Consider the following 57,671-nt stretch of genomic DNA (forward strand, 5'->3'; position numbering starts at 1 on the left):
GATTTGTGTTAGGGAATTTGGGTATTGTAAAGCGATTAAACAACTGGAATGCTAACCAGATTGGAGGCGTTGAAATTAAGATTAAAGATTTTGACAAACTCAAACCAGTAGCCGATGATATTTTCGAAAATTTGCCTCAAAACTTAAGATCGTATTCTATTAAAGAAACTATACCAAATATTTTTACGTGGTTAAGTTTACTCGATGTGAATACTAGGGTTTTACTTATTTTAATGCTTATTGTTGGCGTAATAAATATGGTAACAGCATTGCTAATTATGATTTTAGAACGTACAAATATGATTGGCATGTTAAAATCATTTGGTGCAAGCAATTGGAGCATTATGAAAATATTCCTTTACAATGCAGCTTACCTAATCGGAATAGGACTTTTGCTAGGAAACATTCTGGGTTTGGGTTTAGGATTTTTTCAACAATCAACACATATTTTTAAATTAAACCAGGCATCATATTTTCTAGCTTATGCACCAATTGAATTTCATTTTATTGATGTTTTGGGTCTGAATTTGATTACAATTGTAGTTTGCCTAACCGTTTTAATAGTGCCTTCTTTTCTGATAAGCAAAGTTTCGCCATTAAAGGCAATTCGATTTAAATAAAGTCTAATCTCTACTAATTTCGAATTGAATAAATTCTGGGGCTATGGGTGTTGTTGCATTTGGCAATGGGATAACATTGATAAGTTTAATCTCGTATTTCACGTTTGATAAATTGATTATAATATCATCAATTGCGCCAATCTCCTTGCAATCTCCAACGCAGAATTTTAAAGTATGTACATCAAAATCTTCTTGAACTTTTAAATAAACACTTACACTACCTGGTGAAACACAATTCATATTTTCAGGGCAGCGATTATCAACAATACTAATTACCGTAAATGTTGCATTTGCAACTTTTTTTGGGGTATTAATTTTAAATTCTTTTACTTCTTTTATGGTTTCGTGCTTTTTCTTGCAAGCAACAGTCATAGCCAAAAGGCAAATGATAACCATGGGATAATACTTCATAACAAATTATAGGATTTGATTTGATAACGGGTTTGGAGTTAGAAACGCTACATTAAACAGAAAACCAATCTGCTCCTTGTTTCGCAGTTAAAAATTCTGTTCGGGGTTTAAGATCTAGATATGGATAAGTTACTTTCGATAAATACAAACCGGTTGGATGTGCAGGTAGCAATAATTTGGGTGTTTCTAAATTAATCAAATAGCTTTCAAACTCATCTTTGCTTAACTCACCTTTACCTACCAATAAAATTTTACCCATTAAAATTCGTATCATTTTACCTAAAAAGCGATTGCTTGCGATATAAAATCGAATCCTATCACCGTTTTTATCAACCAATAAATCAGCTTCCATAACGTTACAAATGGTGTGCTCATATTTATCAGGATGCGTACAAAACGCTTTATAATCTTTGTACCTTGGAAGTAGGTTTACCACTTCTTTCATTTTATGTACATCGAGATTTTGTTCGTGGTAATACGAACTTTGGCTGTTTAAAAATGGGTCTTTATAGGTATGTACAAAATAATCATATTTCCTTTGTACGGCATCAAAACGGGCGTGAGGTAAGCCTTCCATTTTAATAATATCGAAAACTGCAATTGTTGGTGGCAATGCTTTATTTAAAATATACAGTAGGTCAAAATCAATCTCGGTGTGAATATCAGCATGAAAAAAAAACTGACTTGCATGAACACGAGCATCGGTTCTACCGCATCCGAAAATTGTAATTGGGGTTTTTAAAATTTTCGAGAGGGTTTGCTCGATAACTTCTTGTACGCTTTTTACATTGGGTTGCCGCTGCCAACCGCTAAAATGCTGACCCTGATATGCAATATGAAAGAAGTACCTCAATTGTGTTTCATTAAGCTGCAATTTTACGCAAATTTTCGCATCAGGAATATTAATTTAATAATTTGCAGCTCAATTTAAAACATGAACATTTTAAATTGTCCTTGTGGAAGTGCTTTGCAATATGAAAATTGTTGCCAGCCGTATCATTTAAAAACTAAAACTGCACCAACAGCTGAGGCTTTAATGCGTTCTAGATATTCTGCTTTTGTAGTAGCAGATGGTGATTATTTGTTTGAAACAACTCATCCAAGCAAAAGAAAAGGAAATTCAAAAGATGCTTACTTACAAAGTGCTAAAAACACCAAATGGCTTAAATTGGAAATTGTAAATGCCAAATACGATACAGTAGAATTTAAAGCTTTTTACCTGAATAAGAAATTTCAAACAGAGGTGCTGCATGAGAAATCTAATTTTAAATTGGAAGATGGGAAATGGTATTATGTTGATGGAGAATTTTATTAATATTTCCTTTTATCATTTTGGGACCGCCAAAACCTGATTGGTTGGATTGTAGAGGTATAATTTTATGCGTCGATATCTAAAGTAATTTCAATTTTCCCAGCGTTGGTTTTATACACATCAAGAGCAACCAAATCTAAACTTGCAACATCAAAAACCTCATCATCATTTTTGGAGATGGTTATAAATTTTTCTCTGATTTCGATTAACAATAACTTTCTTGAAAAACCGATGGAAGAAAACAAATGGAAAGATGTTGGTTTTGATAATGGATAATCAACCGATACAATAATGTCGTGTTCGGTAATCACTATTTCATCAGCATCAATTAAGTTTAGTATTTCTTCATTTGCTTTACCAATATTAACCCAGGGCACAATTCCAGCATCAACAGTTTGCGTTGCCCTAATGTTAAAAGTGATGATATTAATTAGGTTTTTAGGTGCCTGGTTATCGTTTATTTCTGAAGTCATAATTAAAGTTTCTTTGCCTCGTTCCAATAAATATCCATTTCGGCAAGTGTCATGTCAGCTAAAGCTTTACCATTTTCTTTGGCTTTATTTTCTAAATATTGAAAACGTTTAATGAATTTTCTATTTGTTTTTTCTAATGCGTTTTCAGGATTGATGTTGATGAAACGAGCATAATTTATCAATGAAAAAAGTACATCTCCAAATTCAGATTCTGCCTTATCTGCATCAATAGCGGTATTATCCGCTACGTTAAATTCTGCTTTAAATTCTTGCAATTCTTCTTCTACTTTCTCCCATACCTGGTTTTTATCCTCCCAATCGAAACCTACACCACGGGCTTTTTCCTGAATTCTTGATGCCTTAACCAAAGCGGGCAAAGAAGTAGGAACACCTGCCAAAACTGATTTATTGCCTTCTTTTAATTTGATTTGTTCCCAATTTCGTTTCACATCTTCCTCATTCTCTACCTCAACATCGCCATAAATATGCGGGTGGCGATTTATCAATTTATCGCAAACACCATTTAAAACGTCGGTAATATCAAAGGCATTGGTTTCAGAAGCAATGCGAGAATAAAAAACTAAATGCATCATCACATCGCCTAATTCCTTTTTAATTTCATCCAAATCGCCTTCTAAAATGGCGTCGCTTAGCTCATAGGTTTCTTCAATGGTTAAATGGCGCAAGGTTTCCATGGTTTGCTTTTTATCCCACGGACATTGCGTTCTCAAAGTATCTAAAACAGTAAGCAAGCGATTGAAGGCATCAGCTGGGTGCTGAGCAGTTTTTGGAATGGGGTTATTCGGCATGGTAAATCATTTATCGAACGCTAAAGTACCAAACCCAAGCGATTAAGAAGAATTGAAACGGAATCCTGAACCATAAATATTCTAATCCTGGCCCAGGTTTATGCAGGTTTTCGTAATTAATTTGATTTTTTGCAGCATAAATATTGGCTGGAAGAATGGCAATCAAGAAAATGATTAATGCAATTCCGGTGTAATAACGTGTGCTTTCGAAACCTAATCCAATGGCGAAAAGGATTTCTAAAATGCCCGTAAAAATCACAATTTCAACTTTTTTGGGGATGAAAAGCGGAATCATTGCAGCCATACTGGTTTTGAACTTGAAATGGCCTATCGCCGTAAAGATTAGCATTACACTCATGGCAATGTTGCCAGCAAAAATGTTTCCTTTGTCAAATTGGGTGTGGCTACCAAAAGCTAATAGCGCTACGAAAACGATAAGTAATACGAAGAGGGGTTTCATAAAGGTTAGATATTGCTCAAATTTAAGCTAAAATTTACATCTCTCATGAACGCTCGATATGGAATTTTGTTTTCTGCAGGAACCGGACATATCTGAACCTCATTGATGTAATTTTTTCGCTGCACTCTGCACACTCTCTTCAAGGAAAGGGGATGAAGGGGTGACGTTTTTACTACGATATTAAATTAAAGGCGATTAAAACTGTAGCAACAAAAAGTACAATTAAACCCGATAAAAATATAACGTCGGCTGTTTGCTCTAACCGCTGACTAACAGTTTCGCCTTTCCGCATGGATATAAAAGATAAGATACAGCTCGTCATAAAGCACATAACTGCAGCAACGGCAAATTCATCAATTAGCGAACTATCAGATAGATTTAGCTTTTTTAAAGAGGTTAAAACGATAAAACAAATGCCCAGTAAATTGGCAGATGTGCTTAAAATATGCGGAGAGCGATTTTCTGCCATATTAATCTTTTTCCTCTAATTTTATCCTTTTTGTGATTCTGTAAACACGCTTTTTCTTTTCCGGTTTGTGCTCTTCGCCCATTAAAATTCCCCACGGTTTAAGCGTATCAACCCTATCGAAAATAATTTTTAAAATAGCTAAATAAGGGATGCATAAAAACATACCTGAAATTCCCCAAATCATTTCACCAACTACAATACCAATAAAAGCAAATAAGGCATTAATTTTAACCTTCGAACCTACCACCAAAGGCATTAAAATATTCCCGTCCAAAGCGTGTACACCTATAAAAACTACCAGAACCAATAAAACTTTGCCGGCTCCGGCGGTTGCAAAAGTAATTAAGCAGCTTACTACTAAGGCGAAAAATATTCCCAGATAGGGCACAACATTAAAAATACCAGCTACCAAACCCAACAATACCGCGTATTTAACACCCAATAAACTCAAAATTCCAATCATTAAAACAGTTACAATAAGCATTTGTAAAAACAAACCGATGATGTATTTTTTTATGATAAATTGAATTTGATTTACAATTTCAGTAACCTTCTCTTTGTGTTCTTGCTTAAAAACGGAAGTTAAGAAGGTGAATAAAACCCTGCGGTAATTTAAAATGAAAAACGTAAATAATAACGTAAAGGCTAAAAATAATAAGGTAGAAGATAGTGTTGCTAGTGTTGTAGCAACTATTGTGGCACTTGTTGCTAAAGCCTTTTCGGTGCTATCGTTTAGGTAGGCCAGCTGTTTTTCGGTATTTACATTAAAAGTAGTCGATATCCAATGTTGCAGTTCGTGAAACGAAACGTTTGCTTTTTGCTTCAGAAGAGGCCAATCTGCCCATAAATCGCTTAGCTGGTTGCCGAAGAAATATATGATGCCACTAATTACAGCTATCATTAATATTACCGAAACTATGGTTGATAAACTTCTTCTAAATTTAAATTTTTGCTCTAAAAAATTCCCAACAGGCAATAATAAAATTGCCATTAAGAAAGAAAAAAGCAATGGAGCCAATAGCGATTGACCCAATATCGCGATATAGGTTAAACTGATTAAACAGAAAAGTACAAGGGCAAGTTTCGGGAGAAAAGATAGTTTTTCTTTCATAATGGTTTTAAATCCTGTTAAATACAAAATGCCCGACTAAATGTTTCAATGGCGCATTTAAATATAGCAGATTATTTTAAAAGCTAATTATTACGTGTAAAAAAGACTTCTACAATTTTCGAAAAGCAATCTACCATTTCATTTTAACGTTCGTCCCGTGTTGCGCTAAACCTTTTATACCTATTTCGCTACGCTTAAGCGGTATAAAAGTGTATCGCTGCACCCGGGTTTAGGCACTTTTGTTTGTGCAACTATTTAAGTTTTCCTGCAAAATCCCCAAACATCATGGTTAATAATTACACTTTCATAGCCCTTAGCATTTCTCTTTTTCCTAGTGCTCCAGGTAATTTTTCAATGTTAAAGCCATTGGCTTTAACGGCTCTTTTAAGTTTCCCGGTGATGGCGTAGGTTACAAAAGTTCCGCCTGGTTTTAAGAAACTGCAAGCATGAGCAATTATTTCATCACTCCACATTTCTGGCTGGTGTTGAACCGAAAATGCATCGTAATAAATTACATCAAAAAGTTTGTCAATATCAAAATCAGCTAATGTTTTGTACGGAATCTCCAAGTTGCAAAAGGGTAACAAAGTTTGCTCATCTTTTAACGCATCTTCGTAATTTGCAATAAAGGTAGCCCAGGTTTGCTCAGATACATATTCTGAATAGCCAGTTTGGTTTATCACATCGAGTGTAAGTGGATATGCCTCAATGCTGGTATAATTGAGTTTAATGTTGTTTGAAATACAATATTCTAAACTCAAAATGAAATTTAATCCTGTACCAAAACCAACTTCCAAAACTGAAATCTCATTTTTTCCTGCTGATGCAAATTTTAGCCCTGCCTCTATAAAAACATGTTTGCTTTCTTGCAAGGCCCCATGTTTGCTATGGTAATGTTCGCCAATGGTTTCGTTGTAAAGTGTGTTTGAACCATCGGCAGTGAGGGTAATTATATTCATTAGCAGGATTAAAAAATTTTTGAACAGGATTATTGGATTATAAGATTTTCAGGATTTTTGTGCAGAATTGTTATTTTAGTATCGAGTTACAAACATAGCTAAATTAGTGTTTGTTTACCTAAACCCTAAACCCAAAGATGGATATCGAATCTTTTAGAGAATATTGTTTAAGTCTGCCAGGTACTACCGAAGGCATGAAATGGGAGCATTTGTGCTTTATGGTTGAGGAGAAGATTTACATCATTATCGCTATTGATAACGGCTGTAGGTTTTCCATAAAGTGCAATCCTGACGAATTTGATGCGCTTACGGCTAGAGATGGAATTGCACAAGCTTTTCATCTGGCCAAACGCCAATGGATACAAGTTGAAAATTTGGATGTGCTGAATGATAAAGAACTTAAAGCTAGAGTATCAGAATCAAGAGCTATGGTGTTAGCAAAACTGCCTAAGAAGATTCAGGCGAAATATTCGTAAATTTAATTTGAATAATTAGTTAATGATGTAAACATCGTTCTTTTATTTATGATGTGTCAATCTTGTGTTTACCTATTCGTATTAATAATCGTTTGATATGGTATCCTAAGCAATTTTATTAAATACATTGAATTATGCCAACAGAAATTATAAACACAACTCCTGATAGTGAAATTGTAAGTTCACGAATTTTTGATGTAGCAAGAGAAATTCTTTACAGTGCTTGGTCTAAGCCAAACCATCTTAAAAATTGGTGGGGTCCGAATGGCTTTACCAACACATTTAACACATTCGACTTCCGGGTTGGTGGCAAGTGGAGTTTTATTATGCACGGGCCCGATAAAGGGAATTATGCAAACGAATGTGAATTTATCAAGATAGATGAACCATCATTAATCGCTTGGAAACGTCATTCTAAGCCATACTTTCAAGTTGTTGCTGTTTTTGAGAAAATCTCAGTTAATAAAACCAAACTCATTTTTAAAATGCTATTTGAAACAACGGAGGAGTGCAAGAAAATAAAACCTTTTGTGGTAGATAAAAACGAAGAAAATTTTGATAGGCTTGAAGTTGAATTGACTAGGATGAAATATTAGTCAATTTTCATTAAATCAGCTTTAATAATAATAGCTCCCCAAACTTACTGCTTCGATTCATCCTTCTTTATTCCTTTATCACCGTTTAATTCTTTCGATTTCATAATATTGAAACGGTACATTTCCTCAATTCCTACAAGTTTACGGGTACATTTTTCTATATCTGTTCCTTCCTCCCATAAATAAGGTCGGAAGCTATAAGTTTTGGTGCCATCCAAGTTGGCAATAAATTGATTCCAGGTGCTCCAACGTAAGCCTTTGTAAAATTTAGAAAGGTCGCTATCAAAACAAAATACCAAGAACTCGCCATAACCCGCACCGAGTGGTTGCCAGGTTAAACTATTCGGCTCAAGGTAATACACGTTTTTGATGTCTTTCCCTAAACCACCATAATTAATGGCGAAAAATCCACCCACAGCATCGTCAGCAATCAATAAATAAGGAATGTTATCGCCGTATTCTTTAATGGTTTTGCCTTTATTCCATTCTGCAATATCTCTGGTTAAACGTTCACTTCCCGAACCTAAAATTCTAATCCAGCCATTGTCAATCATAATTCCACCAGTATTATAAATTACCGAACCCAACGTTGCATAAGTGGTCATTTGTGAATTGTACAAAACATCCTTGGCTTTTGCAGAATCAACAGGTAAAACCTCAACTTTATTTTTAGCAGAATCAATCCATTTTTTTACCAACGGCCATGCAGGGTCGGTTTTATTGATTAATTTATCTAAGCTTATTAATTTATTTTGCGCTGATGATGCTATGTAAACTAAAGATAAACTGAAGATAAGTATGGTTTTGATTATGATTTTCATGTTTGGGTTTTATGTACTCAAAGATATAATGATAATTAATAGTTTTGGATAGTATGAGATTTTTTTGAATTGATAAAGTAACTATTTAAAAACTTAATTATTTGATAAGAAATTATAGTAGAACTTGTATTAAAACAAAACGCTCCCGAATTATCGGGAGCGTTCGCAATATAGGTTTGATATTCCTCTCGGGGATGAAAATCTTTAGTATTTAAGCATTGAGAATTGTACCTCAACCTTAATTACCACATTCTAATTCTATCTTCGGGCTTTTTATATAATTTATCGCCAGGTTTAACATCAAAAGCTGTGTACCAAGCATCCATATTTACCGGGGCACCAATAGTACGGTATGGTCCAGGAGAGTGTGGGTCGGTTTTGATTAATTGTGCTGCACTTTCTGGTAAGATATTTCCTCTCCAAACTTGTGCCCATGCCAAAAAGAAACGTTGGTCTGGCGTGAAACCATCAATTTTTTCATTGCTTTGGCCTTGTTTTGTCATTTTGAAAGCCGTGTAAGCAGCATTCAAACCACCTAAATCGCCGATGTTTTCACCCATGGTCAATTTTCCAATTACATGTACGGTATCCAAAACGGTATAAGCATCAAATTGCTCACCTAGAGCTTTTGTTTTCTCTTCAAACTTTTTACGGTCTTCAGCTGTCCACCAATTTTTTAAATTACCATGTGCATCATACTGACTACCGCTATCATCAAAACCATGACTCATTTCATGCCCAATAACAGCACCAATACCGCCATAGTTTAAAGCATCATCAGCATTTGGGTGAAAGAAAGGGAATTGTAAAATCCCGGCAGGGAAAGTAATATCATTCATAGTTGGACTGTAGGATGCATTCACCGTAGGCGGCGTCATACCGAAACGGTTGCGATCTACAGGTTTGCCTAATCTATTTACATTTTCATTATATGCCCAAGTGCTAGCGTTGCGCAAGTTTTGGAAGTAAGCATTTCTGTTAATTTCTAAACCTGTATAAGTTTCCCACTTCGTGGTGTAACCCACTTTTGGTTTAAAAGCAGCAAGTTTTTCTAAAGCTTTTTTCTTGGTTTCAGCACTCATCCATTCTAAACCATTAATTCTGATTTCGAAAGCCTTACGCAGATTTACAATCATGGCATCCATACGGGCTTTGGCTTCAGGTTTAAAATATTTAGCAACATAAAGCTGACCTAATAATTCGCCAATTGTGCCATCCGTTAAAGACGACATGCGTTGCCAACGAGGTGTTTGTACCTTTTGTCCTGTTTGTGCTTGCGTAAAAGCGAAACTTGCTTTAACAAACGGAGAACTTAAACTTCCAGCCGAACCTTTTAAAACATTCCACTCTAAATAGGTTTTCCAATCGGCAACCGAAACAGATTTTAACATTCCATCTACACTTGCCAAAAACTTAGGCGAAGAAACCAATACAGTATCTTGTCCTTTAATTTTAAATTTTGGTAAAAAAGTTGCCCAGTTAATGTCAGGGGTTTTTTTATTTAATTCTGCAACTGTAAGTTTGTTGTAGGTTGCATAAGGATCACGCATTTCTAAACGGCTCATTTGCGCCTCAGCAAATTGCTTTTCAATTTTAAAAACGGTTTCTGATTTTTGTTTTGCAACTTCAGGGCTGCTACCAGTTAAGGTAAATAGCGTAGTCATGTAGGTATTGTAAGCCTCACGAATTTTCACACTACGCGTATCATCTTTTAAATAATAATCGCGGTCTGGCAAAGTTGTACCACCCTGACCAATGTTAACCATGTATTTATTAACATTTTTACGATCTTGTCCTACACCAACACCAAACATTGGTCCACCTAAACCATTTACACGCATGTACGCAACCTGGTCTAAAACGCCTTGAATATCTTTTATTTGTTTGATTTTTTCTAAATCAGCTTTGATTGGGGTGTAGCCTAATTTTTCGATGGTTACGGTATCCATCGCAGCAGCGAAGAAATCGCCAACCCTACGTTTAACAGAGCCAACAGGTGCAGTTTTATCTGCGGCAGCATCTTCTACTAATGTTTTAACAGCATTAATATTAAAATCACGAAGTTCGTTAAATGAACCCCAACGTGTTTCTTTTGCAGGTACTGGATTTTTTTTTATCCAATTTCCGCTCGCATAAGTATAAAAATCATCGCCTGGTTTTACAGATAAATCCATGTTAGCAGGGTCGATAAACTTTTTGGTGGTTTGTGCATTTGCAGAAAATCCTGCCGCAACTATTCCAAGTGCCGCAAAATATCTTTTCAAATTTTGGTATTTCATTCGCTTAATAAGTTAGTAATTAAGCGAAATTTAGCAAATACAAACTAAAACTGGTACTATATAATAGAAATATTACCTATTAAACCAGTAGTAAATTTTAGCTAAGCCTAAACGCCTAATAAAATCTGTAGGAGAAAAATGGAATTTTAGAGATTTCATGATTTTTTTAATCTTTATACACTATTAACATTATTTAACATAATTTATTGTGTAGATGTGATAAATTTCATTATTAAGAATGATTCAGGATAAAGTTCGGATTTTATAAATAGTGCCTATTTAGGTTTACAAGATTTAGAAAAGAATGTTCAGTATTGCATTGGGTTTTGTAGTCCCGCTTTTTGCTGCAACAAAAGCAGAAAAAGCTTTTGGTTTTCGCCGCAATCGGGTTTATTTAACGTTGTGTATTGCTACTATGTGCGCCATTTAAACCCAGCGAATCCAAAAACCTGGAAGCTTTATATCGCCTTTATTAAACTTTTACTGTGAGATAGAATTATTTCCGTTGCTGTTAGGTTTAACTAACTTTGTGTATCGCTACCATTTTAGCCATAAACACGACAAAGCGAAAAACCCACAAGCCAATTTTTCTTTGGCTGAGGATTTGTAGCGATGGCGGGAGCAAAGGCACCTAAATGCTACTGTTTTTGCTTTTCAAAAAAAATAGTTTTAAAAAATTACAATGAGTCATACCCACAATAACGAAGATAGCTGTTGCAGCAAGCCACAATCCGAACATAAACATGTACACGTGGAGGGCGAGGAGCACGACCATGGCGGCGACCCATCATCATTTAAAACCTATCTACCTGCAGTAGTTACGCTTACTATGTTACTGATTGGTATTGCTTTAGATAGTGTATTTAAGGTCGAAGCCTTTAAAATCATCAGACCATATTGGTATATTTTAGCATATCTACCGGTTGGCGTTCCGGTTTTACGCGAGGTTTGGGAAACCTTTAGAGCGAAAGATTTCTTCACCGAATTTTCATTAATGTCTATCGCTACCATTGGTGCTTTTGCCATTGGCGAATACCCTGAAGGCGTAACTGTGATGCTTTTTTACACCATTGGAGAACTTTTTCAAATGGCTGCGGTAAACCGGGCAAAGAGAAATATTTCTGCCTTGTTAGATGTAAGAGCAGATGCTGCAACGGTTTTGCGCCTCGGAAAATACGAAACCGTAAAACCCGAAACTGTAGTAATTGGCGAAACGATTCAAATTAAAGCAGGTGAGAAAATTCCTTTGGATGGAGAAATGCTGTCAGAGAAAAGCAGCTTTAACACGGCTGCCTTAACAGGCGAAAGCAAACCAAAAACTATTAATAAAGGCGAAAATGTTTTGGCAGGAATGCTAAATCTGGATAGGGTTATCGAAATAAAAGTGACAAAGGCTTACGCTGATAGCGCTTTGGCCCGCATTTTAGAAATGGTACAAAATGCTACAACACGCAAAGCTAAAACCGAGTTGTTTATCCGGAAATTTGCAAAGATTTATACACCAATAGTGTTCTTTCTTGCCTTGGCTTTGGTTAGCGTTCCATTTTTTGTGTTGGGTAACGATTATCATTTTCAAACCTGGTTGTACCGTTCATTGGTATTTTTGGTAATTTCTTGTCCTTGTGCTTTAGTAATTTCTATTCCATTGGGTTATTTTGGAGGCATCGGGGCTGCATCAGCACATGGAATTTTATTTAAAGGGTCTAACTTTTTAGATTTAATTACCAAACTAAACACCGTGGTAATGGATAAAACCGGAACACTTACGAAAGGTGTTTTTAAGGTGCAAAAAATAGAAAGCAATGTTGATGAGAAGGAGTTTTTAAATTTTTTAACTGCGGTTGAGGCTAAATCTACACACCCTATTGCAAAAGCGATCGTTGATTATGCAGGCGAAAAGGAAATTCATCCTGCCGAAAATATAGAAGAAATTGCCGGAATGGGTTTGGAAGGAACCGTAAATGGTAAAGAGATTTTGGCAGGAAATGTTAAGCTTTTACAAAAATTCAATATTGATTATGATGCAAAAATTGTAGATATTGAAGAAAGCATTGTGGTTGTTGCGGTAGATGGAAAATATGCTGGATATGTTTTAATTGCTGATGAAATTAAAGAGGATGCAGCTGAGGCCATAAAATTACTTCATACAAATGGAGTTAAACAAGTGGTGATGCTTAGTGGTGATAAATCATCAATCGTTAGAAAAGTTGCCGGGGTTTTGGGTATCGATACTTTTTATGGTGATTTATTGCCTGAAGAAAAGGTTGCCAAACTAGAAGAGATTAAGAAAGATAAAACCAGAGTTGTAGCTTTTGTTGGCGATGGGATAAACGATACACCTGTGTTGGCCATCAGCGATATTGGAATGGCTATGGGAGCGATGGGTAGTGATGCAGCCATCGAAACTGCAGATGTGGTTATTCAAACCGACCAACCATCGAAAATTGCTACGGCAATTCGAATAGGCAAAGCCACCAGAAATGTTGTTATTCAAAATATGGTATTGGCTTTTGCGGTTAAGGCTTTAGTTTTGATTTTGGGTGCGCGTGGCTTGGCTACCATGTGGGAGGCTGTTTTTGCCGATGTTGGCGTGGCATTGTTGGCCATTTTAAATGCAGTTAGAATTCAGAAAATGAAATTTTAGGTTGAATGAATTTTAGTATATTTGATTATGAGCGAGCCAATTCCATATCCACAATTACATGACGAGCCTGTTATGCAATTTAACGACGTTGATGCTTCGTTAACTTACAGCTATGCAAATTATTTAAACTGGCTTTTTGAAGAGCGAGTAGAGCTTATTAAAGGGAAAATCTTTAAGATGAGTCCTGCGGCTTCCCGAATACATCAGGAGATATCTCGAAATATTTTTAACCCATTGGTTAATTTTCTTAAAAAACAACCTTGTAAAGTTTATTCTGCACCGTTTGATGTCCGTTTTCCAAAAGAAAGTAAGGAAGATAAAGATGTATATACGGTTCTTCAGCCAGATATTTGTGTTGTTTGCGATAAGAGCAAACTAGATTATCACGGTTGTATTGGTGCTCCGGATATTGTGGTAGAAATCCTTTCTCCAGGAAATACCAAAATGGAATTACTGAATAAGTATAAGGTTTATGAAGAGTTTGGTGTTAAAGAATATTGGGTAGTTAGCCAAAGTGACCAAAGCATTCTAATCTACACCTTAAATGATTTTGGTAAATTCCAGCCATCGAAAATATTCACGCTGAGCGAGAAAATAACTTCAACGGTTTTACCAGGCTTTGAGTTAGCTTTGGACGATATTTTTGCAGATTTGGATTAGATAGCAAATGATTAATTGAAGTTTTCAAAACTAATCTGTGGCGATAAATTTAATTTTCCGTTGGTTGAAACCAACGGAAACGAGTGAATGATGCTCAAAACGATATATTTAAGCTTATTGCTATTCATCGCAGGCTGCTTAGCTGCCTGATTATTAGAATGAAACGATTGGCTTTAGCCAGAATTATTTAGCAATTAATTAAATTCATTGCTCTTTTATCCTTGCTCTAATTTTCTAGCGCAGACAGAACTTCCATAAACCGGATTGCAGTGAAAACCCTTTTTGTTGCAGGTATTCGACAAGCTCACGCTGCCAAACACAAAAAGATTGAAACGTAAAGCCGGACTAACATTAAAATGAAATGCTGCTCTTGCTTTTCAAAAGATTTCTACTTTAAATTTTGCCCTTAAAAACGTATTTTTGCCACTCAAATTGATATTGAATAATTTTTCATGAGCATTTCCACTAAGTACAATCCGGCAGAAACAGAAGGTAAATGGTATAGCTATTGGCTATCGAAAAAGTTTTTTCACTCAGAACCTGATGAGCGTGAGCCTTATACCATTGTTATTCCGCCGCCGAATGTTACTGGAGTTTTGCACATGGGCCACATGTTAAACAATACGATTCAGGATGTTTTGATTCGTAAGGCCCGTATGCAGGGTAAAAATGCTTGTTGGGTTCCTGGAACTGACCATGCATCTATCGCTACGGAGGCGAAAGTTGTAGCCATGCTAAAGGAACAAGGCATTGATAAAAAAGACCTTTCTCGCGAAGAATTTTTGAAGTATGCCTGGGAGTGGAAGGAGAAATATGGCGGAATTATTCTGGAGCAATTAAAGAAATTAGGTGCGAGTTGTGATTGGGACCGTACACGTTTCACGATGGAGGAAGACCTTTCTGAGGCGGTTATCGATTCGTTTATTCACTTATATAACAAAGGCTGGATTTATCGCGGCATCCGGATGGTAAACTGGGACCCAGCTGGTAAAACTGCGGTTTCTGATGAGGAAGTTATCCGAAAAGAGGTAAATCAAAAGTTGTACTACATTAAGTATTTAATTTCGGGGAGCGAGAATCAGTTTTTAACAATCTCAACAACTCGTCCGGAAACAATTATGGCTGATGCTGCAATTTGTATTAATCCGAATGACGAGCGTTTTACGCATTTAAGAGGCAAAAAAGTTTTCGTGCCTTTGGTAAATCATGAAATCCCGGTAATCGAGGATGAATATGTTGATATTGAGTTTGGTACTGGTTGTTTAAAAGTTACACCAGCGCATGATTTGAACGATTATGAGTTAGGTGTTAAACACAATTTGCCAGTTACCGATATTTTAAATGATGATGGAACTTTAAACGAATTAGCGGTTATTTTAGTGGGCGAAGATAGATTTGTAGCCCGTAAAAAGATTGCCAAAATGTTGGAAGAGGCCGGCCATTTAGATAAGGTAGAAGATTATAAATCGCAGGTTGGTTTTTCAGAACGTACCGATGCAGCTATTGAACCGAAACTTTCTATGCAGTGGTTTGTGAAGATGAAAGAAATGGCGCAACCTGCTTTAGATGATGTTTTAAATGGTGAAGTAAACCTGATTCCAAATAAATTTGAGAACACCTATCGCCACTGGATGGAGAATGTTCGCGATTGGAACATTTCTCGTCAGCTTTGGTGGGGACAACAAATTCCGGCTTGGTACGATGATAAAGGAAACTGGGTGGTTGCCAAAACTAAAGATGAGGCTTTAGAAGAATTTTGGAAGAAAAAGCATTTAGATATAAGTGCTAACGAAAGTGAAAAAGCTGGATTTAAACATCAATTAGAACCTTTTGTAAGACAAGATGAAGATGTAATGGACACATGGTTTTCTTCCTGGTTGTGGCCTATCTCAGTTTTTGATGGTTTTAAAGATCCGAATAATAAAGATATTAATTACTACTACCCAACCAACGACTTGGTTACCGCACCAGAGATTTTATTCTTTTGGGTGGCAAGGATGATTATGGCTGGACATGAGTTTATGGGCAAAAAACCATTTACAAATGTGTACTTAACAGGTATTGTTCGTGATAAATTAGGGCGTAAAATGTCTAAATCGTTAGGCAATTCTCCTGACCCAATTAGACTGATTGAAAAATACGGTGCTGATGCCGTTCGTGTTGGTATGTTAATGTCATCGCCGGCTGGAAACGATTTAATGTTCGATGAAAGTTACTGCGAACAAGGACGGAATTTCGCCTCAAAAATATGGAACGCTTTCCGTTTAGTAAAAGGTTGGGAAGTTGATGAAAGCTTAGCAAACCCGAATGCACAAGCAATTATGTGGTTTGAGAATCGTTTCAATGAGGCTTTGGTAGAAATTGAGGCAAACTTTAAACAATATCGTTTATCAGAGGCGTTAATGACCACCTACAAATTGGTTTGGGATGATTTCTGTGCATGGTATTTGGAAATGGTTAAACCTGCATACCAACAACCAATTGATGCAGAAAGTTATAAAGCTACAATCGGATTCTTCGAAAACATCATTAAATTATTGCACCCAAATATGCCTTTTTTAACTGAGGAATTATGGCATGATGATTTATTTGCTGAACGTGGTGAATTAGAATGTTGCATTGTGGCCGAATATCCAAAAGGTGGTTCGATTGATGAAAAACTACTGAAAGATGCAGAAGTTATCAAAACCGTTATCGCAGAAATTAGAAATGTGCGTAACCAGAAACAAATTTCACCAAAAGAGGCATTGCCTTTGAGTTTGAAAGTAAATTCGGATATCGATTACGAAAAATGGTTAAACATTGTTTTCAAATTGGCTAATGTTGCCGAGGCTGAAATTGTTAATGATAAAATTGTTGGCGCAACTGCTTTTATGGCTGGCAAGGATGAGTTTTTTATTCCTTTAACTGAAAATATTGATGTTGATGCAGAACGCATTCGCCTAAATGCCGACTTAGTTTACTTGCAAGGTTTCTTAAAATCAGTTGATGCAAAGTTGAGCAATGAGCGTTTTGTTCAAAATGCAAAACCCGAAATTATTACCAATGAGCGCAATAAAAAGGCTGATGCCGAGGCAAAAATTAAAATTATAGAAGAAAGTTTGGCAGTTTTAGGTTAAAATCCCCCTTTTCAATGTTATTGCTTTGGTAAATTAATGCTGTCTCGCTCCTTGAAGTGTGGGATTTGGAGGGCAATGCTTTTAACCCTGGTTTAACCCACCAAACTTTGTTTCCCGCTCTTCGAGGAGAGGAAACGCACAAAACTACAAATACTACTTCCTTTCATAGGGTGAGGTTTTTGTTTTCAGAAGTTTGCTCTGAGCTAAAACCTCACCCTATCAATGTTATTACTTTGGCAAATTAATGCTTTCCCTCTTCTTGAAGAGAGGGATTTATGGAACAATACTTTTTAACCCTGGTTCAACCACAAAATTTTGTTTCCCTCTCTTCAAGGAGAGGCTTAGCACAAAAGAACAAGCACAACTTCCTTTAATAAGGAGAGGTTTTCATATCGCTATCGTTTCTAAATTGTTACCAAAACCTCTCTAAAAAAATCCTATTTTAGAACTCATTAAGCGCTTATAAAACGTTTAATGTTATGAGCTCTTCTAACCTAAATCTAAACCTATTTATTCTATGGAAAATTCCAGAAGAAAATTTATTAAGCAATCTGCAATATTTACTGCCGCAACTTATGCTGGTACCATGGGCATGAGTGCAAAAAGCTACGGCCGCATAATTGGCGCAAACGATCGGGTTCGCGTAGGTGTTGTTGGCTTTTCCGACCGTTTTAAAGACACACTTTTGCCATGCTTCCTAAATCATAACAAAGAACTAAATTTCGATATTGTTGGGCTTTCAGATTTATGGAATTATCGTAGAGATTTAGGAATTGAGCATTTGAAAGAGAAATTCGGTCATGATATTAAAGCATGCAGAAACAATGATGAGCTTTATGCAATGAAAGATTTAGATGCAGTTATCATCAGCACTGCCGATTTTCAGCATGCTTTACATACCATCGAAGCTGTTAAGGCAAATTGTGACGCTTATGTAGAAAAACCTTTTGCCGAAACCATGGATGATGCAAAGGCTGCTTTAAAAGCTGTAAAAGCAACTGATAGAATTGTACAAATTGGTTCGCAACGTAGAAGTGGAGAGAATTATGCAAATGCCGCGAAATATATACAAGATGGCAAATTCGGACCAATCACTGCTGTAGATTTGGTTTGGAATGTAAATCAGCCAGGGCGTTGGCGCAGACCAGAGTTGGTTGCAAAACTTAAAGAAGAAGATATAGATTGGAAAAGATTTTTATTAAATCGCCCGACTGAAGCTTTCGATCCAAGAAAATATTTAGAATATCGGTTGTTTTGGCCTTATTCTTCGGGCATGCCTGGCCAGTGGATGTCGCATCAAATAGATACTGTTCATTGGTTTACCAACCTAAAACATCCACGAAGTGTAGTTGCTAATGGTGGTATTTATACTTGGAAAGATGGGCGTAGAAATTGGGATTCCATGGTTGCTGTTTTTGATTACGGTCAGCCGAATGCTGAAGATGGTTTTCAGGTTACATTTACTTCAAGAATGCAAAATAGCGTAGGCGATGTAGGTGAAGTTTACTATTCTAATGGTGGAGAATTAAACCTTATTACAAACAAGGTTTCACCAAAAGGTGGTTTGAAAGAAAAGGAAGCTGCGGCGATGGGTTTAAAAGCCAATCTTCTACCAGAGTTCGATTTAAGTAAATCGGAAATCAAAGCTGCAACAGGTGCGAATATGGGCGGTGACTTATTGACCTCGGGTCACATGCGAAACTGGATGGAATGTATCCGAAGCCGCAAAACACCAAATGGACCAGTTGAAGCTGGTTATTCTCATTCAATTGCAAACATCATGACAAATGCCGCGGTTCGTACAGGTGCTAAAGCCATTTTTGATGAAAACAGACAAGAAGTAATTGCCAACGGAAAAGTTTTTAAATATTAATTAGTTTATCATCATATAAGACACCTTAGAAAACTCAATTTAGTTAAACAGCTAATATGTTCTCAGTTGTATCAAACAAATCCTATCATGTTAAATATTAAAAAATACACCATACTAGCCCTTTCACTAATAAGTTTATCAGCTGCAGCTCAAAAGTCTAAACCACTTTTTGATGGTAAAACACTTACCGGCTGGAAAGCTGTTGCAGGTGCCGCTCCATATAAAGTAGAGGACGGAATGATTATTGGAACCATGACTAAAGGCACACCAAATTCATTCCTAATTACCGAGCAAGAATATGGAGATTTTATCTTAGAATTGGATGTAAAATTAGAAGGAGAAACAACAAATTCAGGCATCCAAACCCGAAGTCATATTAAGCCCGAAGGCAACAATGGTAAAGGCTTGGTTTACGGAAGGCAAGTAGAAATAGACCCAACGCCAAGAGCGTGGACTGGTGGTGTTTACGATGAAGCAAGAAGATTGTGGCTTTATCCACTTGAATTAAATCCATCTGCAAAATCATTATATAAAAAGAATGAATTTAACCATTACAGAATAGAATGTATTGGCAATGAACTGAAAACATGGGTAAATGGAACTTCTGTTTCTTATGTAATTGATACTCTTGATCAATCAGGTTTTATCGGATTGCAAGTTCACGGAATTGGAAATATTTTAGAAAATGATGGAAAGAAGGTTTATTTTAAAAACATCAACATTCAAACAGAGAACTTAAAATCCAAAGCGTTCCCAAAAGGAATTTATGCAGTTAATTTAACACCAAATGATTTATCTGCTTACGAAAAACTAAATGGCTACAAACTGCTTTTTGATGGAAAAAGTAATAACGGGTGGGTTGGTGCTTATAAAACAGAATTTCCGGCTAAAGGATGGAAAATTAACGAAGGAATTTTACAAGTACAATCTTCCTCTGGTGCAGAGTCTACTAACGGTGGCGATATCGTTACCAAAGAAGAGTTTGCCGCTTTCGACTTATCTTTCGAGTTTAAATTAACGCCTGGTGCAAATAGTGGTGTTAAATATTTTGTAATCCTTGCAGAAAAAAATTCAGGCTCGGCTATTGGGTTAGAATATCAAGTTTTAGACGACGAATTGCATCCCGATGCAAAATTAGGAAGAGATGGAAATAGAACTTTAGCTTCTCTATACGATTTAATTACGGCTAAAAAAGAACCCCGATACCTCCGCCCGATTGGTAGTTGGAATAATGCTCGTTTAGTGGTTTATCCAAATAACAAAGTTGAGCATTACTTAAACGGTGTTAAAGTTTTAGAATATGTTCGTGGCTCTGAAGAGTTTAAAAAACTGGTTGCCATTAGTAAATATAAAGATTGGAAAAATTTTGGAGAAGCATCAAAAGGCCATATTCTAATTCAAGATCATGGCAATGAGGTAAGTTATCGCACCATTAAAATAAAAACACTAAAATAAATTTTAAAGCAAATTGTAATCGGGCAGCTGTTGAATAAAATCAAAGCTGCCTTTTTCATGGTTTATTTTTGCATAAACGTGTTGCAAACCATTTGTTAAAGCTATCCATTTGGCCTGATGAATTGAATTGTATCTCGCAGCTTGGTCAAAAACAGATTGGGTGATTTTAACCTTTGGCGCTTTACATTCTATAAGTAATAATTTATTTCCGGCAGTATTATAAACCAGAATATCGCTTCGTTTTTGCAATTGATTTAAAACTAAACCACCTTCAATCTGAATCAAAGATTTAGGGAATTTTTTTTCTAAAATTAAATGTTTGATGAAATGTTGGCGAACCCATTCCTCTGGTGTTAAAACCAAATGCTTTTTTCTTAGTTCATCAAAAATGAAAACCACATCTTCTTTCTCTGTAATTTTAAATGGATAGGGTGGAAGGTTTAGCGGAGTTGGGTTAAACATTTTTATAAGTTTTCACTCAGAAATAGCCAGATTTACTGTCGTTTCGTGATCCAAAGTTAGCATTGTTTATAAACATTTAGTAAAATGATAAAAGCTAAATTGTAATTTTACAAGTAATGACTGCCGCCGAAATTATTAAAGATATTAAAGCCCGAAAGTTTAAGCCTGTTTATTTATTACATGGTGAAGAAGCTTATTACATAGATCAGGTAACTGAATATATCGAGGATAAATTATTGAACGATGCTGAAAAGGGCTTCAATCAAACCGTTTTATATGGCAAAGATACTGACGTGGCAACTATTTTAAGTGCAGCGAAACGGTATCCAATGATGTCAGATTACCAGGTTGTAATTGTTAAGGAAGCACAAGATTTAAAATGGTCAAAAGAAGAAGGAAGTAGTAAAGAAGCAGAATTTGCGCTTAATTATTTTGAAAAACCTCTACCTAGTACGATTTTAGTATTGGCCTTTAAATATGCAAACTTCGATAAACGAAAAAAAATATATAAAGCAATAAGCAAAAGCGGTGTAATTTTTCAGTCTGATTTGGTTCGCGATTACAAACTTGTTCCGTGGATTGAAGATTTTGTAAAAGACAAAGGATATAAAATCGACCAGCAAGCATCAGCCTTGATGGCAGAATATTTAGGTACAGATTTATCTAAAATTGCTAATGAGATTGAAAAACTAATGCTTAATGTGCCTAAAGAAGTAACCATTAATACAGATTTGGTTCAGAAAAATATAGGTATAAGTAAAGAATACAATGTTTTTGAATTGCAGAAAGCTTTAGCTGTACGTAATGTTTTAAAATGTAATCAAATCATAAATTATTTTGCCAATAACCCAAAAGCAAATCCTATGGTTATGGTTTTGGCAAACTTAGGGGGTTATTTTACTAAGCTTTTAAAATATCATTATGTGCCAAATAAAGCTGATGCAGCTTCCGCTTTAGGCGTTCCTCCATTTTTTATTAAGGATTATGAAGTTGCAGCAAGAAACTATAATACCGCGAAGGTTTTTCAGGTTATTGGTTTGCTAAGAGAGTATGATTTAAAAAGTAAAGGTTTAGAAAGTAGCGGCAATGTTGATGATGGCGATCTTTATAAAGAATTAGTGTTTAAGATTATTCATTAGTGAGTTTGCACTTAGCAACCAACCGATAATTCATATTTAAAAGGTAAAAGATGCTTTCTATGAAGGTAATCGGCACAATCTTCAGGCTTTAAATGCTCAAAATTTCTCTATAAAATAAATATTGAAGTAAAATCGTGTAAATAGGCTTATTGTAACTTAAAAGTTATTCTCAAAATCGTATCATATAGTACTTCCTACCATATATTTACCATCAAATCAACTTATAGTTATGAAAAAAAATATACTCAGCATTTTATTTGCTGTTTCTGCCATTACATTTGCTCAGGCACAGGTAAGGCAAGGAGGAGCCATACCTGGTGATACTACACGAAGAGCAGCAGGAGCAGCATTAGGCTCTGGCGTTAGGGCTCAACCAAAACCTTACGACCAAGTCATTACAAGTAAAACATCCACCAGAAGGGGAATGATCACCACGCATAAATTAGAAGATAAATTTTTATTCGAAATTGCTGATTCTACTTTGGGCAGAGATATTTTAGTGGTAAGCCGTATTTCTAAATCGGGTGCCGAAGTTAGGGCAGCACAAGGTTATGCAGGCGACCAAATTGGTAGCTCTGTTATCCGTTTCGAAAAAGGACCAAACAATCGCATATTCATGCGCAAAATAAGCTATCGTACTTATGGTCCGGATAGTACAACTTCCATGTATCAATCTTTAAAAAATTCAAACATACAGGCAATTGCTGCTTCTTTTAACATTGCAGCTTATACTGCTGATAAAAAAGGTAGTGTAATTGATGTTACTGAATATTTGAATAGCGATAATGATATTTTCTATTTCAGTTCACCTGCTGCAAAAACACGTTTTAGATTAGGTGCTCAACTTTCTGATAGAAGTTATATCCAAAGCTTAAGAAGTTTTCCAACTAACGTAGAAATTAGTACAGTAAAAACCTACAGTTTAACAGCCGCACCTTCGCCATTTGGTGGTGCCGCACCTACCGGGATGGGTGGTAATGCATCTGCTGGTTCATCAACTGTAGAATTAAATACATCATTGGTTATACTTCCAAAAGTGCCAATGAAAGCCCGCTACTTTGACCAACGAGTGGGTTATTTTGCGGTTGGATACACCGATTTCGATTTAAATCCTCAAGGAGTGAAAGAGATTGAGTTAATTAAAAGATGGAGATTGGAGCCTAAACCACAAGATATGGCAAAATACAAACGTGGCGAATTGGTTGAACCAACTAAACCTATTATTTTTTATATCGACCCGGCTACACCTAAAAAATGGATTCCTTATTTAAAAGCGGGTGTTGATGATTGGGCTAAAGCCTTCGAAAAAGCAGGTTTCAAAAATGCAATCATGGCAAAAGAAGCGCCAAGTTATAAACAAGATTCTACATGGAGTATTGATGATGCCCGTCATTCGGCGATTGTTTACAAACCATCAGAAATTGCTAATGCTAGTGGTCCTAGTATTTCTGACCCGAGAAGTGGTGAAATTATGGAAAGTCACATCAACTGGTTTCACAATGTTCAAAAACTGGTGCACGATTGGTACATGATTCAAACTGCAGCAGTTGATCCAAGAGCTCGTAAAATGACTTTTAGTGATGAGTTAATGGGCGATTTGATTCGTTTTGTATCATCGCATGAGGTTGGTCATACTTTAGGTTTACGCCACAATTATGGCTCAAGTTCTACTGTTCCTACTGAAATGTTAAGAGATAAAAAATGGGTTGAAGCACACGGACATACACCATCTATAATGGATTATGCTCGTTTTAATTACGTTGCTCAGCCAGAAGATAACATTTCTGCAAAGGGTTTATACCCTCGCATTGGCGATTATGATAATTGGGCAATTGAATGGGGTTACAAATATTTCCCTGAAACAAAAAATGCTCAGCAAGAAGTGCCGATTTTAAATAAATTGGTTATCGAATCTGCTAAAAATCGCAGGTTATGGTTCGGTACAGAAACCAATCCTGATGATCCACATTCGCAAAATGAAGATTTATCGGATAATGCAATGAAAGCTAGTACTTATGGTATTAAAAACCTTAAAGTTATTTTAAATAATTTACCTGTTTGGACCAAAGAACCTGCTGATGGTTATGATAACTTAGCCAATATGTATGGTCAGTTAACTACACAATTTGGTCGTTACATGGGCCATGTAGCTAAAAATGTTGGTGGAGTTTACGAAAACCCGAAAACGGTTGAACAATCTGGTGCAGTTTACGAGCGTACACCTGCTGCTACGCAAAAGGAAGCTATGAATTTCTTAGATGTTCAATTGTTTAAAACGCCAACCTGGATGGTGAGTAAACCAATTTTAGATAACATTGACCAAGACGGTTTAGAAGTTGTTGGCAGATTGCAAAACACAACAATTAACAGGTTGTTAGGAACAAGCACATTAACTAAATTAATCTCTGCTGAAGCAGCAGATGGTGCTAGCGCTTATAAAATTACCGATTTATTTACCGACTTAAATGCTTCAATTTTTACTGAGCTAAAATCCAATCAGGAAATTGATGTATATAGAAGGAATCTTCAAAAAATGTACGTTGATAAATTAGTTTCAATTATTAAACCAGTTGCTGCACCAACAGCAATGAATGCAATTTTAGCCGGCGGTGGTAGAGGTGGTGCAGCTCAAGGTGGCATTACAGCTTCACAAAGTGATGTTGTTTCAGTTGTAAAAGGCGAGTTGAAAGCTTTAGATGGAATGATTAAAACAAGTGCTACTACTGCAACTGGTTTAAGCAAATATCATTTAGAAGATTTAGCAAGCAGAATTGATGATGCACTAGATGCTAAAGTAAATAATTAGAATACAGTATTATACTAAAAGAGCTTCCTGATGTAAAAACCAGGAAGCTTTTTTTATTTTGAAATCAATCGATTGATATATGAATATGGTAAGTTTAATTTATTTTCTATTCTGTTAAATTCCATGTTAATCGTAAATTCGAAGCTTAAATAAATTACATGAAACATTGGTTAGTCAAATCAGAACCGTTTAAATATAGCTGGGAAAAATTTAATAAAGATGGTCGTACCTTTTGGGATGGTGTGCGTAATTTTCAAGCCAGAAACAACCTGAAAGAAATGAAAGAAGGCGATTTGGTACTTTTTTATCACAGTAATGAGGGTAAAAATGTTGTAGGTATTGCCAAGGTTGTAAAAGAGTTTTACCAAGACCCAACCACAGAGGATGCAAATTGGGTAGTTGTAGATTTAATACCAGTAGAAGCCTTAAAAAATCCGGTTACGTTAGAGCAAATTAAAGCAGAAGAAAGTCTTAAAGATATTTCATTGGTTCGCCAGGGTCGCTTATCTGTTATGCCCTTAAAGGCAGAAGAGTTTGATAAAATATTAGAAATGGGAAGTTAATTAATGATTCAATTCTACAGCTTTCTTTTTACTTAACATTAGCCCTGCCGTCATAACCAAACTCGAACCTAAAACCACTAGAAATAGAAATGAAGTACCAACTTGTGGTATCTTAAGCGAATTTGGCAAATTGAAATAAAGCAAAATACTGATTAATCCTCTTGGTGCAATATATACGATTGGCGAAACATTACCGTTTTTAAATACTCTTAAACAGAAAAACCGAATGACATAAATGGCAGCCAGAATGAAAAATCCGTTCGCCAATATTGGCTTGTCGTTCAATTCGTGAATGTTCATTGTAAAGCCAAAAATCACAAAGAAAAAGGTACGTAGAATAAAAGCACTCTCTGCCGAGAGCTGATACAATTGAGATAAATCTGCACTTAAATTTTTATACAAAAACGTACTTCTAAACCATAAATTTTGAATGGTGTCTGCGTTATTCAAAAATAAGCCTGTACTTAATATCAAAACAAGTGATGATAGATGGTAAGATTGACCAATCGCATAAACTAAAATCAATATCGAAATGATAAGGAAAAACTTAATGTGATGAACCAATTTGCCCATAATGTAAATCAATACAATGCAAGCAATGGCCGACAATAAAATAACCAGAAAAGTACTTAAGCCAAGACCAATAAAGGATGATGAAGTGATGGAATGATTGGTAATGGCAAAGTTGAAAGTTATTATGCCTAAAATATCAGAAAAGGAAGATTCATAAATTACAAACTCCTTATTCTCTTTGTTTAATGCAGCTGCGGATGGAATTGCAATTGCTGAACTGATAACACTAAACGGAATTGCGTTGGCAATACAAGTGTACAAATTTGCATGACTAATTTGGTAAATAATTAGGGTAATTATGGTTACTGTACCAAGCAGAATGGTCAGTGCAGAAAAAAAAGCGCTTCTTATAATCTTGTTTTTTTCTTTATCATACTTTAATTCAAGTGAACCTTCAAAAACGATAAGAATTAAACCGACTGTTCCTAAAGTTGGCAGTATGGAAAGAAAATTCAGGGTCTGAATTTTAAGGTTGTCCACCAGTAAACGTAAACCTATACCCAATAATAGCAATAATAAAACCGAGGGAATTTTGGTTTTATTTGCCACTAAATCAAACAGATAGGAGAAAATTACTAATCCGCTTAAAATAATAAGGATGGTGTATGTAGTCATATTTTAGCGATTGATGTTTGCTAAAATAAAACAATAGCACTAAGCACAAAGAAAATTATTGTAAAATTTACTCTTTAAAAAATAAAGCCTTCAGTTCATTTGCATCATCAGGGTGCATTTTACCGCCCAAAACCAAACGCAATTGCCTGCGGCGAAGGGCACCAGCAAAAAGTTCAATTTCTTCAACGCTTTCAGGTATAGCTTCTGGTACCGGGATGGTTCTTGCACTTTGGTCAACAGCAACGAACGTGTAATAGGCTTCGTTACTTTTTTGGCGTGCACCACTCGGAATATTTTCTGCCCAAACATCTAATCTAACCTCTACAGAAGTATTAAATGCCCGAGTTACTTTGGCTTCAATGGTAATTACATCACCAAGCTTTATGGGATGTTTAAAAGAAACATTATCTACAGATGCGGTTACAACAATACGATTGCAATGTTTTTGTGCAGAAATTGCAGCAGCAATATCCATCCAGTGCAGCAATCTTCCACCCATTAAATTGTTTAACGTATTGGTGTCATTTGGTAGCACCAACTCGTTCATTATTGTAAAACTCTCTCTAACAAATTTCTTTTTTAAACTCATAATCGAGCGCAAAAGTACATAAAAGGTATATTATTAGCGCAAGTTTTTGAGATTTTGAGTATCCATGGGTGCAATTAGTTAGTTGATGTCAAATTTCGGTATTTATAACGTTGAACTGTTGTTACTCAATCTTAACAATCAGTAATTTTCCATTGCCTTGTTACTTTATCGGTCTCAAGACAAAACCTTTTCCCAATTTACTTCCAGTCAACATTACCAAAAAACAATTCAGGAATAATCATGTTATCTAATCAAAAATTGTAAAATAATGCAAAATCAAACCCTTATCCAATATTTTCATTGGTATTATAACGAACAAGAAAACTTATGGACTAAAGTTGCCAAAGAGGCATCTCATTTAAAAGAATTAGGTATCACAACGGTTTGGTTACCACCAGCATATAAATCCAATAACTCACCTTATGATGTTGGTTATGCAGTTTACGATTTATTTGATTTAGGAGAATTTGACCAAAAAGGCGCAATTGCTACTAAATATGGAACTAAGGATGAATACATAAAAGCCATTGATGCTTTGCATGATAATGGTATTGCAGCGATTGCGGATATTGTTTTTAACCATAAGGCCGGTGGTGATGAGTTGGAAAAAGTAAAAGTTAGAACTGTAAGTGAAGAAAATAGAAACGAGTTTACCAGTGATGTTTTTGAAATCGAAGCTTGGACCAAATTTACATTCCCTGGTAGAAAAGGTAAATATTCAGAATTTATTTGGGATCATTTATGTTTCAGTGGTGTAGATTGGGCCGAAGATTTACAAGAAACAGCTATTTATTCCATCCAAAATCACTTAGGAGAAGGTTTTGAAGATGTTCCTTCAACTGAAAATGGCAACTACGATTATTTAATGTACAATGATATCGATTACCGCAATCAGGCTGTAGTTGATGAATTGAATTATTGGGGCGAATGGATTGTAGAAACCACAAAAGTTGATGGTTTTAGGTTAGATGCTGTTAAGCATATAAATCCTACGTTTATTGTTGAGTGGCTCGATCATTTAAACCAAAAATACGATAGGCAATTTTTCGTAGTTGCGGAAGATTGGAATGTGGTTGAAGTAGATGGACAATTAGAATATATCAATATGACTGGTGGCAGAACTCAGATTTTTGATTCTGTACTTCACCATAATTTCTATCTGGCGAGTCAAGATGCAAATGAGTTTGATATGCGCACCATTTTTGATAAAACATTGATTCAAATTAAACCTGAACTTGCAGTTACTTTTGTAGATAATCATGATTCGCAACCATTGCAGGCTTTAGAATCTTATGTAGAATTTTGGTTCAGGCCGCTGGCATATGCTATCATTTTGTTAAGAGAACAGGGCATTCCATGTTTATTCTTTCCTGATATCTATGGTGGAATTTACGATGATAAAAATCCTGAGGGTGAAGATGTTCATGTTGACTTAGCCGCTATACCAGCTGTTGAAACCATGAGTAAAATTCGTGCAAGTTTAGCATATGGTTTTCAAAGAGACTATTTCGACCATAGCAATTGTGTTGGCTGGACCCGCGATGGTGATGATGAACATGAAAATAGTGGTTTGGCAGTATTGCTAAGTAATGGAGATGAAGGTTTTAAAGATATGGAGATTGGAGAAAAGTTTGCAGGTAAAACTTTTATAGATGCTTTAGGTCATTGCAAACAAGAAGTTACCATTAATGATAATGGATGGGCTACATTTCACTGTAATGCCGGGAGCGTTTCCGTTTGGATTTTAAAATCAGAAGGGTAGTATTTCATCAAATAAAATTTACGAGCCTGTTGGGATGCGCACACTATATTTATGCATCCCGACAGGCTCATTTTTTTTGTGAAATTTAATGTTAAAGAAGAAATTACGGTTTTACCTTTTATCTAAAATTCGGTTGCTCAAATTCGTGTAACCTATTAAAGTGTCCCATCTTGCACCTGGGCGGCGATAATAAACAAATATTTGATATGTGTTTTCAGTTTGAAAATAAGTGCCCTCAAATGGTTTAGTTTCGATGGTGCTTGTATTTTTATCAAGCCACGCATATTCATAGTCATACAAACCCTGTTTCATTAAAATACTTGCATAAAACTGTTTTCGCTCTGCATCGTACAGTAATTTGTTTTCTTTGCTAATGCTGTAATTATTAAACCTGCCAAGTACGTATGCTTCGCCATTTGAAGTTGGTGAGGTAGCATTTAGTGTAAATAACATGCTTATATATTCAGCTTCGATTTTATCATCTCTGCCATCTGTATTCCTAATAAAAAAGTTACCGTTCTCATCTAATTGGTTGGCAAATGTTCCTGTATTTCTGGAGATATCTTGAAACAACATTGCGCTAACAGATTCTTTATCACGAAATATATCTCGAACATTATCACCTTTAAAACGAATACTGCGTGCATCAAACTTTCTAAATTCATTATCACCCAAAAAGTCGTTCGTATTTAAATCGTTGTAAACCAATTGATTTGGGCGAATAAATGATGGTCGGTTGTTTATTTGTGTGGTGTTTGAATTAAAATTTTGCAACACCGATACTTTTAAATCCTGGTATGGATTTGGAATAGGAATGGAGTGATTAATGGTAAAGTTTATTTTTTGTTTGGTATCTCTATCGGCAACCTGCATAGAATTGGTTACTTCGGCAGCAATCCCAACCTGGCTATCTAATATAAAAAACCGTTGAGAAATTACAGGTTTGGTTTTATCGCCATCTTCATAAATTTTTAGTAAATAATTACCGCCAATTTTAGGTTTAACCTGGCTGTTTGGCAAGCTTAATTCGTAGTGTGTGTATTTTCTTGTGGTGTTTGATGAATAACGATAATTGATAATCCTATCTTCTGCAAAGCCTTCCAAATAATCCAGACTAGAAATTTGTGACGTTCTCCAATCAAAGGTGCAATGTTCTACCGTGTACCAATAGTTCTTTGTTCCGGCCAATAAATCATCAAAGGAAAAACTAATGGTTTCTTGTGAATTTAATAATATCACGGGAATACTTTGCTCTTTGTTACTATTGGAACAAAGAACAGTTTTAATATTTGGAAGATAAATTTTATTCTCGTTGGTGAAAATTTTGTCAGTTTGAGCGAATGTTAAGGTAGGGATGAAAAATAAAAGTACAACGATTAATTTTTGCATGGTTAAAAGTACAGAGTATAATTACAGATAAAAAGGATTAACACAAAAATATAATCTTTGATTCAGCGTCTTCGGTGTTTCTGCGACAGCAAATACATTTTAATAGCTTCCAAAAAATTGCCACAGAAACATAGATTAACACGGAAAATAGATTCTTAGATTCAGCGCCTTCTGTGTTTCTGTGGCCAAAAAAAATATTCAAAAAAAGTTTCCAAAGAAGCACAGATTAGTGCGGAAAATAGATTCTTTGATTCTGTGTCTTAGGTATTTCTTTAGCAAAAATTAATATAAAAAAAGCCGCAGACAAAATCTGCGGCTAAATATTTTAATTAATCCGTGGAAAAAAAGATTAACCTTCCAATTCCATTATCTCAGCGGCTAGCGCTTCCCAATTATTTTGGTTTGTATCTAAATCTTGTTTTGCAGCAAGATATCTTTTATTCGCTTCAGCTAACTTATCAGGCTTACTGTAAACATTTTCATCAGCCAGTTCAGCTTCAATATTTTTTAAATTTTGCTCCAATTCCGAAATTAAAGTTTCTATTTTTTTTAATTCATCATTAAGCTTTTTCAACTGATTCGCTGCATTTGGAGTTACAATCTTTTCAGCAGGCTTCTCCTTTTCAGGTACTTTAATTGGTATTGGTTTAGAAGCTGGAATTACACGTTTGCTATTCCACTCTTCATATTCAGCATAAGTGCCTGGGTATTGTTTAATTTTTTCACCTTCGATAAACCAAATTTTATTGGCAACATTATCTAGAAAATACCTATCATGAGAAACAGCAATGAATGTACCATCAAACTGTTGTAATGCCTGTATTAGAATATTAACCGATTGAATGTCCAAGTGGTTGGTCGGCTCATCCAGAATTAAAAAGTTAGAATCTGTAGTCAGCGATTTTGCCAATGCTACACGCGATTTTTCACCACCTGAAAGGACTTTGATTTTCTTGAAAACATCATCTCCCGTAAACAAGAAACAACCTAAAATACCACGTAATTCGGTATCCGAATGTTTGGGAGCGAACGCCTGCAACTCTTCTAAAATAGAATTGTTTAAGTGTAATGATTCTAGCTGATGCTGAGCAAAAAACGTTGTGGTAACATTATGCCCAGTTTCGCAAAAGCCTTCAAATTTTTCTGCGCCTGCAATCATCCTCAATAAAGTTGATTTTCCTTTACCGTTGGCACCAATTAAAGCAATTTTATCACCTTTCTCGATTACGGCTTCAGCATCTTCCAAAATATGAACATTTGGGTAATGTTTGGTAGCATGCTCAATTCTAACAACATGTCTTCCAGATGGTTTAGAAAATTTAAATGCGAAATTTACAGTTGGATTATCGTCATCAACATCATCAACACGCTCCATTTTATCTAAAGCTTTCATACGCGATTGCGCCATTTTTGCTTTTGATGCTTTCGCTTTAAAACGTTCAATCAGGCGCTCTTCTTGCTTAATTTTAGCTTGTTGATTTTTAAATTCACCTTTTTGTATTTCACCACGCATAGCTTTTTCTTCTACATAAAAACTGTAGTTTCCGGCATATACGTTTAACTTTCCTTTACGAGATTCAACCGTACGATTCACGATTTTATCTAAGAAATATCTATCGTGAGATACAATAACGATGGCACCTTCAAAGCCCATTAAATAGTTTTCAAGCCACTTAATAGATGGTAAATCCATGTGGTTGGTTGGCTCATCCAGCAATAAAATATCTGGTGTTTGCAATAAGATTTTAGCAAGCATAACACGCATACGCCATCCTCCAGAGAATGTGTTTAGCGGACGTAACTGGTCGGCCGTGCTAAAGCCCAAACCAGCCAGAATTTCATTTGCTCTATATTCAATATTGTAGCCATCTAAAGCCTCAAATTCTTGCTGTTTATCGCTTAGTTTATATAAAATTTCCTCGCTGTAATCTGTTTCGATTTTTTTTAGCAGTTCCTCAATCTCATCATGCAATTGGTTTTGACGCTCGAAGGCTTCCATTGCTACGTGAAGAATGCTATGGTGCGAATCGTAAGAAAGTAAATCTTGATTTAAGTAGCCAATTTTTAAATCTTTAGACATAGAAACCGTACCGGAAGTTGGTGCGTACTCGCCTACGATTATTTTTAAAAGTGTCGATTTTCCTGTCCCGTTGGCTCCAATTAATCCAGCTCTATCGCCAGGTTTAATGTGCCAGTTCGCTTCATCGTATAAGGCTCTTGAGCCAATAAGGAATGTTAAATTGTTTATTGAAATCATTTCGGCTGCAAAAGTACGAAATTTTAAGGCTTATTTTATGTCGAAAATCAAATAGGATGTGAGAAGAATCTCAGTTTTTAATTTATATTTTTTTGGAAAGCACTGCCAGAAGATTTTATTAAAGCTTCCGCCTGCTTTCTGTTTCAACAAATGCTGAAAAAGGCTATTGGTTTACTTATTCCGTGAATTCTGTGGCAATTTTTATAATAACTTTTTGGAAACTTACGTTCAGTAATTCTTTTGGTTATTCAATCCTGCTTTTCGTTTCAAGTCCGCTCCCGATAAAAAATCGGGATTGCGGGCTTTACACTTCAATCAGGTTTAAAAACAAAAGATCCTAATCGTAGGATGGTTAAATCTAGATAAACTAATTGCTATTTACTTTATTCAATGGGAATAAAAATAATGATACATTTGATTTCAAAGTGAATTGAGCATGAATAACAAGAATATTAAAATTATAAATAAAGAAATCCTTTCAGATAATTGGTACACTTTAAATAAGATAACCTTTGAATACTTAAAAAAGGATGGAACAAAAGAAGTTTTAAGTCGTGAGGCTTATGACAGAGGTAATGGCGCTACCATCTTGCTTTACAATAAGGCTAATCAAACCATTATTTTAACCCGTCAGTTTCGTTTGCCAACCTATCTTAACGGCAATGAAAGTGGTTTACTTATCGAAACTTGTGCAGGCCTGCTTGATTTGGATAATCCTGAAACGGCCATAAAACGTGAAACTGAAGAGGAAACGGGATACAAGATAAAAGATGTTAAGAAGGTTTTTGAGGCGTACATGTCGCCTGGTTCGGTAACAGAAATACTTTATTTCTTTGTTGCAGAATACGATAAAGAGATGAAAGTGAGTGAAGGCGGAGGCCATCATGATGAGCAGGAAAATATTGAAGTTTTAGAAATGTCATTTAGGGAAGCTGTTAATATGATTTCGACAGGAGAAATTAAAGATGGTAAAACCATTATGCTTTTACAGTATGCACAAATTAATTCGGTATTGCAGAACTAAAGGCTTAATAAAGATTATAGAACTTGTAGATAGGTTATAATTTTTTTGCTTCTAAGTTTGCTCGGCTTCACTCGAAATGGCGGTTGGTTCCATGCAATCTTAAACATTGCTGAAACACAAGTTAATTAGACTCATTACCTCGGTCTATGTCCCCACAGACCAAGGAGTATAAACTGATTGATTGAACCGTTATGAGATTGCTTCGTACCTCGCAATGACGGTAGCTCATTTACTCGCAACCTTTAATACTTGCAGAAGCAGATTTAATTAGACCCGATAGAGCGGAAAGCCCAGAAGCCGAGGAACGAGGATGAGGACTTGAAGAGATAGCGGGACGAACATTAATAACAGCTTGAGGTATTGCTCTTTTAAAATTTATAAATTTCATTTAAGTCTTCCATGGTCTGTATCCTCACAGGCCATTAAATTTTGAATGTTTTTTCGGTCTGTGGGAACACAGACCGAGGGATGTGTATTGCTCTTCTCAAAAAAACTAAATATTCTAGCTTCAAAGATTTCTCCACTTGGATTAAAATGACGGTTGTGTAACTCCTCATAAAATAAATTTTGAATTTAAAAATATCTTATTACATTTGTACTGTAATAAAAATAATTACAGAATGAACAACAGTCGGTTTCCAATTTCATTACACATTTTAACTTTGCTTGATGAAGCAAATGGAAACGTTGTAAGTTCAGAATATTTGGCTGGGAGTATAAATATAAACCCGGTTTTAGTGCGTAAAGAAATTATGAATTTGCGTAAATATGGCTTTGTAGGGAGTAAAGAGGGGAAAGGTGGAGGTTCATTTTTAGCCAAAAATGCTAAAGAGATAAACCTTGCCGAAGTTTATAATGCGGTTAAAACCAATGCGATTTTAGGTCAGAGCAAAAATGAACCTAATCCTAAATGCCCAATTGGCAAGCAGATAAACCAGCATTTAATTGAGCTTTACAACGATGCAGAAAACGCTCTGATAAACAACTTATCAAAACAAACACTAGCAGATTTTGCATCGAAATTTAAATAATATTTTTTTGCGCTAAACTGTAATAAATAACATTACAATATATTCTTAACTAATTAAATCATAAAATAAAATAAAATGAAAGTAGCAGTAATAGGAGCCTCTGGATTTGTAGGCAAAGCGATTTTGAACGAACTTTTAAGTCGTGGAAATGAAGTGATTGCGATAGCCCGCGATACAGAAAAAATTGATGGTACGGATGATAAATTAACCAAAATTGCCGTAGATGTTTTAGATACCGAAAAGTTGGCAGCTGCGTTTAATGGCGCTGATGCTATTGTAAGTTCGTTTAACGCAGGTTGGACAAACCCAAATTTATATGATGATACCATAAAAGGAGCGGAGGCGATACAAAAAGCAGTTAAAGCTTCAGGCGTAAAACGTTATATTTTTATTGGTGGAGCGGGTACTTTGCAAATTGATGGTAATCAATTGGTTGATGGTCCACATTTTCCTACAGATATTTATCCTGGTGCATCAGCTGTAAGAGATTACTATAATACGCTTAAACAAGAAAAGGAATTGGACTGGGTGTTTTTTAGTCCGGCGATTGAGATGCACCAAGGCATTACAACTGGCAGAACCGGAAAATATCGGTTAGGTAAAACCTCTCCAGTTTTTAATGATGAAGGTAGATCAATTCTATCTGTAGAAGATTTATCAATTGTAATTGTTGATGAATTGGAAAACAATGCACACCACCAAGAGCAATTTACTGCAGCATATTAATTGATGTAAGATGGGGTGATGGAAGATGGAAAATGTAAGATGTTATTGGATAGAGTTGGATAAGAATTGAATAATTTGAGATTGAAAATGGTAGGCGCTTAGTAATCTTTCGAATTTCCAAATGCGCTGTTGGTTTTTCTATAATTCATATTCCATTTTCCATCTCTATTTTCCATCTTACGTTTTTTTCCATATTTTATTTATCTTCGTTGCATGTATCGCCTAATTAAACCTATATTCTTCAAATTTGACCCAGAAAACGTTCATTATTTTGTGGTTAAACGGCTAAAATGGTTTAACGATAAATTTCCGTTAGGCAAAACCATTATTCGAAGCAGTTTCGATGTTCATATTAGAGGTTTAGAGAAAGAAGTTTTTGGTATCAAATTTAAAAATCCGGTTGGATTAGCCGCAGGTTTTGATAAAAATGGTGAATATGTTGAAGCCCTAAGTAATCTAGGGTTCGGTTTTATAGAAGTTGGTACGGTTACGCCTATGCCACAGCCTGGTAATGATAAACCACGAATGTTTCGTTTACCAAACGATGAGGCTTTGATAAATAGGATGGGCTTTAATAATAAAGGTGTTGATGTGATGGCAGAGCGTTTACGTTTGCTAAAAGATAAACATCCTGATATTGTTGTGGGTGGAAACATCGGCAAAAATAAAGCTACACCAAATGAAGATGCCGTAAGTGATTACATTAAATGTTTTGATAGGTTATTTGATGTTGTTGATTACTTTGTGGTAAATGTGAGTTCGCCAAATACACCTGGCTTACGCGAATTACAGGAAAAGGAGCCACTTAAAAACATTTTAAATACACTTCAACAGCGAAACTGTAAGAATGATATTTCGCGACCGATTTTACTTAAAATTGCCCCTGATTTAACAGATGCCCAGCTAAATGATATCATTGAGATTGTTGCCGAAACCAATATTGCCGGTATTATCGCAACAAATACAACAATAAGCAGAGAAAATTTAGCTACTGAGAAAGCATTAGCAGAGCAAACTGGTGGTTTAAGTGGTAAACCGGTTAAAGATCGCTCTACCGAAGTGATTAAATACCTTTCAGAAAAATCGAATAAAGCATTCCCAATAATTGGTGTAGGTGGAATTCATTCTGCTAAAGATGCCCAAGAAAAGTTAGATGCTGGTGCTGCTTTAGTTCAATTATATACGGGCTTTATTTATGAAGGTCCGGGATTAATTAAAGAGATTTGTAAATCTTTAGTTCTGTAAAACTAAACCTATTTCTTCTTACTAACTATTGCATTTATCCAACTTGGGGCAAATGGCGAAGTGCAACCTTTAGATACTGGGTAATCTCTGTAGATGCCTAATTTTTCGGCAATTGCTATTACCTGTACTCTATATTGTTCGTGATAAATTCCTATTTGTACCAAGCTCGAATTCATCGTCCATTGCACCTCTGGTGCTGCTGTTGGTATTTCCGATTCAATTCGGGCTAGCATAGTTGGTATATCTATTCCTTCTGGATTTCTGGCTATTCTTCCGCTTGTTAAACTCCAACCAGCACGGGCTAACATTACATTTTCAGATTTCATCCATCTTTCTCGAAACTGTTCTTTATCAGGATATTCTTTAATAACATAATTGTAGAACCAGTCTGCAGTCCAGGTAAATTGTTCTGAAGCTACCATTTGTTCTAGCTCATTAGCCGATAATTCTTTGGGATTGAGAATTAATATTGCAAGCATTCGTGCATCAATATTTTCGGTTTCCCAAAGCTGGAGCGCTAAAGCATGATTTGTTTTTATCTTTTTAGCAAGATTTCTAATATCACCCATTTTTACCCCAAAAAGATTCTCTCGGGCACCGATTTTAAGGTGCTGTTTTTTAACCTTTTCATCACTTAATGATTCGAGTGTTTGAAGCGTTTCTTGAATATTCATTGTACAAAGATTTTATGTATTCAAATCTATCCAAATTTTAAGCATAAAAAAAGCATCCTTTGATCAGAAGGATGCTTTAAATTTTTAAAGAAGAATTTTAAAAACTATTTTGCTAAGCCAGCTAAAACAGCATTGTTTTTAGCCAATTGGTCATTTTTAGGTTGTGCTGAGCGACTTCCTAACTCGATGTTAGTAGCTCTTTTTAAAAAATCTACATCTTGTTGTGCAAAGTTTTTATTTCTTCTGTCTTTTCTTTTTAATCTGGTAACTGCCATGGTAATAACCTTTTAATTATTTTATTTGTACAAATGGAGGTCGAGAGCGGATTCGAACCGCTGTAGAAGGTTTTGCAGACCTCTGCCTAGCCACTCGGCCACTCGACCTTTAAATTCAAGGCTGCAAAAATAGCAATTTATACTTAGCTAACAAATATTATCTAACAAATTATCCTTTTAATTTTTAGCTCTTGCAATTTCTGAGCAAAATATTGCAGCACTCACCGCTACATTTAACGATTCTGCATCCCCAAATTTAGGGATAGTAATGGGTTGATTTATCTTTGCGATAACTTCTTGTGTAATGCCTTTTCCTTCATTACCTAAAATAATTAAGCCTTCATTGCCCCAATCGGTTTTGTAAATAGAATTACCATCTAGCAATGCCCCAAATACCGTAATTGTGTTATTTGCAAGTAAAGCTGGAAGGTCCTCATAATAAATACTAACACGAGCCAACGAGCCCATTGTTGCTTGAACCGTTTTCGGATTGAAGGCTTCTACGCAATCTTCAGAGCAGATTATATTTTTAAAGCCAAACCAATCGGCAGTACGAATAATGGTTCCTAAATTACCTGGATCTTGAATGCCATCAAGTACCAAAGTAAATTGATTTTTAAAATTTTTTAAATCTGCAGATACCGTTTCAGGAATATGAACAACGGCTAAAAAATTTTGTGGTGCCTGCAATGCACTAATCTTACTTAATTCAGCGTTGGTTACTTCAAATAACTTTATATTTGCAGGCAATTTGGGTAATAAACTAAACTGTTCGCCTGTATAAAATATTGTATCAATTTGGTAGGTAGATTGTATGAATTCTTTAATGGATTTTATACCTTCAACCAGAAATAATCCATTTTCTTTACGATATTTTTTTTGATGTAACGACTTAATAAAACTAATCTGAGATTTTGAAAGCATACAAATCCTTTAAATATTCTGAACTGAAAAGTGTTGCAATATTACTATTTATTATTGTTTTAATTCAGGCCTGTTCATCAACAAAATACATTCCTGATTACCAAGCTATAGTTAAAAAGGTTACAATCGATAGTATTGATGCTAAGTTTGAAGAACAGGCTTACAATTATATTCAGAAAGATATTCGTCCTTCATCATCCTTTAGTATTAATGTGCCGCTTTATAATTTATTTAACACTAAAGATGGACGATATAAAACAACTGATATTAAACCTTTTGGTACACCACCAGCAATTCTAGATAGTACTTTGGTAGAGATATCTAGAACGCAGATTGAAAAATTTTTAAAAGGAAAGGGATATTTTCAGGCTAAAGTTACATCAGATATCAAGATAAAGGATAAAAAGGCAGAAGTAAATTTTAAAGCACAACCTGGTCCGGCATCTTTTGTTCGCAACCTTAGCGATTCTATTTTTACACCTGCAGTAAGAAATGCATATCGTAACGAAAAACCAAAATTTACGCATTTACACGAAGGCATGCAATACGATTCGGATTCATTATCTTATGAACGTGAACAGGTGTATCGGGTAATGAAAGAAAATGGATTTTACAGTTTTCTTCGTCCGTTTGTAAATTTTGATGTGATTGAAACCAGGGATGTTAAGAAGGTCGATTTGCGTATGAATATTACCAATCCTCCGAATGGAAATCACAAGCAATATACCATTGGTACAACTTATATGATTATTGCACCTAGCCCGGAAGGGTTTCCAGATTCGTTGCGTAATTATGTAAATAGAGATACAACACGGGGTATTTCATTTACCGATTTATCTAAACGATACAGACGAAACCCAATACTTCGTTACGATTTCTTAAAAAGGGGTGAAATGTACGATGTTAGAAATGAAAATCTAACGTACGATCGTTTATATGAATTGAATATTTTCAAGAACGTAAAAATTGATTATTATAATCCAGATAGCACTTCGAATAAAGTAAATCCGATTATTTTATTAACGCCACAAAAGGTAATGAGCAACAGGGTAGAGGGTGAGGTGCCGTTTAATGGTGGTACTGTGGGGTTTACTTTGAGTAATACATATACCAATAACAATTTATTTAGAGGCGCTGAGCGATTTGAACTACAACTTAAAGGTGGTTTGCAATCTAGAATTGGAAATGGAGCTTCTCCTTTTAGTGATATTTATCAACGAGATTTCTCTATTAGCTCAAGTATAAGTGTTCCTAGATTAATGATTCCTTTTTATAGACCTATTTTGGGTGCGAACGGAATGCCGCATACTACATTTTCAACTAGTTATATTTATGCTTTACAGAAGGATGTTTCTGTGAGAAGAATATTTATCAATTCCATTACGTACGATTGGGTTGAAACCAAATCAAAACTCCATTCATTTACACCGTTAAATTTTGAATATCGGTTTGGAAGTTTAGACTATGATAAAATATCTCCTAGTTTATTAATGAATAATCAATACTATGTTAGATTGCTAGATAGGAAGGATTTTACATTAGGTATGAAATATACTTATACGCTTAACGCCGATAAGTTAAATCAGTTAAGAACATTTGTTTATCTGCGTGGCAATATTGAAACTGCAGGAAATATGCTGCAACTATTATCTCAAATATCATCCACTAATCATGACCCATCTAATGGCGATTATGCAAAAATTTTGGGCTTACCTTTTAACCAATATGTTAGGCCTGAAATAGATGTACGCTGGTATAAACATTTGGGTGGTGATAGACAATTTGTTGCAAGGTTAAATACCGGCGTTGGTTACGCTTACGGAAATTCTGTTGGCAGAGGTATTCCATTTGAAAAACTTTTTTTTGCCGGTGGTTCTAGTGGGGTAAGAGCTTGGCAGGCTAGGACAATTGGTCCGGGAAACTACAACAGGGAAACACTAGATAGTGCTCAAAGGCAATCATTTTTTGGTTTAGACCAGTTAGGGGAAATGCGTATTGAAACTAATTTAGAATATAGAACAATTGTACTTAGGAAATTTTTTGGAGGTGTTTTAAAAGGTGCAGCTTTTGTAGATGCAGGTAATGTTTGGAATTTAACTGCTTCTGATGGAGAGGAGAAAATGTTTAAACTAAGTAAGCTAGTTCAGCAACTTGCCATTGGAACTGGCGTTGGATTAAGATATGACGTACAATATTTTGTTTTTAGATTTGATATTGGCCTAAAGTTAAAAGACCCTCAGTTTTCTGGCTCAGACCAATGGGTAATTAGTAAATTTTTATCGGGCGGCAGAGCTTTTAAAAACGCTTACAATGCTACACACACACCAGATACTTATCGTTTCTTACAGTATAATTTTGGTATAGGGATGCCTTTTTAAGGGCATCTATTGCTAAAATAAACCTTTTAATGCATCAAATATACTTTCGAAAAATGTGCCAATGTTTAAGCCATTGCTATGGTTAAAATAAACAAAAACCAAAAATATAATTACAATAAAAATTATTAGTTTTCTAAAAGCAAAAGCCAGTATCACAAGTATTATGGGAATAATAAAAAGCCACAAACTATTAATTGCATAAGGTGTTAAATCGCCTTCTTTTTTGTACACATAAACCAATTTGCCATGCGTACCCGAATCGTTTTGGTGTTTTAGATAAACAAAAGTAGAACGCTCAATAGGTAATGGGAGTACCGCAATTCCATCGTTAAATTTAAGGCTTTGGGTAAAACCACTTACGCTAAATGTATAAATGCCATTTATGTTTTCGTTTGGCTTATCTAACGAATCTGCTGCAATTATTGCTAATTTGCTATTCTTTAATAAATTTTCTTTTACTATAAAATTGTTAATTGCTGCGGTTTGGGCAAAGGCAAAAAAGCTTGTTAAGCATAAAAAAAATAATATAAATCCTCGTTTCATTCTATAGAGCGTTTGTTGTAAATCAAATAGCCAATATGCAATAATACACCATTTCTTTTAATTGCATCGTTATATAAATTATAGCTAAAGCTTACCGGACCAACAGGAGTTTGATAAACTAAGCCTGCGGTGCCTGCATATCTAATTTTGGTAATTGCTTTTGCATAGGCAGCATCCTGCAAATTGTTGAGTTCATACTCTTTATGAGGCAAAAATAAATATCCTTCTAGTCTAAAGTCTAAATTTTTTCTTAAGCTGTAAATATTTTTAATACCACCAGCTGCATAGGTGGATGCTCTAAACTTATCTAAAAACAGCGACCTGCTATCTTGTAATGGATAGAATGCAGGTGAGGCCAATAGTGTGCCATAATAACTATTAAACAGGGGCTGGTTGGTTATTACACCTTCTATTAAATAGCCTAACGTATATTTTTTTAGGTGAAGGAAATAATTCTCTTGTGTAAGCTTTACACCAATCCACTGTCTTAAATTGGTTGAAGATTTTATCGTATTTGGAGGTACTGTATTTCTGAAAATATTACCAGGATTATAATTCTCTCTTCCTGTGGTAAAATTAAAACTTAATAAAAAACTTTGTCCACGAGTTGCATATTGTTTTCGGTTCAGGGAGTTTTTCTCCAGATTTAGAGAACCCTTAAATCCATTGAATATGGTTTGATCCAACAAATCTCCTACAGAAAAGGCATTATTGGGGCTATATCTATCATTATTATTGATAAAAGCAGAATGAAGTACAATTTTGGTATTATAATTTAATGGAACACCCATCATAATATCAATCTTTCTGTCAGATTGGTCGATATAGGTTGGCTGAGGGTTTTCTATAAAAATTTGACTTGTGTTGTAATAATTCCAGTGATTATAGGTTAATTCAGCACCTACAAACAATGGCAATTTTGTTGGATAATCTATCCTGCCACTTAGTTGTACAGATTCGTAAAAACGACCTGAATAAAAACTGGTACCAAAGGTATAAGCTTTCCGGTTTAAATAGTTGTATTGCAAACCAAGGAAAACATTACTAATCGGTCGTGTAGAAATATTACCACCCAAATCGAGTTTAAAACTCTTTTTTGGTTGCGCTACAACTTCAAAAGTATAGTTATCATTTGTAGGCTCATACACAATTTTTGGATAAATGGTTTCGAAGGTTTGGTCGGCAACAAGTTTGTAATATCCCCTCTTAATATCCTGTAAATTAAATGTTTCTTTATCGCTTTTAAAAAGTCGTTCTACATATCTTTTTTGCTGTTCGTTAACGCCACTTACGCTTACATTTCTAAATTTAAAATCGGGCTTTTTCTTGTTAAATTTATCTCTGCGCTTTGCTAATTCCTCGTCGCTAACACGTCTGTTAATTAGCGTTTTGATTCTATCCATATCAGCCATTGTGGCATCATAACCTTTTTTAATTAAATCTTCTACCGGAGAAAAATTGGTTACACTATAATTGGCTAATTCTGGCTGAATGTAAACGCCATTTTTACCAACCATGGTAGAATCTGATTTGGATAGAAACATAAAAACAAGAAACCGATTCATTAAACGGTCATCGTTGTTTTTAGGGTACTCATTATATATTTTCGATGAAACGTTTGCCCCGATAACATAATCGGGTTTGAAATCACGTTCCATAACATCAACAGGGAAATTGTTATACAAGCCACCGTCAAAAACGTATTTACCATCCAATTTAATAGGGCGATATATAATCGGAACCGTCATGGTTGCCCTTACAGCTTCAGCTAGGCTGCCCTTACTTACCGTTATGCTTTTTTGTGAGAGTACATCAGCAACCATGCAACGAAACGGCACAAATAAGTTATCAAAATTATCTTTTGATACTGCTGAGGCTTGCGAGAAAAGCTCTAAGAAAGCGAAGTTTAAGGGTATATCGTTAATTAAATTTGAACGGAAACTAAAGTGGAAGCCAGTATCAATGGCAACTTTCGCTGTTATCATTGAGGAGTTTGGTGCATTTTTTTCGAAGAAGTAGGTATAATCGCTTGTGTATTTACCATTTACCCAGTTCTGAAATTCATCACTGGTAGCAATTTTTTCTATTTGAGCCGGAGAATAGCCTGCTGCATACATTGCTCCAACAATGCCTCCCATTGATGTTCCTGTTATATAATCAATAGGAATGTGATTTTCTTCTAATGCTTTTAACGTACCTATATGCGCTAAACCTTTGGCGCCACCTCCGCTAAAAACTAAACCAACTTTTTGTGCCTGCAATTGGTTACAGCACAAAACGAAAAGCATCAGCAAATATATTCTAAAAGTTACCACCCCTAAAAATAAGGATTTCTTTTAAAATTTAATTCAGTATGAAGATGTTATATGTTAAAAATGATGCAAAACTTACCCAAAGTATGTAAGGGATAAAAATTAAGCCTGCCCATTTATTTATTTTGTAAAACGTTATGGCATTAATGATGATAAAAATTAAAAGCAGTATAATTTCGATAAGTGCGATACCAATTTCATGCAGGTAGAAGAAAATGAACGACCAAGCCAGGTTTAATAGCAATTGGATAAGGTAAATCGCCACCGTTCTGGGGAAATGCACTATCTCATCTCTTCTAATCCATACCAAATAGGCTGCAATACCAATTAATAAATACAGGCTTATCCAAACGGGTCCAAATAACCAATTTGGTGGATTAAATGATGGTTTGTTTAAAGTTGGATACCAAGTTTGAACAGATTTAGCGGTTGCCCAACCACCCAAAACACCAACGCTTAATGTTATTGCAATATTTATAATAAACGCCAGTAGTTTAAATTTCATGGTGCTAATTTCCGTTTAAACAATCAAACAACCTAAATATTTATTACCTGCCAATTGCTGGAACGACTGGTAAGCTCTCATTATCTTCATTACCTACACTTTGAACTGCAAAAAGATAATTATCCTTGCTGTACGGTATGCGCATTTCTGTTGCTGTTGTAAAGAATTTTTTCTGCCAAACCGGACTGCTGGTTTCACGCATTAAAATGTAATAGCCCTTTACTGTTCCATTTAATGGAGCTTTCCAGTATAAAAATGTCGAATTGCTTAAATTCTTTACATCAACTTTTACTTCTGTTGGCATAGATGGCGCTTTGGCCAGATTTGTTAGTACGGCAATGTTTACGGCTGTATTTTTTCTTAAATATTCAAAATCCATAAATTCGATTAAATCGCCATATTTTATTCCGTTTTCTGTTCTTAAATCCTGGTGCTGATGCTCGAAATTTTCGTTCATTTCAGTTAACCTAACGGCACTAAAGCCATTTTCTACAAAAGGTGTATGGTCGCCGCCACGTAAAAACCTATCATTGCGGTAAATTAATTTTATCTCAAGTTGGTCAACATATCGTTCTCCGGTTTCTTTAACATAGCGGGCAAGTTGCCTGCTTTTTCCATCGTTTTCTAAACCAAACTGACGGATGTTTTTGGCGTTTTTGTCCAATTCAAAACTTGGTAAGCCTTCGCTAAATACACGCAGTTTAGTATTATCAATTATTTGGGTTTCGCTTGCATTATTACTTCCAATCATATCGTTATTAAGCATGGCTTCTAAATTCCAACCTTCTTTTTTAGCTTTCATAGCCATAAAGCCTGAACCTAGCAACGATTGTTCTTCACCGCTAACAGCTACAAAAATGATAGTTGCAGGAAACTTGTATTGGCTCATAATTCGGGCGGCTTCAATCACGCCAGCCACACCACTTCCATCATCGTTTGCTCCTGGCCCATCACTAACTCTATTCATCACATCAGTTACACGGCTATCTAAATGACCGCTTACTACGAAAACGCGTTTGTCATTTGCATCAGTTCCTTTTAATATGGCAACAGCATTCCCCAGGTTAATCGGTTTATCAACACGTTTTCCGTCAGCTTTAATGGTTGTTGTATCTAAAAATGCAGTTAATCGGCCATCGCTAGATTTAGCAAATTGATTAAATTTACTCACCACCCAGTTTCTCGCAGCGCCAATTCCTTTTGTTTTACTTTTGGTATCACTAATGGTGCTACGGGTGCCAAAAGCAACCATTTTTATGATATATGATTTCAAAGAATCAGGGTTTACCGATTTAACCATCTTATCAATATCAGCATTGCGATTTACAATGGTTTGGGCGTTTAATGAACAAGTCAAGCAGCTTAAAACAAGAATAGTAGATATTTTCTTCATCCAGGAATAATTAGAAAGCTAATGTATTAAATTTTGATATCGTTTCCATAAGTGTAAAATCAATTCCTGTAACAATTTAAAGATAGGTTTGGAAATTAGGCACAAAGACGATTGATATGTAAATGTTAATTGTAATGCGATTTCTTCTTTTTATCAAAAACAATTGTCTAAAAAAATAATTTATATATTTATAACTTTTAAACTCAATATAAATTATTGCCGTATTATCCCAATCATTTCCAATGGATAGGTTTCCCGTTAATCTAACTTCTGCAAAATGCGAATTACTGGATAGAATACTTCAGGAGTTTCAGTATGAAGAGTATGTTAAGGCAGATCGTGTACTTCACATCTTCAAAGGAAATGCGATACTGGCTTCGGAATATCTTCATTTACTTAGTCAGCTAAACTTAATTATCCTTATTGGTGAAGTTTATGGGCATCCGTTGCCTGCACTTATTGGTAAACAATCGGGCCTGGAAATTTTTTTAAACGACGGTGGCTTTATGCGCCGGTTAGAATTGAAGAAAATGCATGAAGAAACAGGCAAAAGCATGATCGAACTTCAAAAGGAAATAATGGATTTACGAAATCAGCTTGCTACCTGCAGAGAAATTATTGCCAAGCAAGAAATGGCTATGCTTGATATGGATGAAGAACTAAAAAGGTTGGAAGCAGGGATGGAGAACGAAGATTTTTAAAATAGCTGTAGCGTTTTTATTGTTTACAGCGTATTCAAATAAAACTAATCTAATAGCGCTATGAAAATGTTGAATACTCTTGTCGTGATAATATTAGTCACGTTATCTTTTTCATCTTGTAAAAAGCCTGGTAAAGATTTATTACCTAAAGATGCATTAACTGGTGCCTGGGAAGAATTGCCAACACAACCCACCTCAAGAACATTAATTTTCGAACCTGGTGGTAAATTCACATCTAAGTTAAAGATGAAAGGCACTTACGATTGGTTTATTTTAGCTAGTGGAACTTATGCTATTGATGCTGATAATATATTTGTAACAATTACCGAAGTTCAGGAAAGAGATGCTTTTGGTAAGATTACTAAAAGCCCAGTTAATTTTAGCTATTTTGATAAAGGCAAGTTTAACATTAAAGATTTTGTGCTTACTATCGATTACAAAACTTATCCGGCCGATTCTCCTATGGATACGCAGGCAAAATTTAATAAGATATTACCGATTGATTAAGCTGAAACATTATTAAAAAAGTGATGTATATCATTAATTTATGTATTTTAATACTTTAACTGCCTAACTTTTGGTTGTTACGTTTGCGGTCTTTTAAGTTAAAACATTGTGTGCCATAAGGTGTTGATTAAATGAATTATTATGACTTAATTTAGTCTTCATTTAAAAACTATATGACCAATACAGATATTTTAGGGTACACACCAAATCCAAATTACAGCAAATCAGTTGCTTATTTTTCTATGGAATTTGCCATCGATCAATCGCTAAAAATTTACAGTGGTGGATTGGGTTTTCTATCAGGTTCGCACCTGCGTAGCGCATACGAGCTTAAACAGAATTTAATCGGTATCGGTATGTTGTGGAAATATGGTTATCACGATCAGGTTAGGGATAAGGATAACAATATGATACCGCAGTTTATTCAGAAAGATTATTCATTTTTAGAAGATACCGGAATTATTTTTTCTGTTCCTGTGCACAGTGGGATGGTTAAGGTTAAAGCTTTTTTATTAAGACCAGAAACATTCGGTTCTGCACCATTATTTCTACTAAGCACCGATTTGGAGGAAAATGATTACGTAAGTAGAAGCATTACACATCGGTTGTACGACCCAAATGAAACCACAAGAATTGCTCAATCGATAATTTTGGGTATTGGTGGCGGTTTGCTACTGGATCAATTAAACTTAACACCAGATATCTACCACATGAACGAAGGGCATGCCGTTCCGCTGAATTTCTACCTGTATTCTAAATTTAAAAATCTGGAAGAAATTAAAAAGCGAATGGTGTTCACTACGCATACACCCGAACAAGCTGGAAACGAGGAACATGATTTTTCTTTATTAAAGGATATGTCGTTCTTCTATCACCTTCAAGAACATGAAGTTAAGTTTATTTTAGGTATGGATGGTGATAAGTTTAACTATACACTTGGCGCACTTAAATTTTCTGGTAAGGCAAATGGTGTATCTAAACTGCACGGCGAAGTAGCCCGCCAAATGTGGGGCAGTTATAATAATATTTGCGAAATTACCTCGATAACAAATGCACAAAATCAAAGCCATTGGCAAGATACTGAATTTGCAGCGGCACTTAAAGCAAATAATGAACAAGGTGTAGCTTTGAGAAAAAAGGAAATGAAAACGTTGCTTTTTAAGGAAGTGGCTAATCAAACAGGGAAAATTTTTAAGGAAGACGTGTTAACAATTGTTTGGGCAAGGCGATTTGCTGCTTATAAAAGAGCAGACCTTTTGATGTACGATTGGGAACGTTTCTTGAAATTGCTAAATTCAGCCGATATGCCTGTTCAAATTATATGGGCGGGTAAACCATATCCTGAAGATGATGGAGCCAATAAAATGTTTAATCAAATAATTAAAAAAACATTAAAATTTGCCAACTGCGCAGTGCTTACCGGCTATGAACTTGGTTTAAGCGCATTATTAAAAAAGGGTTGTGATGTGTGGCTTAATAACCCAAAAATGTATCGCGAAGCTTCAGGAACTAGTGGTATGACAGCTGCCATGAACGGTGCTATAAATCTTTCTTTACCAGATGGTTGGGTACCAGAATTTGCTGTAGATGGAGAGAATTGTTTCATCATTCAACCCGCTGCCGATGAACTTCCGCAAACAGAAAGAGATGCAAAAGAGAATTCAAATCTGTTAACTGTTATTGAGGATGTAGTATTACCTACTTATTATAAAAATCCATCTAAATGGTATAATATGATACAAAACGGAATACAAGGCGTTCTTCCCGCGTTTGAATCATCAAGAATGGCTGATGAATATTATGAAGTGATGTATAAGAAGGTTTAAAAAACATTTATTGTAATTATTTAAAGGCAATCTTTTTTGATAGAAGATTGCTTTTTTTTGTTGCTAGTTTTTACTCATTAGTCTGTGTCTCCTCAGGCCAAAATCGAAAGATGTTGACCGTGTTTGAAGACACAGAACATGGGTAAGAATATTTAAATATCACCAAATTCATAGTTTTTGTAGAGCAATAACTTAAGCATCTATTAATGTTCGCTCCGCTATCTCTTCAAGTCCTCATCCTCGTTCCTCGTCTTCCGGGCTTTTCGTTCTATCGGGTCTAGTTAATTTTGCTTCTTCAAGTATTTAAGGTTGCATGAAACCTACCGTCATTGCGAGGTACCAAGCAATCTAATAACGGTTTAATCATTCAGTTCTTACCCCTCGGTCTGTTTGCACACAGACCGAAATCGAAAGATGTTGATCGTGTGTGAAGACACAGAACATGGGTGAGAATATTTAAATATCACCAAATTCTTAATTTTTGAAGAGCAATAACTGAAACATCTATTAATGTCCGCCCCGCTATCTCTTCAAGTCCTCATCCTCGTTCCTCGTCTTCCGGGCTTTTCGTTCTATCGGGTCTAGTTAATTTTGCTTCTGCAAGTATTTAAGGTTGCATGAAACCTACCGTAATTGCGAGGTACGAAGCAATCTAATAACGTTTCAATCATTCAGTTTTTACCCCTCGGTCTGTGTCCCCACAGACCGAAATTGTAAGTGTTAATACAGTCTATATTTTTGTTCAACTCAAATTATTTTTAAAATAAATTATCATTATCACAGCTTTACAAATATAAAATCTATATTTATGCAACCGTTTGCATAACCAAGTAAAATTACCTTAAATGTATTTATTAGGCATAGATTTAGGAACATCTTCCATCAAAGTTTCCATTGTTGATTCTCTTACACAAAAGTGTGTTGCTTCCGCACAATGTCCTGAAAAAGAAGCAGATATAAAATCCATACAAGCAGGTTGGGCAGAGCAAGACCCAAATGATTGGTGGCAGCATACCCAAAAGGCAATCTTAAAATTAAAGGATTTACCAAATGTAAATCTCAAAGCAATTAAAGCTATAGGAATTGCTTATCAAATGCATGGTTTGGTTGTAGTTGATGAAAACCAAAATGTTTTAAGAGATAGTATTATTTGGTGCGATAGCCGCTCTGTTGAAATTGGTGATAAAGCTTTTGAAGAGATTGGACATGAAAAATCGCTGCAAAATTTATTGAATTCTCCAGGCAATTTCACAGCTTCAAAATTAGCATGGGTTAAATTAAACGAACCCGAAATTTATCAGCAAATTGATAAAATAATGCTTCCAGGAGATTTTTTGGCAATGATGTTAACAGGCGATATTTCAACAAGCATATCGGCACTTTCAGAAGGAGTTTTCTGGGATTTTGCTAAAAACGAACTATCAGAAGATGTGATGAATTATTATCAAATTGATAAAAACCTCATCCCTAAGATTAATCCACTATTTTCAATTCATGGTCATTTAAAAGAAGATATTGCCTTATTGCTAGGTTTAAGTGCTAGTATTCCGGTAAGTTATAAATCTGGCGATCAACCAAATAATGCTTTATCGTTAAATGTTTTAAAACCCGGCGAAGTAGCAGCAACAGCAGGTACATCTGGTGTAATTTACGGCGTTAGTGATACATTAACTTATGATGTCAAATCGAGGATTAACACTTTTGCGCATGTAACCTATACCAAAGAAAATCCGCATACAGGCGTTTTACTTTGTATAAACGGTACTGGGAGCATGTATCGTTGGGCTAAAAATAATTTTGCACCAAATTTATCTTATCACGAATTAAATAAACTTGCCGAAACTGCGCCGATTGGTAGCAATGGCTTGCGTGTATTACCTTTTGGTAACGGTGCCGAACGTATGTTGGGTAATAAATATACTGGTGCACAAATAGTCGGGATAAATTTAAACAAGCATACCCAAGCCGATATTTTTAGAGCTGTGCAAGAAGGTATCGCATTCTCATTCCGTTATGGGTTGGATATTATGAGAGAAAACGGGATGCAACCAAATGTAATTCGTGCAGGCAAAGCCAATTTATTTTTAAGTGAAATATTTGCACAAACCTTTGTTGATGTTACAGCAGTAAAATTAGAATTGTATGAAAACGATGGAAGTGTAGGAGCAGCAATCGGTGCTGGTATAGGGGCTGGAATCTTTAAAAACACTGAAGAAGCTTTTTCGCAGCATAATGTCCTTAGCCAAATAGAACCAAAAAATGTTGATGAGTATGAAAAAATTTATCAAGACTGGAAACAGCTATTAATTAAAGAATTAAATAATCAGAAATAAAATTTAAAGCAATGGTAAAAGTATTAACAGGCGAAAAAGTGTTTTTTAATGGTATAGACCAAATTAAATATGAAGGTTTAGAAAGCGATAACCCGCTGGCATTTAGATGGTACGATGCAAATAAAGTTGTGGCAGGAAAAACCATGACCGAGCATTTTAAATTTGCATGTGCTTACTGGCATTCTTTTAATGGTAATGGAGCCGATCCTTTTGGCGGACCAACACATGTATTTCCATGGGATGAAAAGAAAGATGCTGTGGAAAGAGCGAAAGACAAAATGAATGCAGCGTTCGAATTTATAACCAAAATGCAAATTCCTTATTACTGTTTTCATGATGTTGATGTGGTTGATTATGGTAATGATATTGCTGAAAACGAACGTAGGTTGCAAACACTTGTTGAGTATGCCAAACAAAAACAGGCAGAAAGTGGCGTTAAATTACTATGGGGAACTGCAAATTTATTTAGCCATAAGCGTTACATGAATGGCGCTTCTACAAATCCCGATTTCCACGTTTTGGCCCATGGAGCTGCACAGGTAAAAGCAGCTTTAGATGCAACCATTGCGTTAGGTGGCGAGAATTATGTTTTTTGGGGTGGAAGAGAAGGTTACATGAGTTTGCTAAATACCAATATGAAACGTGAGCAAGAGCATTTGGCGAAATTTTTACATACTGCTAAAGATTATGCAAGGCAACAAGGCTTTAAAGGAACTTTCTTTATCGAACCTAAACCTTGCGAACCTTCAAAGCATCAGTACGATTATGATGCTGCAACGGTTAAAGGATTTTTACAGCAATACGATTTATTGGGCGATTTTAAATTAAATCTGGAAGTAAACCATGCAACACTAGCCGGCCATACGTTTCAACACGAATTGCAGGTAGCTGTTGATAATGGTTTATTGGGTTCTATCGATGCAAACCGTGGTGATTATCAAAATGGTTGGGATACTGACCAGTTTCCGAATGATATAAATGAATTAACAGAAACCATGTTGATTATACTAGAAGGTGGTGGATTACAAGGCGGAGGTGTTAATTTCGATGCTAAAATCCGCAGAAACTCTACCGATGCGAAAGATTTGTTTTATGCGCATGTTGGTGGCATGGATATTTTTGCAAGAGCTTTAATTACTGCTGATGCCATTCTACAAAAATCCGATTATAAGAAAATAAGAACAGAAAGATATGCTTCTTTCGATTCTGGAAAAGGTGCCGAATTTGAGCAAGGAAAGTTATCATTAGAAGATTTAAGAAACTTTGCTGCCCAAAATGGCGAACCTGAAGTAATTAGCGGTAAACAAGAATATTTAGAAAATCTGATTAACAGATACATTTAATCAACAAATTCTAAAAATATTTTGAGGCTGTATCATAAAACACTATGTCATCCTGAGCCTGTCGAAGGACTTGCAAAAACTGCCTTTTGAGGCCTCAATGTGACAAAGTTCATAGATAATTGATTTATGATGCAGCCTTAATCAACTCCTTGTAATTTAATGGTGTTAAAATAAAGTTTAAATTGAAGAAAAAGACGACCATATACGATATTGCGAAGGAATTAGGTATAACTGTTTCTACAGTTTCTCGGGCATTGAGTGGTTTTCCGGCAATAAGTAAGAATACAAGGCAGGCGGTTTTAGATGCTGCAAAACGATTAAATTATAGTCCGAACAAGCTTGCCTCTGCTCTAAAATCGGGTAAAACATTTATTGTAGGGGTTATCGTTCCCTCTGTTGAATCGCATTTTTTTGCTTCAATTATTCACAGTATAGAAGAAGGATTAAAAAGCAATGGTTATCGAATCATTCTATTTCAATCGAAAGAATTATTAGCCAATGAAATCAAAGGTGTTAAAACACTACTCGAAGCTCAGGTTGATGGAATCATGGCTTCTATGTCGCTCGAAACAAATGAAATAATGCATTTCGAAGAAATCGTAAAACAGAATAAGCCATTAATTATTTTTGATAGGGTAAATCTGAAAATAGATGTGCCAACAATTACATTAAACGACTATCAAGCGGGCTACCTGGCAACCGAACACCTTATTAAACAAGGTTATAGAAATATTGCATTTATTGCACCTGTGCAACAAATAAAAATTTTTAGCAATAGATTAAAGGGATACAAAGATGCGCTTCAAAAAAATGGTTTAGTCGTAGATAGTAATAACATAATTTTTAGTGGCTTATCAATAAATGATGGCTTAAACGGTGCAATGGAACTGCTAAGTAATCCAAATAAACCAGATGCCATTATTGCTGGCGATGATTTTACAGCATTAGGTGTTACCAAAAAGCTTAACGAACTAGGACAACATATTCCTAAAATTGGTGTAATTGGATTTGCCAACGAAGCTTTTTCAGCATACATTTCTCCAAGTTTATCTACAATTGATCAGCATCCGGCTCAAATGGGAAGCGCTTGTGCAGCAATGTTTTTAGAAATGATTTTGCAGCAAAATCCTTACGATAACATTCGTAATATAATATTAGAACCAACATTATTACCTCGAGCATCAACGGGGTTAAATTAGTTTAGAAACAAAAAAAAACTGCAATTCGAAAATGAATTTGCAGGTTTTTTGTGCTCTCGACGAGATTCGAACTCATATCGACGGTACCGGAAACCGTAATTCTATCCATTGAACTACGAGAGCATGAGGCTGCAAATATAGAAAATCAAAGTGTTACTTTCCTTTAATATTTAGCCTAAAATAAACGATAGTTTTTAGATGATAATTTAAAATCCTTTTGCCAAAGTAAACAAATAATAAAAGCTTGCTCAATTCTTGTTTTACCTAAAATTAACCTACTGTTAACGGCAAAATTGGCTTTTTTAGAAATAAAAATGCACCTTTGCGAACCGCTCATAAAGGTTTAGGCATGTAATAAAATATTTTGTTGTGTATGGAAGAATTGGTTGTAGATGAAGTTCAGGAACTGCTCGAAAAAGATAATGATAAAGCATTAAAGCAATATCTCGATGCGCTGAATATTTCTGATGTTGAAGAACTCATTGATGAACTTCCGCAATATGCAGCCAAATTTATCGATACAATTTCTTTAAACAGAGCAGTTAACGTTTTCAGGATTCTGGATTTTCCTACTCAGGAAAGGATTATCAAAAAACTTTCAGGCAATAAATTAAATCAAATCATAAAGGATTTACCTCCTGATGATCGTACCGCACTTTTTAGTGAGTTAAAAGGCGATGTGGTTAAAAAGATGATTACCCTTCTTCCGCCCGAAGAACGTAAAGAATCACTTGCACTTTTAGGTTATAAGGAAGATAGTATTGGCCGTTTAATGACGCCAGATTATATTGCTGTCAAGCCCGAATGGTCTATTTCTAGAGTGCTTTCTCACATTAGGCGTTATGGTAAAAACTCAGAAACCATAGATGTAGTTTACGTAATTGACAAGGATGGAATTTTGCTTGATGACATTAGGATTCGTGAGGTTTTATTGGCCGATCCTGATGCAGTTATTGGCGAGCTAACCGATAAAAGATTTATCGCTTTAAAAGCAAACGACCCGCAGGAAGATGCAATTAACATTTTCAGAATGAACAATCGTGTAGCATTGCCCGTGGTTGATGAAGGTAACATACTTTTAGGAATTGTTACGGTTGATGATATACTTTGGATTGCCAACGAAGAATATACAGAGGATATGCATAAAATTGGTGGTACCGCTGCATTAGATGAACCTTACCTCGATACATCTATATTTAATTTGGTTAGAAAGCGAGTAGGTTGGCTTGCGATCTTAATGCTTGGTGAAATGCTTACGGCAACTGCAATGGGCTTTTTCGAAGGACAAATTCATAAGGCAACGGTATTGGCTTTATTTATTCCGTTAATCATTTCTTGTGGCGGAAATAGTGGTTCTCAAGCATCCACGCTAATTATCCAGGCAATGGCTTTAGGTGAAGTAACCATTAAAGATTGGTGGCGGGTGATGAATAGAGAAATTAGCTCGGGTTTTTTATTGGGCTTTTCTTTGGGGGTTATAGGCTTTTTAAGAATTTTTTTCTGGCACCTGGCCTGGCCTAATACTTACGGAGAACATTGGCTTTTAATTGCTTTTACAATAAGCGTTTCATTGGTTTTTGTAGTACTTTGGGGCTCATTAAGTGGCTCAATGCTCCCAATTCTGCTTAAAAGACTTGGTGCCGACCCAGCAACATCATCAGCGCCTTTTGTAGCTACACTTGTTGATGTTACCGGATTAATTATATATTTCAGTTTTGCAGTTTTATTTTTAAAAGGGGTATTGCTCTAAATCAATCATGGAAAATCAAACTAAAATCACAACACTATTTACTGATATCGGTGGTGTATTATTAACCAATGGCTGGGATAGAAAGGCGAGGGGTGAAGCTGCGGTACTTTTCAATTTAGATTCTGTAGAGGTAGAAGAACGCCATCACTTAACTTTTGATACTTACGAAGTAGGTAAAATAACTTTAGATGAATATTTGGAACGTTTAGTTTTTTACGAAGAACGTACTTTTTCTTACGATGATTTTAAAGAATTCATGTTTAAAAAATCGCTTCCCTACCCGGAGATGATAAAATTAATTTGTGATTTAAAGAAAAAGTATAATTTGAAAGTTGCAGTTATTAGTAACGAGGGAAGAGAATTAAATCAATATCGAATTAATACTTTTAAATTAAATGAGTTTGTAGATTTCTTTGTTTCATCAAGCTTTGTTCATTTCCGTAAACCCGATGCTGATATTTTCAAAGTTGCCATCGATATTTCGCAAAGTGATGTTGCAACAAGTTTGTATATAGATGATAGAATGCTTTTTGTACAGGTTGCAGAAGGATTGGGCTTACAAGGCATCCATCATACAGATTATGAAGATACCAAAGCACAATTAGCAACATTTGGTTTGGAGGTGTAATCTTAAAAACGACAAATTAGAAAGTAAAAAAAGCCATTACATTAAATCATGATTTTCAAATAATTTATTCGTGATTCTTAAGTTTCTTAGGCAAAAAAATTCCCATAAAAAAAGCTGCCTTTTTGGGGCAGCTCTAATTAAATCTATTAATCGCTAAACATTAAACCTAAAGTGCATAATATCACCATCTTCTACAATGTATGTTTTGCCTTCTACACCTAATTTACCAGCTTCTTTACAAGCATTTTCCGAACCTAAGGTTACAAAATCAGTATATTTTATTACTTCAGCACGGATAAATCCTTTTTCAAAATCTGTATGAATAACACCAGCAGCTTGTGGTGCTGTAAAACCTTTAGTAATTGTCCACGCTCTAACCTCTTGTACACCAGCAGTAAAGTAAGTATATAAGTTTAATAATTTATAAGCTGTTCTAATTAATTTGTTTACACCAGATTCTGTTAAGCCTAAATCTGCTAAAAACTCTTCACGTTCTTCGTAGCTATCTAACTCCGCAATTTCAGATTCTATTTTTGCAGAAATAACCAGTACTTCAGCTTTTTCATCAGCTACGTTTGCTTTAACCAAATCAACATATTTGTTTCCGGTTAGTACCGATGCCTCATCAACATTACAAACATACATTACCGGTTTTTGCGTTAATAAACCCAAATCTTCGATGAAATCAAAATCATCTTGAGGCAAACTTGCTGTACGTATAGATTTTCCGCCTTCTAAATGAGCTTTTACAACAGTTAAAATTTCAAAGGTGCGTTTTGCATCTTTATCGGTTTTAGCCATTTTTTCTACCTTTTGAATGCGTTTATCAACGGTATCTAAATCTTTCAATTGCAGTTCAGTGTCGATAATTTCTTTGTCGCGAATTGGGTCAACAGAACCATCAACATGAATCACATTACCATCATCAAAGCAACGCAAAACATGGATTATTGCATTTGTAGCACGGATGTTTCCTAAGAACTGATTGCCTAAGCCTTCACCTTTGGATGCGCCTTTAACCAAGCCAGCAATATCAACTATCTCAATTGTATTTGGCTGAACCTTGTTCGGTTTTACCAATTCTGCAAGTTTTGTTAATCTTTCATCGGGTACAGTAATTACGCCAACATTGGGCTCAATTGTACAGAACGGAAAATTTGCCGCCTGTGCTTTTGCATTTGATAAACAATTAAAAAGTGTCGATTTACCAACATTTGGTAAGCCAACTATACCACATTGTAATGCCATTTATATTATATTGATTTACGATTTACGAATTATGATTTACGAATTTGTTCAGGGGTTTCATTCATTGACTTCTGCATTGCCGCTTTCACCTTTCCACTTTGCTCTTCACCCTTCACCCTTCACCCTTCACCCTTTTTCAGGCGGCAAAGATAAGCTTTTAAACCTTTAATTTAAATCAGCAATTTGTGGCTAATGGATATTTTATCTAAGTTTATCCAAAATTATAAAGAAAAGCATGGAAGATTTGGAGCAAACGCCTCAGGAAGTAAAATTAATCGTAACCGAAGAAATGAGAAGTTACATTTATGAGATTTCGAAGTGGGCAAGATTTTTATCTATCATCGGATTCATTTTGGCTGCTTTTTTAATTATTGGGTCTTTCGGAATAGGTGCAGCATTAACAG

At 35.4% G+C, this 57,671-nt stretch carries 50 protein-coding genes and 2 tRNA genes (2 of these 52 cut by a window edge); 27 read left to right on the forward strand and 25 right to left on the reverse strand.

Annotated elements, in window-relative coordinates; all coding sequences use genetic code 11:
* On the forward strand, positions 1 to 620 hold the 3' portion of the coding sequence (locus tag ACFOWA_RS02670) for an ABC transporter permease (RefSeq protein ID WP_378981518.1). It extends 601 nt beyond the left edge of the window; 620 of the gene's 1,221 nt are visible here — the last part of the coding sequence; its start codon lies off the left edge, out of view; it ends in the stop codon at positions 618 to 620.
* A gap of 3 nt (positions 621 to 623) precedes the next feature.
* Here ACFOWA_RS02670 and ACFOWA_RS02675 read toward each other — a convergent pair whose 3' ends face one another.
* Entirely contained in the window at positions 624 to 1,031 is a 408-nt protein-coding gene (locus ACFOWA_RS02675; RefSeq protein ID WP_378981520.1) for a hypothetical protein, read from the reverse strand.
* A gap of 52 nt (positions 1,032 to 1,083) precedes the next feature.
* Positions 1,084 to 1,884 (reverse strand): tRNA pseudouridine synthase A, encoded by an 801-nt coding sequence (locus ACFOWA_RS02680; RefSeq protein WP_378981522.1) that lies wholly within the window; start codon positions 1,882 to 1,884, stop codon positions 1,084 to 1,086.
* A gap of 81 nt (positions 1,885 to 1,965) precedes the next feature.
* Here ACFOWA_RS02680 and ACFOWA_RS02685 point away from each other — a divergent pair, with 81 nt between their 5' ends.
* On the forward strand, positions 1,966 to 2,346 hold the full coding sequence (locus ACFOWA_RS02685; RefSeq protein WP_378981524.1) for a YchJ family protein: 381 nt from the start codon (positions 1,966 to 1,968) through the stop codon (positions 2,344 to 2,346).
* Between the two features lie 62 nt (positions 2,347 to 2,408).
* Here ACFOWA_RS02685 and ACFOWA_RS02690 read toward each other — a convergent pair whose 3' ends face one another.
* From ACFOWA_RS02690 to mnmD, 6 genes are all read right to left on the reverse strand, one after another.
* Positions 2,409 to 2,816 (reverse strand): hypothetical protein, encoded by a 408-nt coding sequence (locus ACFOWA_RS02690; protein ID WP_378981526.1) that lies wholly within the window; start codon positions 2,814 to 2,816, stop codon positions 2,409 to 2,411.
* Positions 2,817 to 2,818: 2 nt separating this feature from the next.
* The gene (gene mazG, locus ACFOWA_RS02695) at positions 2,819 to 3,625 is read right to left on the reverse strand and encodes a nucleoside triphosphate pyrophosphohydrolase (RefSeq protein WP_378981528.1); all 807 of its coding nucleotides are present in this window, start codon (positions 3,623 to 3,625) and stop codon (positions 2,819 to 2,821) included.
* Between the two features lie 10 nt (positions 3,626 to 3,635).
* Positions 3,636 to 4,085 (reverse strand): DoxX family protein, encoded by a 450-nt coding sequence (locus ACFOWA_RS02700; RefSeq protein WP_378981529.1) that lies wholly within the window; start codon positions 4,083 to 4,085, stop codon positions 3,636 to 3,638.
* Positions 4,086 to 4,257: 172 nt separating this feature from the next.
* Positions 4,258 to 4,554 (reverse strand): hypothetical protein, encoded by a 297-nt coding sequence (locus tag ACFOWA_RS02705; protein WP_378981531.1) that lies wholly within the window; start codon positions 4,552 to 4,554, stop codon positions 4,258 to 4,260.
* Position 4,555: 1 nt separating this feature from the next.
* Complete coding sequence (locus ACFOWA_RS02710) at positions 4,556 to 5,665, reverse strand: AI-2E family transporter (protein WP_378981533.1); 1,110 nt, start codon at positions 5,663 to 5,665, stop codon at positions 4,556 to 4,558.
* Positions 5,666 to 5,961: 296 nt separating this feature from the next.
* A complete protein-coding gene (gene mnmD, locus ACFOWA_RS02715) occupies positions 5,962 to 6,624 on the reverse strand; it encodes a tRNA (5-methylaminomethyl-2-thiouridine)(34)-methyltransferase MnmD (RefSeq protein WP_378981535.1) in 663 nt (220 codons plus the stop codon).
* 137 nt (positions 6,625 to 6,761) lie between these two features.
* Between mnmD and ACFOWA_RS02720 the strand changes: the two genes are divergently transcribed.
* Both ACFOWA_RS02720 and ACFOWA_RS02725 read left to right on the forward strand, forming a co-directional pair.
* A complete protein-coding gene (locus ACFOWA_RS02720) occupies positions 6,762 to 7,100 on the forward strand; it encodes an MmcQ/YjbR family DNA-binding protein (protein ID WP_378981537.1) in 339 nt (112 codons plus the stop codon).
* Positions 7,101 to 7,234: 134 nt separating this feature from the next.
* A complete protein-coding gene (locus ACFOWA_RS02725) occupies positions 7,235 to 7,696 on the forward strand; it encodes an SRPBCC family protein (RefSeq protein ID WP_378981539.1) in 462 nt (153 codons plus the stop codon).
* A 44-nt stretch (positions 7,697 to 7,740) separates the two neighbouring features.
* On the opposite strand, the gene ACFOWA_RS02730 is transcribed toward ACFOWA_RS02725, so the two are convergent.
* Positions 7,741 to 8,517, reverse strand: a complete 777-nt coding sequence (locus tag ACFOWA_RS02730) for a DUF2625 domain-containing protein (protein ID WP_378981541.1) — start codon at positions 8,515 to 8,517, stop codon at positions 7,741 to 7,743.
* Positions 8,518 to 8,759: 242 nt separating this feature from the next.
* Positions 8,760 to 10,796 (reverse strand): M13 family metallopeptidase, encoded by a 2,037-nt coding sequence (locus tag ACFOWA_RS02735; protein ID WP_378981543.1) that lies wholly within the window; start codon positions 10,794 to 10,796, stop codon positions 8,760 to 8,762.
* A 682-nt stretch (positions 10,797 to 11,478) separates the two neighbouring features.
* Between ACFOWA_RS02735 and ACFOWA_RS02740 the strand changes: the two genes are divergently transcribed.
* The 5 genes from ACFOWA_RS02740 to ACFOWA_RS02760 all read left to right on the forward strand — a co-directional run bounded on the left by ACFOWA_RS02740 (position 11,479) and on the right by ACFOWA_RS02760 (position 20,547).
* Positions 11,479 to 13,440: a heavy metal translocating P-type ATPase gene (locus ACFOWA_RS02740; RefSeq protein ID WP_378981545.1), complete on the forward strand. Its 1,962-nt coding sequence runs from the start codon at positions 11,479 to 11,481 to the stop codon at positions 13,438 to 13,440.
* A gap of 27 nt (positions 13,441 to 13,467) precedes the next feature.
* On the forward strand, positions 13,468 to 14,100 hold the full coding sequence (locus ACFOWA_RS02745) for a Uma2 family endonuclease (RefSeq protein ID WP_378981547.1): 633 nt from the start codon (positions 13,468 to 13,470) through the stop codon (positions 14,098 to 14,100).
* Between the two features lie 452 nt (positions 14,101 to 14,552).
* Positions 14,553 to 17,219, forward strand: coding sequence for a valine--tRNA ligase (locus tag ACFOWA_RS02750; RefSeq protein ID WP_378981549.1), 2,667 nt, complete (start codon positions 14,553 to 14,555; stop codon positions 17,217 to 17,219).
* A 517-nt stretch (positions 17,220 to 17,736) separates the two neighbouring features.
* Entirely contained in the window at positions 17,737 to 19,092 is a 1,356-nt protein-coding gene (locus tag ACFOWA_RS02755) for a Gfo/Idh/MocA family protein (protein WP_378981551.1), read from the forward strand.
* Between the two features lie 87 nt (positions 19,093 to 19,179).
* A complete protein-coding gene (locus ACFOWA_RS02760) occupies positions 19,180 to 20,547 on the forward strand; it encodes a 3-keto-disaccharide hydrolase (RefSeq protein WP_378981553.1) in 1,368 nt (455 codons plus the stop codon).
* Between the two features lie 3 nt (positions 20,548 to 20,550).
* On the opposite strand, the gene ACFOWA_RS02765 is transcribed toward ACFOWA_RS02760, so the two are convergent.
* Positions 20,551 to 21,009: a type I restriction enzyme HsdR N-terminal domain-containing protein gene (locus ACFOWA_RS02765; protein WP_378981555.1), complete on the reverse strand. Its 459-nt coding sequence runs from the start codon at positions 21,007 to 21,009 to the stop codon at positions 20,551 to 20,553.
* Positions 21,010 to 21,125: 116 nt separating this feature from the next.
* On the opposite strand from ACFOWA_RS02765, the gene holA reads away from it, so the two are divergent.
* From holA to ACFOWA_RS02780, 3 genes are all read left to right on the forward strand, one after another.
* The gene (holA, locus tag ACFOWA_RS02770) at positions 21,126 to 22,148 is read left to right on the forward strand and encodes a DNA polymerase III subunit delta (RefSeq protein ID WP_378981556.1); all 1,023 of its coding nucleotides are present in this window, start codon (positions 21,126 to 21,128) and stop codon (positions 22,146 to 22,148) included.
* Between the two features lie 229 nt (positions 22,149 to 22,377).
* A complete protein-coding gene (locus tag ACFOWA_RS02775; protein ID WP_378981558.1) occupies positions 22,378 to 24,954 on the forward strand; it encodes a zinc-dependent metalloprotease in 2,577 nt (858 codons plus the stop codon).
* Between the two features lie 158 nt (positions 24,955 to 25,112).
* Complete coding sequence (locus ACFOWA_RS02780) at positions 25,113 to 25,517, forward strand: EVE domain-containing protein (RefSeq protein ID WP_378981560.1); 405 nt, start codon at positions 25,113 to 25,115, stop codon at positions 25,515 to 25,517.
* Here the strand turns inward: ACFOWA_RS02780 and ACFOWA_RS02785 are convergent, their stop codons facing one another.
* Entirely contained in the window at positions 25,518 to 26,705 is a 1,188-nt protein-coding gene (locus ACFOWA_RS02785; protein ID WP_378981562.1) for a sodium:proton antiporter, read from the reverse strand.
* Positions 26,706 to 26,772: 67 nt separating this feature from the next.
* Positions 26,773 to 27,294 (reverse strand): acyl-CoA thioesterase, encoded by a 522-nt coding sequence (locus ACFOWA_RS02790; RefSeq protein ID WP_378981564.1) that lies wholly within the window; start codon positions 27,292 to 27,294, stop codon positions 26,773 to 26,775.
* 268 nt (positions 27,295 to 27,562) lie between these two features.
* On the opposite strand from ACFOWA_RS02790, the gene ACFOWA_RS02795 reads away from it, so the two are divergent.
* Positions 27,563 to 29,056, forward strand: a complete 1,494-nt coding sequence (locus ACFOWA_RS02795) for an alpha-amylase (RefSeq protein WP_378981566.1) — start codon at positions 27,563 to 27,565, stop codon at positions 29,054 to 29,056.
* 111 nt (positions 29,057 to 29,167) lie between these two features.
* Here ACFOWA_RS02795 and ACFOWA_RS02800 read toward each other — a convergent pair whose 3' ends face one another.
* Both ACFOWA_RS02800 and ACFOWA_RS02805 read right to left on the reverse strand, forming a co-directional pair.
* Positions 29,168 to 30,445, reverse strand: a complete 1,278-nt coding sequence (locus ACFOWA_RS02800) for a type IX secretion system plug protein (protein WP_378981567.1) — start codon at positions 30,443 to 30,445, stop codon at positions 29,168 to 29,170.
* 349 nt (positions 30,446 to 30,794) lie between these two features.
* Positions 30,795 to 32,702, reverse strand: a complete 1,908-nt coding sequence (locus ACFOWA_RS02805) for an ABC-F family ATP-binding cassette domain-containing protein (RefSeq protein ID WP_378981569.1) — start codon at positions 32,700 to 32,702, stop codon at positions 30,795 to 30,797.
* Positions 32,703 to 33,138: 436 nt separating this feature from the next.
* Here ACFOWA_RS02805 and nudK point away from each other — a divergent pair, with 436 nt between their 5' ends.
* The 4 genes from nudK (at position 33,139) to ACFOWA_RS02825 (ending at position 36,728) form a co-directional block, all read left to right on the forward strand.
* The gene (nudK, locus tag ACFOWA_RS02810) at positions 33,139 to 33,726 is read left to right on the forward strand and encodes a GDP-mannose pyrophosphatase NudK (RefSeq protein ID WP_378981571.1); all 588 of its coding nucleotides are present in this window, start codon (positions 33,139 to 33,141) and stop codon (positions 33,724 to 33,726) included.
* 620 nt (positions 33,727 to 34,346) lie between these two features.
* Complete coding sequence (locus ACFOWA_RS02815) at positions 34,347 to 34,757, forward strand: Rrf2 family transcriptional regulator (RefSeq protein ID WP_378981573.1); 411 nt, start codon at positions 34,347 to 34,349, stop codon at positions 34,755 to 34,757.
* A 75-nt stretch (positions 34,758 to 34,832) separates the two neighbouring features.
* The gene (locus ACFOWA_RS02820; RefSeq protein WP_378981575.1) at positions 34,833 to 35,483 is read left to right on the forward strand and encodes an NAD(P)-dependent oxidoreductase; all 651 of its coding nucleotides are present in this window, start codon (positions 34,833 to 34,835) and stop codon (positions 35,481 to 35,483) included.
* Between the two features lie 213 nt (positions 35,484 to 35,696).
* Positions 35,697 to 36,728 (forward strand): quinone-dependent dihydroorotate dehydrogenase, encoded by a 1,032-nt coding sequence (locus ACFOWA_RS02825; RefSeq protein ID WP_378981577.1) that lies wholly within the window; start codon positions 35,697 to 35,699, stop codon positions 36,726 to 36,728.
* Positions 36,729 to 36,736: 8 nt separating this feature from the next.
* On the opposite strand, the gene ACFOWA_RS02830 is transcribed toward ACFOWA_RS02825, so the two are convergent.
* The 4 genes from ACFOWA_RS02830 to ACFOWA_RS02845 form a co-directional block, all read right to left on the reverse strand.
* Entirely contained in the window at positions 36,737 to 37,402 is a 666-nt protein-coding gene (locus ACFOWA_RS02830; protein WP_378981579.1) for a DNA alkylation repair protein, read from the reverse strand.
* Positions 37,403 to 37,506: 104 nt separating this feature from the next.
* A complete protein-coding gene (locus ACFOWA_RS02835) occupies positions 37,507 to 37,677 on the reverse strand; it encodes a spore protein (RefSeq protein ID WP_123205146.1) in 171 nt (56 codons plus the stop codon).
* A 34-nt stretch (positions 37,678 to 37,711) separates the two neighbouring features.
* Positions 37,712 to 37,785, reverse strand: a tRNA-Cys gene (locus tag ACFOWA_RS02840).
* A 69-nt stretch (positions 37,786 to 37,854) separates the two neighbouring features.
* Positions 37,855 to 38,601 (reverse strand): TrmH family RNA methyltransferase, encoded by a 747-nt coding sequence (locus tag ACFOWA_RS02845; protein WP_378981581.1) that lies wholly within the window; start codon positions 38,599 to 38,601, stop codon positions 37,855 to 37,857.
* Here ACFOWA_RS02845 and tamL point away from each other — a divergent pair.
* Positions 38,592 to 40,979: a translocation and assembly module lipoprotein TamL gene (gene tamL / locus ACFOWA_RS02850; RefSeq protein ID WP_378981583.1), complete on the forward strand. Its 2,388-nt coding sequence runs from the start codon at positions 38,592 to 38,594 to the stop codon at positions 40,977 to 40,979. The two genes, ACFOWA_RS02845 and tamL, sit on opposite strands and share 10 nt — an antisense overlap.
* A gap of 12 nt (positions 40,980 to 40,991) precedes the next feature.
* Here the strand turns inward: tamL and ACFOWA_RS02855 are convergent, their stop codons facing one another.
* From ACFOWA_RS02855 to ACFOWA_RS02870, 4 genes are all read right to left on the reverse strand, one after another.
* Complete coding sequence (locus ACFOWA_RS02855) at positions 40,992 to 41,522, reverse strand: hypothetical protein (protein ID WP_378981585.1); 531 nt, start codon at positions 41,520 to 41,522, stop codon at positions 40,992 to 40,994.
* Positions 41,519 to 43,783 (reverse strand): patatin-like phospholipase family protein, encoded by a 2,265-nt coding sequence (locus ACFOWA_RS02860; RefSeq protein ID WP_378981587.1) that lies wholly within the window; start codon positions 43,781 to 43,783, stop codon positions 41,519 to 41,521. Before ACFOWA_RS02860 ends, ACFOWA_RS02855 begins: the two co-directional genes overlap by 4 nt.
* Positions 43,784 to 43,865: 82 nt before the next feature.
* Positions 43,866 to 44,339: a TspO/MBR family protein gene (locus tag ACFOWA_RS02865; protein ID WP_378981589.1), complete on the reverse strand. Its 474-nt coding sequence runs from the start codon at positions 44,337 to 44,339 to the stop codon at positions 43,866 to 43,868.
* Between the two features lie 43 nt (positions 44,340 to 44,382).
* The gene (locus ACFOWA_RS02870) at positions 44,383 to 45,732 is read right to left on the reverse strand and encodes a M28 family metallopeptidase (protein WP_378981591.1); all 1,350 of its coding nucleotides are present in this window, start codon (positions 45,730 to 45,732) and stop codon (positions 44,383 to 44,385) included.
* 242 nt (positions 45,733 to 45,974) lie between these two features.
* On the opposite strand from ACFOWA_RS02870, the gene ACFOWA_RS02875 reads away from it, so the two are divergent.
* The 6 genes from ACFOWA_RS02875 (at position 45,975) to ACFOWA_RS02900 (ending at position 53,641) form a co-directional block, all read left to right on the forward strand.
* Entirely contained in the window at positions 45,975 to 46,433 is a 459-nt protein-coding gene (locus ACFOWA_RS02875; RefSeq protein WP_378981593.1) for a hypothetical protein, read from the forward strand.
* A gap of 84 nt (positions 46,434 to 46,517) precedes the next feature.
* Entirely contained in the window at positions 46,518 to 46,940 is a 423-nt protein-coding gene (locus tag ACFOWA_RS02880) for a hypothetical protein (protein ID WP_378981595.1), read from the forward strand.
* A gap of 173 nt (positions 46,941 to 47,113) precedes the next feature.
* Entirely contained in the window at positions 47,114 to 48,766 is a 1,653-nt protein-coding gene (gene glgP / locus ACFOWA_RS02885) for an alpha-glucan family phosphorylase (protein WP_378981597.1), read from the forward strand.
* A gap of 845 nt (positions 48,767 to 49,611) precedes the next feature.
* The gene (locus ACFOWA_RS02890; RefSeq protein WP_378981599.1) at positions 49,612 to 51,099 is read left to right on the forward strand and encodes a xylulokinase; all 1,488 of its coding nucleotides are present in this window, start codon (positions 49,612 to 49,614) and stop codon (positions 51,097 to 51,099) included.
* Between the two features lie 11 nt (positions 51,100 to 51,110).
* Positions 51,111 to 52,442 (forward strand): xylose isomerase, encoded by a 1,332-nt coding sequence (gene xylA / locus ACFOWA_RS02895; RefSeq protein ID WP_378981601.1) that lies wholly within the window; start codon positions 51,111 to 51,113, stop codon positions 52,440 to 52,442.
* A 182-nt stretch (positions 52,443 to 52,624) separates the two neighbouring features.
* Positions 52,625 to 53,641, forward strand: a complete 1,017-nt coding sequence (locus tag ACFOWA_RS02900) for a LacI family DNA-binding transcriptional regulator (protein WP_378981603.1) — start codon at positions 52,625 to 52,627, stop codon at positions 53,639 to 53,641.
* Between the two features lie 51 nt (positions 53,642 to 53,692).
* Here the strand turns inward: ACFOWA_RS02900 and ACFOWA_RS02905 are convergent.
* Positions 53,693 to 53,764 (reverse strand) — tRNA-Arg (locus ACFOWA_RS02905).
* A gap of 250 nt (positions 53,765 to 54,014) precedes the next feature.
* Between ACFOWA_RS02905 and mgtE the strand changes: the two genes are divergently transcribed.
* Positions 54,015 to 55,391 carry a magnesium transporter gene (gene mgtE, locus ACFOWA_RS02910; protein ID WP_378981605.1) on the forward strand — a complete coding sequence of 459 codons (1,377 nt, stop codon included), beginning with the start codon at positions 54,015 to 54,017 and terminating at the stop codon, positions 55,389 to 55,391.
* Between the two features lie 7 nt (positions 55,392 to 55,398).
* The gene (locus ACFOWA_RS02915; RefSeq protein ID WP_378981607.1) at positions 55,399 to 56,019 is read left to right on the forward strand and encodes an HAD hydrolase-like protein; all 621 of its coding nucleotides are present in this window, start codon (positions 55,399 to 55,401) and stop codon (positions 56,017 to 56,019) included.
* Between the two features lie 153 nt (positions 56,020 to 56,172).
* Here ACFOWA_RS02915 and ychF read toward each other — a convergent pair whose 3' ends face one another.
* A complete protein-coding gene (gene ychF, locus ACFOWA_RS02920) occupies positions 56,173 to 57,267 on the reverse strand; it encodes a redox-regulated ATPase YchF (RefSeq protein WP_378981609.1) in 1,095 nt (364 codons plus the stop codon).
* Between the two features lie 235 nt (positions 57,268 to 57,502).
* On the opposite strand from ychF, the gene ACFOWA_RS02925 reads away from it, so the two are divergent.
* A protein-coding gene (locus ACFOWA_RS02925; RefSeq protein ID WP_378981611.1) for a hypothetical protein crosses the window boundary here: on the forward strand, positions 57,503 to 57,671 show its 5' end (the start). The gene runs 290 nt beyond the window's last position; 169 of the gene's 459 nt are visible here — the first part of the coding sequence; the start codon lies at positions 57,503 to 57,505; its stop codon lies off the right edge, out of view.

This window comes from Pedobacter lithocola, from assembly GCF_042650845.1.
In the GTDB taxonomy this organism is placed as follows: Bacteria; Bacteroidota; Bacteroidia; order Sphingobacteriales; family Sphingobacteriaceae; genus Pedobacter; species Pedobacter lithocola.

Bases quoted from the DNA above. Each gene is read 5' to 3' on its own strand.
- xylA (WP_378981601.1), top strand. From the start codon at position 51,111: ATGGTAAAAGTATTAACAGGCGAAAAAGTGTTTTTTAATGGTATAGAC.
- ACFOWA_RS02730 (WP_378981541.1), bottom strand. From the start codon at position 8,517: ATGAAAATCATAATCAAAACCATACTTATCTTCAGTTTATCTTTAGTT.
- ACFOWA_RS02915 (WP_378981607.1), top strand. From the start codon at position 55,399: ATGGAAAATCAAACTAAAATCACAACACTATTTACTGATATCGGTGGT.
- ACFOWA_RS02740 (WP_378981545.1), top strand. From the start codon at position 11,479: ATGAGTCATACCCACAATAACGAAGATAGCTGTTGCAGCAAGCCACAA.
- ACFOWA_RS02865 (WP_378981589.1), bottom strand. From the start codon at position 44,339: ATGAAATTTAAACTACTGGCGTTTATTATAAATATTGCAATAACATTA.
- ACFOWA_RS02735 (WP_378981543.1), bottom strand. From the start codon at position 10,796: ATGAAATACCAAAATTTGAAAAGATATTTTGCGGCACTTGGAATAGTT.
- ychF (WP_378981609.1), bottom strand. From the start codon at position 57,267: ATGGCATTACAATGTGGTATAGTTGGCTTACCAAATGTTGGTAAATCG.
- mazG (WP_378981528.1), bottom strand. From the start codon at position 3,625: ATGCCGAATAACCCCATTCCAAAAACTGCTCAGCACCCAGCTGATGCC.
- ACFOWA_RS02830 (WP_378981579.1), bottom strand. From the start codon at position 37,402: ATGAATATTCAAGAAACGCTTCAAACACTCGAATCATTAAGTGATGAA.
- ACFOWA_RS02725 (WP_378981539.1), top strand. From the start codon at position 7,235: ATGCCAACAGAAATTATAAACACAACTCCTGATAGTGAAATTGTAAGT.
- ACFOWA_RS02720 (WP_378981537.1), top strand. From the start codon at position 6,762: ATGGATATCGAATCTTTTAGAGAATATTGTTTAAGTCTGCCAGGTACT.
- ACFOWA_RS02700 (WP_378981529.1), bottom strand. From the start codon at position 4,085: ATGAAACCCCTCTTCGTATTACTTATCGTTTTCGTAGCGCTATTAGCT.
- ACFOWA_RS02780 (WP_378981560.1), top strand. From the start codon at position 25,113: ATGAAACATTGGTTAGTCAAATCAGAACCGTTTAAATATAGCTGGGAA.
- ACFOWA_RS02845 (WP_378981581.1), bottom strand. From the start codon at position 38,601: ATGCTTTCAAAATCTCAGATTAGTTTTATTAAGTCGTTACATCAAAAA.
- ACFOWA_RS02760 (WP_378981553.1), top strand. From the start codon at position 19,180: ATGTTAAATATTAAAAAATACACCATACTAGCCCTTTCACTAATAAGT.
- holA (WP_378981556.1), top strand. From the start codon at position 21,126: ATGACTGCCGCCGAAATTATTAAAGATATTAAAGCCCGAAAGTTTAAG.
- nudK (WP_378981571.1), top strand. From the start codon at position 33,139: ATGAATAACAAGAATATTAAAATTATAAATAAAGAAATCCTTTCAGAT.
- ACFOWA_RS02775 (WP_378981558.1), top strand. From the start codon at position 22,378: ATGAAAAAAAATATACTCAGCATTTTATTTGCTGTTTCTGCCATTACA.
- ACFOWA_RS02750 (WP_378981549.1), top strand. From the start codon at position 14,553: ATGAGCATTTCCACTAAGTACAATCCGGCAGAAACAGAAGGTAAATGG.
- ACFOWA_RS02790 (WP_378981564.1), bottom strand. From the start codon at position 27,294: ATGAGTTTAAAAAAGAAATTTGTTAGAGAGAGTTTTACAATAATGAAC.
- glgP (WP_378981597.1), top strand. From the start codon at position 47,114: ATGACCAATACAGATATTTTAGGGTACACACCAAATCCAAATTACAGC.
- ACFOWA_RS02875 (WP_378981593.1), top strand. From the start codon at position 45,975: ATGGATAGGTTTCCCGTTAATCTAACTTCTGCAAAATGCGAATTACTG.
- ACFOWA_RS02765 (WP_378981555.1), bottom strand. From the start codon at position 21,009: ATGTTTAACCCAACTCCGCTAAACCTTCCACCCTATCCATTTAAAATT.
- ACFOWA_RS02825 (WP_378981577.1), top strand. From the start codon at position 35,697: ATGTATCGCCTAATTAAACCTATATTCTTCAAATTTGACCCAGAAAAC.
- ACFOWA_RS02755 (WP_378981551.1), top strand. From the start codon at position 17,737: ATGGAAAATTCCAGAAGAAAATTTATTAAGCAATCTGCAATATTTACT.
- ACFOWA_RS02690 (WP_378981526.1), bottom strand. From the start codon at position 2,816: ATGACTTCAGAAATAAACGATAACCAGGCACCTAAAAACCTAATTAAT.
- ACFOWA_RS02855 (WP_378981585.1), bottom strand. From the start codon at position 41,522: ATGAAACGAGGATTTATATTATTTTTTTTATGCTTAACAAGCTTTTTT.
- ACFOWA_RS02820 (WP_378981575.1), top strand. From the start codon at position 34,833: ATGAAAGTAGCAGTAATAGGAGCCTCTGGATTTGTAGGCAAAGCGATT.
- mnmD (WP_378981535.1), bottom strand. From the start codon at position 6,624: ATGAATATAATTACCCTCACTGCCGATGGTTCAAACACACTTTACAAC.
- ACFOWA_RS02705 (WP_378981531.1), bottom strand. From the start codon at position 4,554: ATGGCAGAAAATCGCTCTCCGCATATTTTAAGCACATCTGCCAATTTA.
- ACFOWA_RS02890 (WP_378981599.1), top strand. From the start codon at position 49,612: ATGTATTTATTAGGCATAGATTTAGGAACATCTTCCATCAAAGTTTCC.
- ACFOWA_RS02805 (WP_378981569.1), bottom strand. From the start codon at position 32,702: ATGATTTCAATAAACAATTTAACATTCCTTATTGGCTCAAGAGCCTTA.
- ACFOWA_RS02675 (WP_378981520.1), bottom strand. From the start codon at position 1,031: ATGAAGTATTATCCCATGGTTATCATTTGCCTTTTGGCTATGACTGTT.
- ACFOWA_RS02800 (WP_378981567.1), bottom strand. From the start codon at position 30,445: ATGCAAAAATTAATCGTTGTACTTTTATTTTTCATCCCTACCTTAACA.
- ACFOWA_RS02710 (WP_378981533.1), bottom strand. From the start codon at position 5,665: ATGAAAGAAAAACTATCTTTTCTCCCGAAACTTGCCCTTGTACTTTTC.
- ACFOWA_RS02685 (WP_378981524.1), top strand. From the start codon at position 1,966: ATGAACATTTTAAATTGTCCTTGTGGAAGTGCTTTGCAATATGAAAAT.
- mgtE (WP_378981605.1), top strand. From the start codon at position 54,015: ATGGAAGAATTGGTTGTAGATGAAGTTCAGGAACTGCTCGAAAAAGAT.
- ACFOWA_RS02745 (WP_378981547.1), top strand. From the start codon at position 13,468: ATGAGCGAGCCAATTCCATATCCACAATTACATGACGAGCCTGTTATG.
- ACFOWA_RS02795 (WP_378981566.1), top strand. From the start codon at position 27,563: ATGCAAAATCAAACCCTTATCCAATATTTTCATTGGTATTATAACGAA.
- ACFOWA_RS02870 (WP_378981591.1), bottom strand. From the start codon at position 45,732: ATGAAGAAAATATCTACTATTCTTGTTTTAAGCTGCTTGACTTGTTCA.
- ACFOWA_RS02815 (WP_378981573.1), top strand. From the start codon at position 34,347: ATGAACAACAGTCGGTTTCCAATTTCATTACACATTTTAACTTTGCTT.
- ACFOWA_RS02785 (WP_378981562.1), bottom strand. From the start codon at position 26,705: ATGACTACATACACCATCCTTATTATTTTAAGCGGATTAGTAATTTTC.
- ACFOWA_RS02835 (WP_123205146.1), bottom strand. From the start codon at position 37,677: ATGGCAGTTACCAGATTAAAAAGAAAAGACAGAAGAAATAAAAACTTT.